Origin of the sequence: Nannocystis pusilla (assembly GCF_020073745.1) — a bacterium.
Taxonomy (GTDB): domain Bacteria; phylum Myxococcota_A; class Polyangia; order Nannocystales; family Nannocystaceae; genus Nannocystis; species Nannocystis radixulma.
Genome location: NZ_JAIRAU010000028.1, coordinates 344241 through 401911 on the forward strand (window position 1 = coordinate 344241; position 57671 = coordinate 401911).

Annotated in this window: 44 protein-coding genes (2 of these 44 cut by a window edge); 20 read left to right on the forward strand and 24 right to left on the reverse strand. The window is 72.3% G+C overall.

Features of this window, described 5'->3' with window-relative positions; all coding sequences use genetic code 11:
• Window positions 1-167, forward strand: the 3' portion of a protein-coding gene (locus K7C98_RS22935) for a hypothetical protein (protein WP_224193872.1). It extends 40 nt beyond the left edge of the window; only the last 167 of its 207 coding nucleotides appear in the window; the start codon falls outside the window, past its left edge; it ends in the stop codon at window positions 165-167.
• Window positions 168-284: 117 nt separating this feature from the next.
• Here K7C98_RS22935 and K7C98_RS22940 read toward each other — a convergent pair whose 3' ends face one another.
• From K7C98_RS22940 to K7C98_RS22950, 3 genes are all read right to left on the reverse strand, one after another.
• On the reverse strand, window positions 285-848 hold the full coding sequence (locus tag K7C98_RS22940; RefSeq protein ID WP_224193873.1) for a sigma-70 family RNA polymerase sigma factor: 564 nt from the start codon (window positions 846-848) through the stop codon (window positions 285-287).
• Window positions 849-984: 136 nt separating this feature from the next.
• Complete coding sequence (locus K7C98_RS22945) at window positions 985-1542, reverse strand: hypothetical protein (RefSeq protein WP_224193874.1); 558 nt, start codon at window positions 1540-1542, stop codon at window positions 985-987.
• A 21-nt stretch (window positions 1543-1563) separates the two neighbouring features.
• Window positions 1564-2355, reverse strand: coding sequence for an arsenite methyltransferase (locus tag K7C98_RS22950; protein WP_224193875.1), 792 nt, complete (start codon window positions 2353-2355; stop codon window positions 1564-1566).
• A gap of 118 nt (window positions 2356-2473) precedes the next feature.
• Here K7C98_RS22950 and K7C98_RS22955 point away from each other — a divergent pair, with 118 nt between their 5' ends.
• From K7C98_RS22955 to K7C98_RS22965, 3 genes are read left to right on the forward strand one after another with little or no spacing between them, the layout of a single operon-like run.
• Window positions 2474-2815 carry an ArsR/SmtB family transcription factor gene (locus tag K7C98_RS22955; protein ID WP_224193876.1) on the forward strand — a complete coding sequence of 114 codons (342 nt, stop codon included), beginning with the start codon at window positions 2474-2476 and terminating at the stop codon, window positions 2813-2815.
• Between the two features lie 60 nt (window positions 2816-2875).
• The gene (arsB, locus tag K7C98_RS22960) at window positions 2876-3916 is read left to right on the forward strand and encodes an ACR3 family arsenite efflux transporter (protein WP_224193877.1); all 1041 of its coding nucleotides are present in this window, start codon (window positions 2876-2878) and stop codon (window positions 3914-3916) included.
• Between the two features lie 5 nt (window positions 3917-3921).
• Window positions 3922-4341 carry an arsenate reductase ArsC gene (locus K7C98_RS22965; protein ID WP_224193878.1) on the forward strand — a complete coding sequence of 140 codons (420 nt, stop codon included), beginning with the start codon at window positions 3922-3924 and terminating at the stop codon, window positions 4339-4341.
• 135 nt (window positions 4342-4476) lie between these two features.
• Here the strand turns inward: K7C98_RS22965 and K7C98_RS22970 are convergent, their stop codons facing one another.
• From K7C98_RS22970 to K7C98_RS22980, 3 genes are all read right to left on the reverse strand, one after another.
• A complete protein-coding gene (locus K7C98_RS22970) occupies window positions 4477-4953 on the reverse strand; it encodes a hypothetical protein (RefSeq protein WP_224193879.1) in 477 nt (158 codons plus the stop codon).
• Between the two features lie 101 nt (window positions 4954-5054).
• Complete coding sequence (locus K7C98_RS22975) at window positions 5055-5840, reverse strand: alpha/beta fold hydrolase (RefSeq protein WP_224193880.1); 786 nt, start codon at window positions 5838-5840, stop codon at window positions 5055-5057.
• Window positions 5841-5873: 33 nt separating this feature from the next.
• Window positions 5874-6812, reverse strand: a complete 939-nt coding sequence (locus K7C98_RS22980) for a bestrophin family protein (RefSeq protein ID WP_224193881.1) — start codon at window positions 6810-6812, stop codon at window positions 5874-5876.
• Between the two features lie 82 nt (window positions 6813-6894).
• Here K7C98_RS22980 and K7C98_RS22985 point away from each other — a divergent pair, with 82 nt between their 5' ends.
• A complete protein-coding gene (locus K7C98_RS22985; RefSeq protein ID WP_224193882.1) occupies window positions 6895-8880 on the forward strand; it encodes a 4-alpha-glucanotransferase in 1986 nt (661 codons plus the stop codon).
• 21 nt (window positions 8881-8901) lie between these two features.
• Window positions 8902-12732, forward strand: coding sequence for a serine/threonine-protein kinase (locus K7C98_RS43840; RefSeq protein WP_263429715.1), 3831 nt, complete (start codon window positions 8902-8904; stop codon window positions 12730-12732).
• Window positions 12733-12870: 138 nt separating this feature from the next.
• Here K7C98_RS43840 and K7C98_RS22995 read toward each other — a convergent pair whose 3' ends face one another.
• The 4 genes from K7C98_RS22995 to K7C98_RS23010 all read right to left on the reverse strand — a co-directional run bounded on the left by K7C98_RS22995 (window position 12871) and on the right by K7C98_RS23010 (window position 16428).
• A complete protein-coding gene (locus K7C98_RS22995; protein ID WP_224193883.1) occupies window positions 12871-13980 on the reverse strand; it encodes a hypothetical protein in 1110 nt (369 codons plus the stop codon).
• A gap of 176 nt (window positions 13981-14156) precedes the next feature.
• Window positions 14157-14912 carry a DUF1295 domain-containing protein gene (locus K7C98_RS23000; RefSeq protein ID WP_224193884.1) on the reverse strand — a complete coding sequence of 252 codons (756 nt, stop codon included), beginning with the start codon at window positions 14910-14912 and terminating at the stop codon, window positions 14157-14159.
• 182 nt (window positions 14913-15094) lie between these two features.
• On the reverse strand, window positions 15095-16141 hold the full coding sequence (locus tag K7C98_RS23005) for an alpha/beta hydrolase (RefSeq protein ID WP_224193885.1): 1047 nt from the start codon (window positions 16139-16141) through the stop codon (window positions 15095-15097).
• Window positions 16142-16236: 95 nt separating this feature from the next.
• On the reverse strand, window positions 16237-16428 hold the full coding sequence (locus K7C98_RS23010) for a hypothetical protein (RefSeq protein WP_224193886.1): 192 nt from the start codon (window positions 16426-16428) through the stop codon (window positions 16237-16239).
• A 76-nt stretch (window positions 16429-16504) separates the two neighbouring features.
• Between K7C98_RS23010 and K7C98_RS23015 the strand changes: the two genes are divergently transcribed.
• Window positions 16505-17635, forward strand: a complete 1131-nt coding sequence (locus tag K7C98_RS23015) for a hypothetical protein (protein WP_224193887.1) — start codon at window positions 16505-16507, stop codon at window positions 17633-17635.
• A 66-nt stretch (window positions 17636-17701) separates the two neighbouring features.
• Here K7C98_RS23015 and K7C98_RS43845 read toward each other — a convergent pair whose 3' ends face one another.
• A complete protein-coding gene (locus K7C98_RS43845) occupies window positions 17702-20020 on the reverse strand; it encodes a helicase-related protein (RefSeq protein ID WP_263429716.1) in 2319 nt (772 codons plus the stop codon).
• Window positions 20021-20040: 20 nt separating this feature from the next.
• Window positions 20041-20469, reverse strand: a complete 429-nt coding sequence (locus tag K7C98_RS23025; protein WP_224193888.1) for a hypothetical protein — start codon at window positions 20467-20469, stop codon at window positions 20041-20043.
• A gap of 134 nt (window positions 20470-20603) precedes the next feature.
• On the opposite strand from K7C98_RS23025, the gene K7C98_RS23030 reads away from it, so the two are divergent.
• The 4 genes from K7C98_RS23030 (at window position 20604) to K7C98_RS23045 (ending at window position 25463) form a co-directional block, all read left to right on the forward strand.
• Window positions 20604-22649, forward strand: a complete 2046-nt coding sequence (locus tag K7C98_RS23030) for a M3 family metallopeptidase (RefSeq protein WP_224193889.1) — start codon at window positions 20604-20606, stop codon at window positions 22647-22649.
• A gap of 86 nt (window positions 22650-22735) precedes the next feature.
• Entirely contained in the window at window positions 22736-23500 is a 765-nt protein-coding gene (locus K7C98_RS23035) for a gamma-glutamyl-gamma-aminobutyrate hydrolase family protein (protein WP_224193890.1), read from the forward strand.
• Window positions 23501-23712: 212 nt separating this feature from the next.
• Window positions 23713-24948, forward strand: coding sequence for an LNS2 domain-containing protein (locus tag K7C98_RS23040; protein WP_224193891.1), 1236 nt, complete (start codon window positions 23713-23715; stop codon window positions 24946-24948).
• Window positions 24945-25463, forward strand: coding sequence for a hypothetical protein (locus K7C98_RS23045; protein WP_224193892.1), 519 nt, complete (start codon window positions 24945-24947; stop codon window positions 25461-25463). The genes K7C98_RS23040 and K7C98_RS23045 overlap by 4 nt, the downstream gene beginning before the upstream one ends.
• Before the next feature lie 64 nt (window positions 25464-25527).
• On the opposite strand, the gene K7C98_RS23050 is transcribed toward K7C98_RS23045, so the two are convergent.
• Complete coding sequence (locus tag K7C98_RS23050) at window positions 25528-26676, reverse strand: mechanosensitive ion channel family protein (RefSeq protein WP_224193893.1); 1149 nt, start codon at window positions 26674-26676, stop codon at window positions 25528-25530.
• A gap of 514 nt (window positions 26677-27190) precedes the next feature.
• On the opposite strand from K7C98_RS23050, the gene K7C98_RS23055 reads away from it, so the two are divergent.
• From K7C98_RS23055 to K7C98_RS23075, 5 genes are all read left to right on the forward strand, one after another.
• Complete coding sequence (locus K7C98_RS23055) at window positions 27191-28804, forward strand: hypothetical protein (RefSeq protein WP_224193894.1); 1614 nt, start codon at window positions 27191-27193, stop codon at window positions 28802-28804.
• Window positions 28805-28842: 38 nt separating this feature from the next.
• A complete protein-coding gene (locus tag K7C98_RS23060) occupies window positions 28843-30396 on the forward strand; it encodes a vWA domain-containing protein (protein WP_224193895.1) in 1554 nt (517 codons plus the stop codon).
• 130 nt (window positions 30397-30526) lie between these two features.
• The gene (locus K7C98_RS23065; protein WP_224193896.1) at window positions 30527-32479 is read left to right on the forward strand and encodes an NAD(P)/FAD-dependent oxidoreductase; all 1953 of its coding nucleotides are present in this window, start codon (window positions 30527-30529) and stop codon (window positions 32477-32479) included.
• 57 nt (window positions 32480-32536) lie between these two features.
• Complete coding sequence (locus tag K7C98_RS23070) at window positions 32537-32887, forward strand: hypothetical protein (protein ID WP_224193897.1); 351 nt, start codon at window positions 32537-32539, stop codon at window positions 32885-32887.
• 124 nt (window positions 32888-33011) lie between these two features.
• Entirely contained in the window at window positions 33012-33683 is a 672-nt protein-coding gene (locus tag K7C98_RS23075) for a PDZ domain-containing protein (RefSeq protein WP_224193898.1), read from the forward strand.
• Between the two features lie 100 nt (window positions 33684-33783).
• On the opposite strand, the gene K7C98_RS23080 is transcribed toward K7C98_RS23075, so the two are convergent.
• The gene (locus K7C98_RS23080; RefSeq protein ID WP_224193899.1) at window positions 33784-35031 is read right to left on the reverse strand and encodes a D-alanyl-D-alanine carboxypeptidase family protein; all 1248 of its coding nucleotides are present in this window, start codon (window positions 35029-35031) and stop codon (window positions 33784-33786) included.
• Between the two features lie 419 nt (window positions 35032-35450).
• Between K7C98_RS23080 and K7C98_RS23085 the strand changes: the two genes are divergently transcribed.
• Complete coding sequence (locus K7C98_RS23085; protein WP_224193900.1) at window positions 35451-36659, forward strand: FG-GAP repeat domain-containing protein; 1209 nt, start codon at window positions 35451-35453, stop codon at window positions 36657-36659.
• Window positions 36660-37106: 447 nt separating this feature from the next.
• Here the strand turns inward: K7C98_RS23085 and K7C98_RS23090 are convergent, their stop codons facing one another.
• On the reverse strand, window positions 37107-37472 hold the full coding sequence (locus K7C98_RS23090; RefSeq protein WP_224193901.1) for a hypothetical protein: 366 nt from the start codon (window positions 37470-37472) through the stop codon (window positions 37107-37109).
• A gap of 124 nt (window positions 37473-37596) precedes the next feature.
• Between K7C98_RS23090 and K7C98_RS23095 the strand changes: the two genes are divergently transcribed.
• Window positions 37597-39486, forward strand: a complete 1890-nt coding sequence (locus K7C98_RS23095) for an IgGFc-binding protein (RefSeq protein ID WP_224193902.1) — start codon at window positions 37597-37599, stop codon at window positions 39484-39486.
• A gap of 100 nt (window positions 39487-39586) precedes the next feature.
• Here the strand turns inward: K7C98_RS23095 and K7C98_RS23100 are convergent, their stop codons facing one another.
• Window positions 39587-40411 (reverse strand): phosphoribosylformylglycinamidine synthase subunit PurQ, encoded by an 825-nt coding sequence (locus tag K7C98_RS23100; protein ID WP_224193903.1) that lies wholly within the window; start codon window positions 40409-40411, stop codon window positions 39587-39589.
• Window positions 40408-43521: an AIR synthase-related protein gene (locus K7C98_RS23105; RefSeq protein WP_224193904.1), complete on the reverse strand. Its 3114-nt coding sequence runs from the start codon at window positions 43519-43521 to the stop codon at window positions 40408-40410. Before K7C98_RS23105 ends, K7C98_RS23100 begins: the two co-directional genes overlap by 4 nt.
• A gap of 301 nt (window positions 43522-43822) precedes the next feature.
• On the opposite strand from K7C98_RS23105, the gene K7C98_RS23110 reads away from it, so the two are divergent.
• Complete coding sequence (locus tag K7C98_RS23110) at window positions 43823-44392, forward strand: hypothetical protein (RefSeq protein WP_224193905.1); 570 nt, start codon at window positions 43823-43825, stop codon at window positions 44390-44392.
• A gap of 170 nt (window positions 44393-44562) precedes the next feature.
• On the opposite strand, the gene K7C98_RS23115 is transcribed toward K7C98_RS23110, so the two are convergent.
• The 5 genes from K7C98_RS23115 to K7C98_RS23135 form a co-directional block, all read right to left on the reverse strand.
• The gene (locus tag K7C98_RS23115) at window positions 44563-46056 is read right to left on the reverse strand and encodes a hypothetical protein (RefSeq protein WP_224193906.1); all 1494 of its coding nucleotides are present in this window, start codon (window positions 46054-46056) and stop codon (window positions 44563-44565) included.
• Window positions 46057-46320: 264 nt separating this feature from the next.
• On the reverse strand, window positions 46321-47592 hold the full coding sequence (locus tag K7C98_RS23120; RefSeq protein WP_224193907.1) for a porin: 1272 nt from the start codon (window positions 47590-47592) through the stop codon (window positions 46321-46323).
• Window positions 47593-47867: 275 nt separating this feature from the next.
• Window positions 47868-50507: a leucine--tRNA ligase gene (gene leuS, locus K7C98_RS23125; protein WP_224193908.1), complete on the reverse strand. Its 2640-nt coding sequence runs from the start codon at window positions 50505-50507 to the stop codon at window positions 47868-47870.
• Window positions 50508-50652: 145 nt separating this feature from the next.
• Entirely contained in the window at window positions 50653-51159 is a 507-nt protein-coding gene (locus K7C98_RS23130) for a hypothetical protein (RefSeq protein WP_224193909.1), read from the reverse strand.
• A 26-nt stretch (window positions 51160-51185) separates the two neighbouring features.
• Window positions 51186-53330, reverse strand: a complete 2145-nt coding sequence (locus K7C98_RS23135; protein WP_224193910.1) for an IPT/TIG domain-containing protein — start codon at window positions 53328-53330, stop codon at window positions 51186-51188.
• Window positions 53331-53385: 55 nt separating this feature from the next.
• Between K7C98_RS23135 and K7C98_RS23140 the strand changes: the two genes are divergently transcribed.
• Window positions 53386-56652: a M4 family metallopeptidase gene (locus tag K7C98_RS23140; RefSeq protein ID WP_224193911.1), complete on the forward strand. Its 3267-nt coding sequence runs from the start codon at window positions 53386-53388 to the stop codon at window positions 56650-56652.
• Window positions 56653-56774: 122 nt separating this feature from the next.
• Here the strand turns inward: K7C98_RS23140 and K7C98_RS23145 are convergent, their stop codons facing one another.
• Window positions 56775-57359 (reverse strand): SMI1/KNR4 family protein, encoded by a 585-nt coding sequence (locus K7C98_RS23145; RefSeq protein WP_224193912.1) that lies wholly within the window; start codon window positions 57357-57359, stop codon window positions 56775-56777.
• Between the two features lie 52 nt (window positions 57360-57411).
• Window positions 57412-57671, reverse strand: the 3' portion of a protein-coding gene (locus K7C98_RS23150; protein WP_224193913.1) for a hypothetical protein. The gene runs 499 nt beyond the window's last position; 260 of the gene's 759 nt are visible here — the last part of the coding sequence; the start codon falls outside the window, past its right edge; it ends in the stop codon at window positions 57412-57414.

Sequence of the window (57671 nt, forward strand, 5' to 3'; positions counted from 1 at the left end):
CCCTCACCACCGCCACCCTGGGCGGCATGTTGATCACCTTGATCGTCTCCCTGTTCGCCCGGACTTCCTGCGACTTCCAGCTCGCCGGCCGGGTCAGCGAGGCCCCGCGGCTCGTGCAGGTCAGCGAGGCCCCGCCGCTCGTGCAGACCGCGCACAGCGATCCGTGATCATCGCCGACGCCCCGCGCTCCGCCGGTCCGATGCGGGCCGAAGAGCGCGGGGCGACTCGGGTGCCACATCGAAGCACGTCGACCACAGCAGGCGCCACACCGCCGAGCGAGGCCGTCAGCAGCAGCCGTCCGGGAGCTTGTAGTCTGGGCGGGGTTCGCAGCCGATCACCCGGCCCCGGGCGTCGACCGTGATGTCGCAGCACTCTTCCAGCATCACGCGAAGACGAGCCCGGCCCCGCTGAACGCGGGACTTCATCCCGGACAGCGAGACGCCGAGCATCGCGGCCGCGTCCTTCTGCGTGAGCCCTTCGAGCTCGGTCAACGTCAGCGCCTCGCGGTAGGGCGACGGCAGCGCCGCCACGAACGGCGCGAGGTACGTGGCGAGCTCGCGCTCGACCGCGCCGTCGTCCTCCTCGCCGTCCGCGGCGGGCTCGTCGGCCGCTTCGAAAGACGCCAGCGGGTGCCGCAGGGCCGCGCGCTGGTGGTCGACGATGGCGCTGCGGGCGATCTGGTACACCCACGGCCCGAAACGATCCTCGTCACGGAGGTGGGGCAAGCTCTTCTGCATGCGCAAGAAAATGTCCTGGAGGACATCTTCGGCGTCGGCTCCGGCCACGCGCCGCGCGACGAACGGACGGAGCTTGCGCTCCAGCTCCCGCCACGCGCCGCGCATCTCCATCGTGATCATGCCGAGTGACCTCCCGCCCGGTCGGGTTGGACGACTGGTCGCGTCCCGACGACCGCCATGTTGTCAGGTCTCCGGCAACGCCGCAACGCCACGGGCCCCGCGGCTCTTGCCGCGACGCTGCGGACACTCATGCCGCGACCCTCGCGTTGGCGGACTGAGCCCCACGCAAGCCGAGGTAAACGTGCAGGATGCCGAGGACGATCGCGCCCGGTACCAGGTTGATGGCGAGCGCGGCGCTGAACCCCGGCATCGGCGTGTGGAGCACCATGGGGCCGTCGAGGGTCCACGCGGAGGCGGGGCGAGCGGCGAGGACGAGCGCCAGCGACGCCGCGTGCAGCATCGTCAGCGTGACATGCACGGTATACTCGGCGGTGCTCAGGCCCCCCAGCGTCGCCCGGCTGTCCCGCTCGATCGCCACGTCCCAGAGCCCGATCACGAGGTCGAGGGCGGCGGCCCCAACCGCCGCCCACAGGAGCGCCCCGGCGGTCGGCGCGGCGAACAAGCCGCCAACGAACGCCGGGAAGAGCAAGGCCCGCAGGGTGTGCAACCAGTGCTCGCAGCGGGTCTCTGCGCGCTGGTGAAGCCGCAGCCGCCAGAGGTGGATGTAAAGCCCGTCGATCGCGGCGAGGACGGCGTACGCCGCGAGAAGGATCGCGGCGGCGTTGGTCAGCGTGGGATCGATCATGGTCTGCTCCGTCGATCGTGGTCACGCGGTGCGCGGCCGGTTGGCCTCGATGATCGCCGACGCGACGTAGTCCTCGGCGCCGGAGCCCGGGACCCAGTCCTTGATGAACTCCCGGCTTTCGGGCTTGACGCTGATCCGGATGTTCTCGAAGCCGGCCTCGCGCAGCAGAGCCTCGAGGATCCCGACCTCGGCCGCACCGGCGACGCAGCCGGTCCGCGCGGCGACTTGCTCCGCCAGCTCCTCGGGCAGGGCCGCGGTGGCGACGACATCCGAGATCGCGAGTCGCCCGCCCGGCTTCAGCACCCGGAACGCCTCGCGGAACACGGACCCCTTGTCGGGCGAGAGGTTGATGACGCAGTTCGAGAGGATCACGTCGACCTGCGCGTCGGCGATGGGCAGGTGCTCGATCTCGCCGAGCCGAAACTCGACGGTGCGCGCGTCGAGCTTGCGCGCGTTGGCCCGCGCCTTGGTGACCATGTCCGGCGTCATGTCGACGCCGATCACGCGGCCGGTCGGGCCGACCTTGCGCGCGGCGAGGAAGCAGTCGAAGCCGCCGCCGCTGCCGAGGTCGAGCACGACCTCGCCGGGCCGCAGCGCCGCGATCGCCTGCGGATTGCCGCACCCGAGGCCCATGTCGGCCCCTTCAGGGACGGCGGCCTGCTCCTCGGCCGAGTAACCAAGTTGGTGGCTGGAGTCCGTCTTCGGGCTGCTGCAGCAGCCGGGAGTGCAGCCGCTCGCGGCGCCGGTGTTGGCGATCTTGGCGTAGTGCTCGCGGACTGCGCCGCGGATCTCGTCGTCGTTCTGGTCGGTCATGATGGTCTCCGCCCGAAGACGACGACCCTCCCGAAAGGACGCAGACTTTTTTCGGGCCCTGGCCGCCTGCCGATTTGGGCTTGAATCTCGGCGTCTGGAGCTATATCGTTAAAATACGATGAGCGACGCCGCTCCCCCGGCCTGCTGCCCTCCCTCCGACGACCGCCCGGACCTGCGGCCTATCGAGGGCGACGAGGCCGATCAAGAGCTCGCGGCGCTGGCGAAGGCGGTCGGCCATCCCGCCCGGGTGCAAATCCTCCGGCTGCTGGCGCGCCGCGCGTCGTGCGTTTGCGGCGAGATCGTGGACGAGCTTCCGCTCGCTCAGTCGACGGTGTCACAGCACCTCAAGGTGCTGAAGGACGCCGGTCTCATCCGCGGCGAGATCGATGGCCCACGGACCTGTTACTGCATCGACAATCGCGCCCTCCGTCGGCTAAAGGCGCTCGTGGGCGGCCTCTAGCCTGCTAAATCGTCCTTCTACGAACGCGAGCGCCGGCCTCGCACCGCTGGAGCATCCTGCATGAGTTCCGCAAGTCCTCTCGGCATCTTCGAGCGCTACCTGAGCCTTTGGGTCGCGCTGTGCATCGCGGCGGGCGTCGCCCTCGGCAACCTCGCGCCGGGCTTGTTCGCGTTCGTAAGCGGCCTCGAAGCCGCTAGCGTCAACCTCGTCGTCGCCATGCTGATCTGGGTGATGATCTACCCGATGATGATCCAGATCGATTTCGGCTCGCTGCGCGACGTGGGGCGCCGGCCGAAGGGCCTGATCGTCACGCTCGTGATCAACTGGCTGATCAAGCCGTTCACCATGGCCGGGCTCGCCAGCCTGTTCTTTCTCCACGTGTTCGCCGGCCTCATGCCCGAGGCCGAAGCCCGCGAGTACCTCGCCGGCGCGATCCTCCTCGGCGTCGCGCCATGCACGGCGATGGTGTTCGTGTGGAGTCAGCTCACCCGCGGCGACGCCAATTACACGCTCGTCCAGGTCGCGGTGAACGACTTGATCATGGTCGTCGCGTTCGCGCCGATCACCGCGCTCTTGCTCGGCGTCACCGACATCACCGTGCCGTGGACGACCCTGTTGCTGTCGGTCGTTCTCTACGTCGTGATCCCGCTCGCCGCCGGCGCATGGAGCCGGCGCGCGCTGACCGGGCGCGAGCCCGCGGCGCTCGGCCGCTTCGTCGCCGCCCTCAAGCCCGTCTCCGTACTCGGGCTCCTGGGGACGGTCGTCCTGCTGTTCGGCTTCCAGGCGACGACCATCGTCGAGCGCCCGCTGACGATCGCGCTGATCGCCGTGCCGCTGCTGATCCAGGGCTATGGGATCTTCGGGCTGGCGTACTTGTGGGCGTGGGCCTGGCGCCTGCCGCACTCGGTCGCAGCGCCGGCCGCGTTGATCGGCACGTCCAATTTCTTCGAGCTCGCGGTCGCGGTCGCGATCGGGCTGTTCGGCCTCCAGTCGGGCGCCGCGCTAGCGACCGTCGTCGGGGTGCTCGTCGAGGTGCCGGTGATGCTGTCCCTGTGCGCCTTCGCCAATCGAACCGCCCACCGCTTCGCCGCGGCCGCGTGAACCTCATGAGCGTCCCCAACTTCACCAGCGTCCTGTTCCTCTGCGTCGCCAACTCGGCGCGTAGCCAGATGGCCGAAGCCCTCGCGCGCGCACGCTGGGGCGATCGCGTGCGTGTCGCCAGCGCCGGCTCGCAGCCCACACGCGTCAACCCCTACGCCATGGAAGTGATGCGCGAGCGAGGTCTGGACCTCGCGTCGCACTACTCCAAGTCCGTGACGACGATCGATCCCGCCTCGGTCGACCTCGTGATCACCCTCTGCGCCGACGAGGTCTGCCCGCTGTTCCTCAGCAAGGCGCCGCGGCTCCACTGGCCGCTTCCCGACCCGGCGAGCGACGATCCCTCCCTGACCCGCGACGACATGCTCCAGCGCTTCCGACAGACCGCCACCGCGATCGAAACCCGCCTCGCCGAGCTCGACGCCTAACAGGTCGGCAAGCGGGACGCACGGCGGCACATGCCCGTGTGCGTGTCACGTCCGCCCGTTCGCTCCCGTGGGCCCGAGGCGACACGAAGCCGATCGGCGCCAAGCGCGAGACAGCGCGCGGCGTCCGGAGTAGTCTTACGGCATGCGGCGCCTCGCGCTCGCCGCCGCCACTGCCGCTCTCGCCTGCGGCAGCGACAACTCGCCGGGGGGGTTCTCGACGACGGGGCAGCTCATCTGCTTCGCGGCGACCCGAGCGGCGTCGTCGTCAACAGTAATCTTCCGCTCCTTGCCCGACTTCGTGCGGACCAGCTTGATCTTGTTCCCGCGGATGTCGCCGGCGTCGACGCGCGCCATCTCGTCGATGCGCGTCCCGGAGAGAAGCAGCATGCGAAAGAGCGTGTGCGGGGCCGTGTGGTGCGCCAGATCCTGGCCTTCAAGCCGACGCCGACGCCCGTCCTCGACGCGCGCGTCGTACAGGTCCGCGGCGACGGCCCGCAGGTCTCGCATTTCCTCAGCGGTGATCGGCCGCGGCGGCTTGCGGCGATGCTTGGCCCGGACCCCGTAGTCCGGATCGCACGGGATCACGCCGCGGGCCCGCGCGAAGCGAAGCAAGTTCCGCAGGCGAGCGAGGCACAAGAAGGTCGCGTGAATCTTCGGGCATGTTCTCAAGAACATGCCCGCACGGGCATGCTCTCCAGAACATGCCCTGAAAATCAGCCCAGCAGCTCGCGCACGAACCGAGCCGAGGCCGCCAGCGTCTCCTCCGGCCGCTCGCGGTGCGGGCTGTGCCCGCAGCCCGGCAGGATCAGCGTCTCGACCCGCCCGCCCGCCCCGCGGGCGATCGCCTGCAGCTGCGCCGGCGTCCCGTACACGTCGTCTTCGCCCTGGATCAGCAGGATCGGCGCCGACACCCGCGGCAGGTAGCCCTCGATGTTCCAGCGCGTGAACGCCGGGTCGAGCCACGCGTCGCACCAGCCGCGGAACGCCACGTCGACGTTGTCGCCGTGGTGCCGCTGCAGGCGCGCGCGCAGCTCGCCGGCCTCGTACTCGCGCCGGGCCGCGGCGATGCTGCGCACCGACAGCGCCTCGCAGAACACGTGCGGCGCCATCAGCACCAGCCCCGCCACCCGCCGGTGCGGGTCGGTCGCCGCGTGGACCAGCGCGATCGAGCCGCCGTCGCTGTGGCCGACGAGGATCGCCGTGCGCACCCCCGTCGCGTCGAGCACCGGCCCGACCACCGCCTCGCCCTCGCGCTGCATGTAGTCGAGCGGCCGCTGCAGCGCGATCGGCTCCGACCGGCCGTAGCCCGCCCGGCTGTAGACCAGCGCCCCGCAGCCGGTCGCCGCCGCCAGGCGCTCGGGGAAGTCGCGCCACAGCGACACGCAGCCGAGCCCCTCGTGCAGCAGCACCAGCGTCGGCGCCGCCGCCGGCCCCGGGCCGACCCACCGGTACTCGAGCCGCTGCCCCGCGGCGGTCAGATGGGTGGTCTCTTGCGACATGTCCCTGTCAACCTGTCCTTCATGCCATGTCCTTCAGAGCAGCTGACCGTGGTGCGGCTGAGCCGGCTCGGGCAGCTCGGCCTCGCCGAGGCGCTGGCGCAGGTCGATCTCGATCGTGCGGCACAGCGCGCTCAGCGGCAGGTCGTTGGGGTCGCTGCCGAACGGATCCTGGATCTCGTCGCCGAGCGCGTCGAGCCCGTAGAACGCGTACGACATCATCAGCACGACCACCGGCGTCATCAGCCCCAGCGGCGACAGCACCCCGAACGGCAGCGCGTAGCAGTAGGAGCCGACGATCCGGCGCAGCAGCACCTGGTAGGCGAACGGGATCGGCGTGTTGGCGATCCGCTCGCAGCCGCCCTGGATGTCGGTCAGCGCGGTGAGGCTCTGGTGGAGCAGCGACAGGTGCATCGGGTGGATGAGCTCGGCGCGGTAGGCCTCGTCGAGCTGCTCGGCCATCCGCTGGACCAGCGCGTTCGGCCGGTTGCGCTCGCCCATCAATTGCTCGAGCTCGGTCGGCGTGACGAACGCCGCCAGGTCGCCGACCATCGCCTCCTCCCCGCGCAGGCGCATGCGCAGCGCGTGCGGGAACGCCATCACGAGGTAGACCAGCCGCCGGCGCCGCTCGGCCAGCGCCGCGTCGCCGAGCCCGGCGCCGACGAGCGTCTGGGTCTGGCGCGCCAGCGTGCGGCAGGTGTTGACCAGCTGCCCCCACAGCCGCCGGCCCTCCCAGTAGCGGTCGTAGGCGGTGTTGATGCGGAACCCGAGGAAGATGCCGAGCACGAAGCCGATCAGGGTGAACGGCAGCGGCGTCACGTCGCGCCCGTCGAGCCAGCCGTAGGTCATGTGGCCCAGCGTCATCACCAGCGCGAACGACACGTTGAGCGTCAGGCGCCGCCAGATCCGCGCCAGCGTCGTCCCGCGCGCCGCGAACACGAAGTGCAGCCAGGACTCCCCGTTCGTGACGATCATCCGCCGGGAAGGTAGCCGTTCGCCCGTCGCCCGGTCCACGCGTCGCGTGACGCGCGGCCGCGCCCTCGCTACCCTCCGCGGCATGCCGGCTCACGATCGCCCCGTCGCCCGCGAAGATCTCGCGGCCGCCCTCGACATCCTCGGCAAGCGGCACCTCGTGCTGTCGATCCACGACGTGTCGTTCCCCGGCCGCGACGACGAGGACCTCGGGCGCGGCTCGCCGTACAGCGGCGGCGGGCGGGCCTTCCTCGCGTTCGTGCGCCGGCTCGGGTTCACCGGCGTCCAGCTCGGCCCGCAGGGTCAGACCTCGCGCTACAACCCCTCGCCCTACGACGGGGCCCTGTTCGCCCGCGACATCCTCTCGCTCGCCCTGCGCCCGCTCGCCGACGACCCCGCCTACGGCAACGTCCTCCCGCGCGGCGACCTCGACGATCTCCTGCGCGGGCGCCCCTCGCGTCGGCAGGCGCCCGGCGTCACCGAGCGGGCCAGCTACGGCGACGCCTGGCCGCGCCAGCTGGCCGCGCTCGCCAGCGCCTGGCACGCCTTCGTCCGCCGCCGCGCCGCCGGCGACCCCGCCGTCTCCGACCTCGCCGACGCCTTCGCCGCCTTCGTCGCGAGCAACGCCGCCTGGCTGACCCCGGCCGGCATGCACGAGGTCCTGTCGACCGCCTACCGGACCGGAGGGACATGGTCCGGAGCACATGGTCTTCGGGTCAGCTTCGACGGCTCGCACTGGAGGACATGGCCGAGAGACCAGGAACTTTGGGTCAGCAAGACGTCGGCCGCGGTGGCGCGGCGCGCCGGGCTGCAGCGGACCTACGCGCGCGAGCTCGAGTTCCTGGCGTTCTGTCAGCTGCTGCTGGCGCGCCAGCACGCCGCGCTGCGGGCCGAGCTGGCCGCGCGGCCGGGCCTGCCGGCCCTGCGGCTGTTCGGCGATCTCCAGGTCGGGATCTCCGTCGGCGACACCTGGGCGCTGCACGACCTGTTCCTGCCCGGCTACGCGATGGGCGCGCCGCCGAGCCGCACCAACCCCGACGGCCAGCCGTGGGGCTACCCGGTGCTCGACCCGCGCCTCTACCACGCCACCGGCGGCGGCCTCGGCCCCGCCCTGCAGCTGGTGGCCGCCCGCACCGACGCCATGCTGCGCGACTACGATGGCCTGCGCGTCGACCACCCGCACGGCCTGGTGTGCCCGTGGGTCTACCGCACCGGTGAGCCTGACGCCTACCGCGCCGTCCAGGGCGGCGCGCGCCTGTTCGAATCGCCATGTCTCTCGGACCATCCGGCGCTGGCCGCCCACGCGATCGCCCGCGAAGATCAGCTCGACACCGCCCTGCCGCGCCACGCCGACCGGTGGGTCCGGACGCTCGACGACGCGCAGGTCCGGCGCTACGGCGCCCAGCTCGACGTGGTCCTCGCCGCCGCCCGCGCGCACGGGCGCGCCCTCGACGACGTCCTGTGCGAGGTGCTGAGCACGCAGCCCTATCCGCTGCAGCGGGTGCTGGAAGGTCACGGCCTGGGCCGCTTCCGGGTCACGCAGAAGGCCGACCTTGCCAACCCGAACGATGTTTATCGCAGTGAGAACGCCCGTCCGGAGGACTGGGTGATGCTCGGCAACCACGACACCCCGCCGATCTGGCGGCTCGCCGCCTCGTGGCACGGCACCCCGCTCGCAGCCGCGCAAACGGCGTACTTGTGCGGACGTCTGGGGTCCCGCAGCGACGATGACCCCCTGGCGGCGCGCATGCTGACCGACCCGGCCGCCCTCGTGCACGCCAAGTTCGCCGACCTCCTGGTGTGCCCGGCGCGCCAGGTCGCCGTGTTCATGAGCGACCTGTTCGGCAGCCACGACATCTACAACGCCCCGGGCGTGGTCGATCCCGAGAACTGGACCCTCCGCCTGCGCGCCGGCTGCGAGGCCGCCTACTGGTCGCTGGCGGCCCGCGGACTGGCGCTCGACCTCGGGTGGGCCCTGGCCATCGCCCTGCGGTCGCGCGGCCCCGCTTGCGCATCCGAGCACGCCGCGCTCGTGACCCGACTCGAGCGCGGCCTCGGGCGGCCGTGCTAGCCTGCAAGCGCCTCCCCCGCCATGAAGCTCCCCGCCAAGGTGCAAGCGCCGCCTGAGCAGCCGCGCACCGAAGTCGGCCTGCCCCGCGCGCCCGGCGAACGTGTTCGCGAGACCATGGCGGTCGCGATCCAATTCGCGAACACCGCGATCCTGCCCGACCTCGCGCTGTCGCCGACGATGAGCACGCCGCCCGAGGAGGGCGGCATGGAGCGAACCGGCCCGCAGCCGCCGCCGGCGACCGCCCTCGCGGGCCAGGTCGGCCCGTACCGGATCTTGCGCCCGCTCGGCGCCGGAGGCATGGGCGCCGTCTACGAGGGCACCGACACGCGCACGGGCCAGCGCGTCGCCGTCAAGTCGTTGCTGCGGATGGGCCCCTCGGAGCTGCACCGCTTCAAGTACGAGTTCCGCAGCATGGCCGAGGTCGGCCACCCCAACCTCGTCACGCTGTACGAGCTGCACTCGCAGGGCGACCTGTGGCTCATCACCATGGAGTACGTCGGCGGCGTCGACCTGTGCACGGCGCTCCGCGCCCTCGTCCGCGCCCCCGACAGCGACCGCCGCCTGCGCGCCCTGATCCGCCAGCTCGTCCTCGGCGTCACCGCGCTGCACGAGCACGGCCTCTTGCACCGCGACCTCAAGCCCTCGAACGTGCTCGTCACCTCGGGCGGCCGCGTCGTCATCCTCGACTTCGGCCTGGTCGCCGCGATCGCCCGCAGCAACCCGAACGAGACCCCGGCGGGCACACCTTTGTACATGTCCCCGGAGCAATGCGCCGGCCAGCTCGCCACGCCGGCCAGCGACTGGTACGCCGTCGGCGTCATGCTCTACGAGGCGCTGACCGGCAAGCTGCCGTTCACCGGCAACTACGCCCAGATCTTCCTCGCCAAGCAGTGCGAGGAGCCGGCCCCGCCGCGCGGCACCGGGCTGCCCGACGACCTCGCGGCGCTGATCGGCGAGCTCTTGCGCCGCGACCCCGAGAAGCGCGCCTCCGGGGCCAAGCTGCTGGCGTGGTGCGGCGGCGCGGCGCTGTCTCCCGCGCCGGCGCTGTCCAGCAGCTCGATCCTCTTTGGTCGCAAGGCCGAGCTCGACGCGCTCGACGAGGGCCTCGCCGCCGCCGCCCGCGGCCGCACCGCCTGCGTCTACCTCCGCGGTCAACCCGGCGTCGGCAAGACCGGCCTCGTCCACGGCTTCCTCGGCGCCCTCCAGCCGCGCGGCGACGTCGTCGCCCTCACCGCCCGCTGCTACCAGCACGAGACCGTCCCCTTCAAGGCCTTCGACAGCCTCGTCGACGCCCTCGCCGACCACCTCGGCGCGCTCGAGCCGTTCGAGCTCACCCCGCTGCTCGGCACCCACACCGGCGAGCTCGCGCGCGTGTTCCCGGTGCTGCAGCGCGTGTCGGCGGTGCGCGAGCTGGCCCAGAGCGCCCGCGCCGGCGTGTCCGATCAGGAGTCGCGGCGCAAGGCCTTCGCCGCGCTCAAGCGCCTGCTCGCCGCCCTGGCCGCGCGCCGCCGCCTGGTCCTGTTCCTCGACGACTTCCACTGGAGCGACGCCGACAGCGTGCGCCTGCTGTCCGAGCTGCTGGCCCCGCCCGACGCCCCGGCGCTGCTGCTGATCGTCGCCTACCACACCGACTGGCCCGGCTCGCCGCTGGTCCGCCACGAGTTCGAGCGCCTGCAGCTGCGCGTCCTGCCCGAGCTCCACGTCACCCGCCTCGACGTCGGCCGCCTCGACGAGCGCGACGCCCACGCGGCCGCCCGCGCCCTGCTGGTCGCCGCCGGCCTGCCGCCCGAGCCGTGGGCCGCCGCCATCGCCGACGAGGCCCGCGGCGACTCGTACGTGCTCGAGGCCCTCGTCCACGAGCTCACCCACGCCGACCTCGCGTCACTTGTCCCCGAGGACCTGTCCTTCGAGACATGTCTTCAGGCGCGGGTCGACAACCTCGCCCCGGGCGACCGCGCCGCGCTCGAGCTGGTCGCCGCCGCCGGCGCGCCGCTGCCGACCGGCCTGCTCGCGCGGGCGCTCGGCGACCCGTCCGACATCCACGCCCGCCTGGCCCGCCTGCACGCCGCCCGCCTGGTCCAGCTCGGGCGCCGCAACCACGCGCCCAGCGTCGAGCCGCTGCACGACCGCGGCCGCGCCCTCGTCGTCCGCGCCCTCTCGCCCGACCGCGCCCGCGCGCTCCACCGCCTGCTCGCCGACACCGCCCTGCAGCTCGGCCGCCCCGACCCCGAGTTCATGGCCCGCCATTTGTTCGCCGCCGGCGACCGCGAGCGCGCCGCCACCTACGCCGAGCGGGCCGGCAAGGCCGCCGCGGACGCCCTCGCCTTCGCCCGCGCCGCCGAGCTGCACGAGCTGGCCCTGCGCTGCACCCCCGACGCCTGGCCGCGCATGGTCGCCTGCGCCCGCGCCAAGGTCGACGCCGGCCTCGGCCTCGAGGCCGCCCCGATCTACCTCAAAGCCGCCGAGCGGGCCCCGGTCAACCAGCGCGCCGAACTGCGCGTCCGCGCCTGCGAGCAGTACTTCGCCGTCGGCGAGACGGCCCGCGGCGAGGAGGTCCTGAAGGACCTGCTCCAGGGGACAGGTTTCTCCGACCCCGGCACCCGCGAGGTGCTCGCCGCCGCCTTCCAGTCCGAGGTCGCCGCGCTGCTCGGCGGCGCCGATCCAGACATGACCGAAAGGACAGGCTCCGAGGGCGCCGCCCTGTCCGACGCGCTGTGGGCCGCCGCCAAGGGCCTATTCATCCACAGCCCGGTGCGCTCGGCCTACTTCTCCGCGCGCAGCGCCGCCATCGCCCGCGCCGGCGGCGACGAGCCCCGCCACGTCCGCGGCATGGTCATCGTCCGCGCTGTGTGGTCCGTCGCCGGCGACCCCGCCGTGCTCGCGCGCCTGCGCGGCGTCATCGACGACTACCTGCGCCGCCGCGACGACCCCTACATCGTCGGCCTCTCCGTCCTGTTCGACGGGATCTCCGCCGTCACCGTCGGCCGCTGGTCCGACGCCATGCGGGACATCGAGTTCGGCATCACCCACCTGCGCCAGCGCTGCACCAACATCGCCTGGGAGTGCAACTTCGGCGCCGTCATGCTCATGAGCCTGCTCGAGTCGCGCGGCGAGCTGCGGGCGATCGCCCTGCGCAGCGCCGTCATGGCCGAGCAGGCCCAGCAGACCGGCGACTCGATCGTCGAGTTCGTCGCCGCCTACTACACCGCGCTCGTCCTGCTCGCGGCCGACGCCCCGTCCGACGCCCGCGAGGTCGTCGCCCGCGCCGTCCGTCTCGGCAACGTCGCCGCCGGCTCGGCCGCCGGCCTGCGCGCCTCGATGATCGAGGCCCTCTGCCGCCTCTACGCCGGCGAGGTCGCCACCGCCTGGGCCGAGGTCGAGCCCGTCCCCCCCGTGCTGGGCGGCGGCGGCGTGGCGTTCACCAAGAACCAGCGCGCCAACTTCATCAGTCTTCACGGACAGGTCGCATTGGCCATGGCCGAAAGGTCAGCCACCGGCGACGCCCGGGAGCCCTACCTCGCCGCCGCCGCCGCCGACGCCGACGCCCTGCGCCAGATCGCCACCGCCGGCGCCGTCGCCTCCGCCGCCCTCCTCGACGCCGCCGCCCTGGCCCTGCGCGACGCCCCGGCCGACGTCGTCGCCCCGGCCCTCAGCGCCGCCGCCGACGCCTTCGACGCCGCCGACATGCCCCTCGCCGCCGCCGCCGCCCGCCTCCGCCTCGGCACCTGGATCGGCGGCTGCGAGGGCGAGCAGATGATCGCCCGCAGCGAGGCCTTCATGCGCCTGCAGGCCATCGCCTGCCCCGCCCGCTGGGTCATCACCTACACCCCCGGCCTGTCCCCGCCGGTCTGACCCCCGGACCGAATCACGCTGTCCTTTTGGACATGGCCGAATCGCCATGTCTTACGAGACGGCACCTCTCACGCCGGCTCCTGCCGCGACATTGCTCGGTGACATGTCCCGATCGACATGTCCTCTCATGCTCCTCGCTCACGGCGGCGGCCCGAGGTACTCGAGCTTCACCGTCGCCGCCCCACGCGCCTCCGGCCCCTGTGGGTACCCGATCCCCAGCACGTGCCGCCCGGCCTGCAGCACGCCTTCACGCCGCTGCCCGCCGAACGATCCCACCCCGCTGCCCAGCATCTCGAACGAGCAGGCCCCGAGCAGCCCCCGCAGCGGGACGGGGCCGTCGCCGACCGCCCCGACCGTCAACGCGTACCGCCCCGCCTCCGGCACCTCGATCGCGTAGAGCCCTGTGAACCCCTGCTGCCCCGCGACGAACCCCGTGCCGAAGAACCACGGATCGCCGCACTCGCCCTCGATCGTCGTCTCGATGAGCCCTGCGCTCGTCCACTCGATCTCGCCCACCTCACCGTCGGCGCAGCCGTCGAACAGGTCCTGCCCGTAGATCACCTCGCCGCTCATCTCCTCCAGCGCGTCGTCCAGCGACCGCCCGAACTCCGCCGCGAACACCCCGGCGAACGCCTCCAGCTTCGCGTCCTTCGGCATCTTGGCCCGCAGCGCCCGGTACTTGTCGGCCCCGTGGTGCTCGAAGATCCACCCCACGAATTGCATCGCCAGCACATAGTCGCCCGGATCCGGCGCCACGAACGCTCCCTTCACCGCCGCAGGAAAGTCGTCCGGCAGGGTCAGCGTGGTCTCCAGCGTCCCGAGGTACTCCGCCAGCCCCTCCTGCAGCCCCGGGTGTCCGACCCCGAGCGCCAGGATCTCCACCGCGTGCACGAGCTCGTGATGGTGCCGCGCGCGCCGCGACATCACCGCCGACAGCTCGGTGTTCGTCGCCTCCACATAACAGTCGGCGTTCGGCGGGCACGGCCACTCCGACTCGTCCGGCGACGGGTCCCACACATAGTGGATCGTGCGGGACGGCGGCTCGACCCCGAGCAGCATCGCCGTGCGCTCGATGAACGCGTCCTCGCGCGCGAGGAAGTCGTCCATGCAGATCACCGAGGCGTCCGCGTCGGTGTGGTACTCGATGTACTTGCTGCTGGCGATCGTCGGCGGCAGGTCGACCTCGACCTCCCGACACCCCGCCGTCACCAACGCGATCGCACAGACAGCACGCGCTCCAGGCTTCATCGCCCGACTGTCTCAGACAACGCGGGCGCGCCCAAGCGCGACGTTCCCGCGACTCGATCCGCGGGAATCAAAGCGCCGGCGGGGCGGTACCGCCATCACCCGGCCAGCGCCGCCCCGCTCTCATCGACATGCTTTCAAGGACATGCCCCGAGCGACATGTCCCTTGAACCACCTGCTCACAGCACGAACGGGATCACCGCCTTGCGCCCCGACGGGTACTCGGGGAACTTCTGCTTGTACCACTTGTGGTGCGACAGCGCCCGCGGCACCAGGTTGGCGGCCGTGAACACCGCGAACGACAGCCCCGCGAGCGACCAGGTGGCGATCGCCCAGCCTGTCCATTCGAGCAGCTCGCCGAAGTAGTTCGGGCACGAGATCAGCTCGTACAACCCGCCCCGGGGGATCTTGTAGCCGGTCTCGCCGGGCTTGCGGAGCGCCGCCAGGACCGCGTCGGCGCGGCGGTTGATCTTGTAGCCGAGCACGAACAGCCCGAGCCCGAGCCACAGCCGCGGGTCGAGCAGCCAGCCGATCTCGTACGTGCCGAACTCCCCGATCCAGCGCGCGTTCACGTACGCGTTGACCAGGTTGAACGTGAACCCCATCGCCACCACGCTGATCGGCGTCAGGCCGCCCGGGCGGATCTTCAGCGGGAAGATGAACGCCCGCTGCACGTAGTGCGACTGCCACAGCGCCCACAGCAGCAGCGGCACCAGCCCCCACGCCTGCGACCCGGTGAAGAACACCGCCGTGAACCACAGCACCGACGGCGACTCCATCACCATCCACGCCAGCCGCGTGTCCATCTGCCCGCCCCAGCCGCCGCGCGCGTGGCGGCCGTACGGCGCCGAGATGAACAGGAGCGCCGGCACCGTCAGCGCGGCGACGAGGAACACTCCCTGGACCAGCAGCGTGTGAAGCTCGAGCTCGGACATCCCCGCGAGTAGACCACACCGACCTGCCCCGGCGCCGCCTCCGCCACGTGCGCTAATTGACGCCGCCCGGCCCCGCCCCGACCCCCGGCCGCGCGATCACCCCCTCAGCGCCGGCGATCTGCGTCCGTCCGCGCTCGCGCCTGCCCTTTCCAACATGTCCCCGAGGCCACCCGCACCTCGCCTCAGCTCAGGGCGACCCTCAGCGCCGCCGTCATCTCGCTCAACGCCGGCCGCGCCTTCGACAGCCCGCCCGACGCGCTGATGTGCCCGTGGAACATGCTGCGATGGCACGTGTACGTCACGGCCACCCCCGCCGCCTCGAGCTTCCCCGCATACGCCGCGCCCTCGTCGCGCAGCGGGTCGAACCCGGCCGTGAACACCGCCGCGGGCGGCGCCCCGGCCACCTCCGCGAACCACGGCGACGCTCGTGGGTCACGCCCGTCCTCCGGGCTGCGCAGGTAGTGACCCATGAACCACTGGAGCGTCGGCTTCTCGAGGAAGAACCCCTTGCCGAGGCTGGAGATCGACGGGAACGACATCGTCAGGTCGACCGCCGGATAGATGAGCAGCTGGAACGCCGGCCGGACCGCGTCGTCGCGGGTCTCGAGCGACACCACCGCCGACAGGTTGCCGCCCGCGCTGTCGCCCGCGACGGCGATCCTCCCGGCGTCGATCCCGAGCGCCTCCGCGTTCGCGGCCACGTGGCGGAACGCCGCCACCGCGTCGTCGGCCGCCGCCGGGAACCGGTGCTCGGGCGCCAGCCGGTAGTCGACCGCCACCACCACGCAGCGCGCCTCGTGAGCGACGATCCGGCACACCGGGTCGTGCGACTCGAGGCCGCCGACCACGAACCCGCCGCCGTGGAAGTACAGCGTCGCCGGCGCCCTCGCCGGCAGCTCGTGCGGCCGGTAGATCCGCAGCGGGATCGGCCCACCTGGCCCCTCGAACCTGTCGCCTCGGACAGACTGCATCACCGGCGCCCGCGGAGCGAGCAGCCTGGTGTTGACCTCCATCTCGAGCCGCGCCCGCTCGACCGACAATTGGTGGAAGTGCGGCCGCCGCATCCGCCGCTGCATCGCCAGCATGTGCTGCACCTGCGGGTCGAGCACGTACCCGTCGCGCTCGACCGGCTGTCCGCCCGCCAGCATCACCTGCAGCGAGTCGGGCAGCGAGAGCAACGTCCGCGCGGCGAACCCCTGGAACTGGTGAGCGAGGGACAGCGGCTGCATCGCGCCGACCATACCCGATCTCCGCGCGCCGGTCGGTCAGAGACCGCTCCGTCGATTTCACGCCCTCGTGTGCGGCGCTCGAACCTCGAGTCGTCTCACGAGGCTCCCGGCTTCTTGTCGAGCTCGCCGGCCAGCAGCTCCTCGAGCACCTGCATGGCGCCGCCGATCCGCAGCAGCGTGTCACGGACCTCCATCTGTTTGCTCTCGAGCTCGCGCAGCAACTTCTGCCCGCCGTCGAATTCGCGCCGGAGGTCGGCGAGCCGCGCCTCGATCGTGCTCCGCTCCATCGCTCCGGTATAACACGCGGCTCGCCACGCAGACGCCCTCTTTCACGCTGCACCGCGGTGTTATCGTCGCGTGGCCATGCTCCGGAACGCAGCCTCCCTCTCCGTGACCGTGACCGCGCTCGTCCTCTCCGCCGCCTGCAGCGACGACGGGCGCGAGGCCTCCGCGAGCGCCTCGCAGCCGACCGGCGTCTCGACCGCGCCCGCCACCGACGCGACCGGCGGCACGACCGACGCCGCGCCCACGAGCAGCGGCACGGCCACGAGCGAGCCGACGACGGCGACCTCCGCGACCGCGACCGCCTCCACCGACGACCCCGTCGCGCCGAAGTTCGACATCGGCGGCAAGGACCTCGGCGCGAGCACCACCGGCGAGGGCGACGGCTGCAAGAAGGTCGACTTCCTGTTCGTCATCGACAACTCGGCCAGCATGGAGGACAACCAGGCCGCGTTGATCGCCAGCTTCCCCGGCTTCATCGACGCCATCAAGACCACGCTGTCCGAGGTCACCGACTATCACATCATGGTCGTCGACAGCGACGCCGACGGCCGCTGCGAGCAGCCCTGCGTCATGGACAACGACTACCAGGAGTTCTGCTCGCCGAAGAACTTCCACGCCTGCAACGCCAACCTCACCGAATGCGACACCACCCGCGGCGCCGGCGTGATCCACCCCGTCGGCCTCTACTCGAGCAACAAGAAGTGCCAGGTGTTCGGCGGCAACCGCTACATGCTGCCCGAGGACCCCGACCTGCTCGCCACCTTCGCCTGCGTGGCCCAGGTCGGCACCGCCGGCCACCCCTCCGAGCGGCCGATGAACGGCATGCAGGCCGCCGTCAGCGAGGCGCTCAACGCCCCCGACGGCTGCAACGCCGGCTTCCTGCGCGACGACGCGATCCTCGTCATCACCATCCTCACCGACGACCCCCACTACGAGGACGAGGGCACCCCCGCCGAGTGGAAGGCCTCCGTCGTCGCCGCCAAGAACGGCGACGAGACCGCCGTCGTCATCGCCGGCCTCATCCCCAAGCCCGACCTCGGCTGCGCCGGCAACGGCATGACCCAGGGCGCCCACTGGCAGGAATTCGTCGACTCCTGGGGCGACCACGGCATCTCCGGCTCGATCTGCGAGCCCGACTACGCCCCCTTCTTCCAGCAGGCCGTCGCCGTCATCGACGAGACCTGCGACAACTTCAACCCGCCGGGCTGACCTCGCGGGCATGTCCTCCAGAACATGCCCTCGGCGACATGTCCTGGTGCACATGTCCTGACGCTCTCAGCCCGCGCGCCGGGCCCGGCCGTGCCGCCGCCCGCGCCGCTCCGGGCGCCGCGGCGCCAGCAGCCAGCGGTCGGCCTCGACCTCCTCGAAGCCCATCGCCGCGACGATCTCCGGCACATCCCCGGCTTCGCAGCCGATCCACCCCGCCAGCTCCTCGGGCAGCGCCGCCGGCCCCGCGCGCGTGACCGCCAGCACCCGCGCGTACGCCCGCTCGGCCACGTCGGCGCGGACCGCCCGCGGCCCGAACGGCGGGAAGCCGAGCGCGTGGAACATCGCGGGTTCGTCCTCGTCGCGCACCGCCAGCGACGGCGCCTCGCCCGGCAGGTGCACCCGCGTCCCGCTGCGCGCCGCCCACAACGCCGCCCGCCGCTCGACCGCCCAGGCCGACAGCAGTTCGGGCGCGAACACCACCAGCTCGCCGACCTTGACCCCGAGCCGCCCCAGCAACCGCCGGTCGTCGGCCGTCAGGTGGCGCACCTGCTGCTCGGCGCGGGCCCGCAGCACCGAGCCGAGCCCCTGCTCGAGCTGGTAGAGCAGCCCGCGCCCGGCCGGGCTCGGCGCCGGCGCAGCCGGCAGCGCCCGCAGCGGCGCCAGCAGCTCGGCCACCATGTCACGTGTCCACGCGACCATGCGCCTTCGGACCTGTGCGATCGACCCTGCCCCCATGGACATGTCCGTGAGGACATGGACCTCGGGGCGCAGCAGGTCGGGCCCGCGGGTCATCTGCGCCGCCGGCCGGCCGGCCAGCGAGATCCGCCCGCGCGCGTCGACGGCGAACGCCGCGTGCGGGGCCGCCACGATCGCCTCCGCCGCGCTCGGCGCCGCCTCGGCCGGGCTCTCCGGCAGCTGCAGCGCCCGCAGGCGCCCGAACGGGCTGTCCTTCGGGCCAGGCTTGCTGCGCGCCCGCGTCGCCGCCCGCGGGTCGACGAACCGCTGCGTCAGCCGGTCGTGCAGCGCGTCGGACAGCCGGTCCTCGATCGCCCGCGTCCACTCCTGCCAGCGCGACGGCTCGTCGATCCACCCCGGCCGATGGCTGATGTACGTCCACGTCCGCACCGCCGCGATCCGGCTCATCAGCGCCTCGATGTCGCCCTCGGTGTCGTCGAGCCGCCGCACCCGCCGCTCGATCCACCCCGGGTCGAGCCGCCCGCTCCTCGCCAGCTGCAGGTACACCGCCGCGAGCAGCCGCGCGTGCGAGCCCTCGAGCAGCTTGCGAAAGTCGGGGATCCGGCACACCTCCCACAGCAGCTCGACGGCCTCGGGGCCGCGCGCGAGGGCCCGCACCTCGGGTATCGCCGCCAGCTCGACGAGCACCTCCTCGTCGTCGCTGCGCTCGAGCAGCTGCAGGCCCGGCCGCGGCGGCCGCTGCCGCAACGAGCGCGCCAGCGCCTCGATGCCCTCGAATTCGAGGTCCGGGTTGCGCCACACCACCCGCTCCACCGGCGGGAATTGATGACGCTCGATCGAGATCACCAACCCCTGCGGCAACGGCCCGAGCGCCGCCAGCGGCCCGAACGTCCCGTCCTTCGTGTACCGCCCGGCCCGCCCGGCGATCTGCGCCAGCTCGGCCGCCTCGAGCGGCCGGCTCGCCCGCCCGTCGAACTTGCCCAGCGCCGCGAACGCGACGTGGTCGACGTCCATGTTGAGCCCCATCCCGATCGCGTCGGTGGCGACGATGTAGTCGACCTCGCCCGCCTGGTACATCGCCACCTGGGCGTTGCGCGTCCGCGGCGACAACGCCCCCAGCACCACCGCCGCCCCGCCGCGACGCCGCCGCAGCTGCTCCGCCAGCGCGTACACCTGGTCGGCCGAGAACGCCACCACCGCCGAGCGCGGCGGCAGCTGATTGAGCTCGAGCGGCGCCACCCCGCGCAGCTTCGAGAACCGCGGGTGCCGCTCGACCCGCGCCGTCGGCACCAGCGCCTCGACCGCGCCCGTCATCGTGTCTGACCCGAGGAACATGGTCTCGGAGACACCTCGCGCCCGCATCAACCTGTCCGTGAAGACATGTCCGCGCTCGCGGTGGGCGGCGAGCTGGACCTCGTCGACCGCCAGGAACTCGACGTCGCGGCCCTCCGGCATCGACTCGACCGTGCACACCCAGTAGCGCGGCCGCGCCGGCACCCGCTTCTCCTCGCCGGTGACCAGCGCCACCGCCGCCTCGCCGACCTCGGCGGTCACGCGGTCGTAGACCTCGCGCGCCAGCAGGCGCAGCGGCAGGCCGATGATCCCCGTGCGGTGCGCCAGCATCTGCGTCACCGCGCGGTGCGTCTTGCCGGTATTGGTCGGCCCGAGCAGCGCCGTGATCGTCGACATCGTCGCTCTGACTTCTCGCCTCAGAAGCGCCCCGAGATGAACCCTATCGGCCGCATGACGCGACCCCTGCCGGCCAGCGCCGGGGTGAAGAACGCCAGCACCGTGGTCTGCACGCCGAGCCGCACCTCGGTGCCCGGCACGCGGAGCTGCAGCTTCGGCCGCAGCAGCCCGATCTCTTTACCAGCCGCCGGCGCCGAGTCCAGCCCCAGCGACACGTGCGCCAGCAGCGGGTGCGTCGGCGTCAGCTCGAGCCTCCACACCGGCTTCAGCTCGTAGTCCCAGCCGCGGAACGGCCGGTTGAGATCGATCGAGGGCTCCCACGTCAGGAACTTCTCCTGCTTCAGCACGAACACCCCCGCGAGGTCCCACTCGCGCGGCGGCGCCGTCATCGGCGGCGGCAGCGGCGGCGCCTGCACGAGCCATAGCGCGAGCATCGCAGGTGTGATCACCGCCCCACGTTACGCCGCACCTCGCGCCGCGGCAACTCGCGCACATCGGCGCGACGCTCGCCGCAGCACCACCGCCGCGAGCCCATGGCACATCGTTCGCGGCGGGATCTCCGCACCCGTGCTATCGTCGCCGCGTGACCGCCAACCCGCTCCTGCGCGTGCAGTTCCGCGTCCCCTTCGACCAGATCCGGCCCGAGCACGTCGAGCCGGCCGTCGCCGAGCTCCTCGCCGACGCCCGCGCCGACCTGCAGGCGATCGTCGACACCCCGGGCCCTCGCACCTTCGACAACACGCTCGGCGCGCTCGAGGCCGCCACCGAGCGCCTCGAGTTCGCGATCACGCTCGTCGGCCACCTCGAGAGCGTCGCCACCACCCCCGAGCTGCGCGCCGCCCACAACGCGGTCCAGGGCCCGGTGGCCGAGTTCTTCGCCCAGATCCCGCTCGACGCCGGCCTGTGGCGCGCGCTGCAGGAGTTCGCCCGCACCCCCGAGGCGGCGGCCCTCACCGGTGCCCGGCGGCGCCTGCTCGACCGCACCCTCGACGACTTCCGCCGCCAGGGCGCCGAGCTCGACCCCGCCGGCAAGGCCCGCCTCGCCGAGATCAGCGCCGAGCTGGCCCAGATCACCACCCAGTTCTCCGAACACGTCCTCGACGCCACCAACGCCTACGAGCTCTGGATCACCGACCCCGCCGATCTCGCCGGCCTGCCGCCCTCGGCCGTCGACGCCGCGCGCGCCAGCGCCGAGGCCAAGGGCCGGCCCAACGCCTGGCGCTTCACCCTGCAGCAGCCGAGCTTCGTCCCGTTCGTCACCTACGCCGACAACCCCGAGCTGCGCGAGCAGATCTGGCGCGCCGCCAACATCTGCGCCGACGACGGCCCGCACGACAACCGCGAGCTGCTGCGCCGGATCCTCCTGCTCCGTCGCGAGCAGGCCCAGCTGCTCGGCTTCCGCGACTTCGCCGACTTCGTGCTCAAGCCGCGCATGGCCAAGGACGGCGCCAGCGCCCGCGCCTTCGTCGACGGCCTCGCCGCCCGCACCGCGGCCGCCTTCGCCGCCGAGGCGCGCGACCTCCACGAGTTCCGCAAGCAGCTCGAAGGGCTAGGTGCTTTGGAACCTGCTCCGTGGGACCTGGCCTATTATGCAGAGAAGCAGCGGCGCGCGCTCTACGACTTCGACGACGAGGCGCTGCGCCCGTACTTCCCGGTCGAGTCGGTGCTGAAGGGCCTGTTCGAGCTCGTCGCCGATCTCTACGGCGTGCGCGTCGAGCCGGTCGCCGGCATCGAGACCTGGCACCCCGACGTCCGCACCTTCGCCGTGCGCGACGGCGACGCCCTGCTCGGGGTGTTCTACGCCGACCTGTTCCCGCGCGAGCAGAAGCGCTCGGGCGCGTGGATGAACGCGCTGGTGACCGGCAAGCCCGACGGCCGCGGCGGCTTCGGCCCGCACCTCGGGCTGATCTGCGGCAACCTCACCCCGCCGCTCGGCGACCGGCCGGCGCTGCTGACCCACGACGAGGTCGAGACGATCTTCCACGAGTTCGGCCACCTGCTGCACCACCTGCTCACGCGCGTCGAGCTGCGCAGCCTCGCCGGCACCAACGTCGCCTGGGACTTCGTCGAGCTGCCGTCGCAGATCATGGAGAACTGGTGCTGGGAGCGGCCGGCGCTCGACCGCTTCGCCCGCCACGTCGACACCGGCGCGCCGATCCCCGACGACCTGGTGAAGCGCATGCTCAGCGCCCGCAACTTCCGCGCCGCCTCGGCGATGATGCGCCAGCTCAGCTTCGCCACCGTCGACCTCGAGCTGCACCGCGGCCCGCTGGCGGCCACCTCCGCCGAGCTCCTCGCGCGCGCCCGCGACATCATGGAGCGCTTCAGCCCCGCCCCGCTGCCGCCCGACTACGCCATGGTGTGCCGCTTCGGCCACCTGTTCTCGAGCCCGGTCGCCTACGCCGCCGGCTACTACTCGTACAAGTGGGCCGAGGTCCTCGACGCCGACGCCTTCACCCGCTTCCAGCGCGAGGGCCTGTTCAGCCGCGACGTCGGCCTCGCCTTCCGCCGCGCGATCCTCGAGCGCGGCGACAGCGACGACCCCGCCGTGCTGTTCCGCGCCTTCATGGGCCGCGACCCCGACCCCGAGGCCCTGCTGCGCCGCGCCGGCCTCGCCGACGCCGCCTGACCTCCAGGACCTGCCCCATGCGACCTGTCTGCATCAGCATGTCCTTCAAGACATACGCTGACCGCCCCGCCGCCACGAGCTGACCGATGCGACCTGTCCTTATCGGCATGTCCTGCGGGACATCCTACCCCGACCCCTCGCGCCTGCTGTTCCTCGGCAAGTCGCTCGACTACGGCGAGCAGCGGCTGTCGGCCGCGCTGGCCCGCGCCGGCGCGCTGCCCTTCCTCTTACCTGTCCTTCCGGACACCTCGACGCTGGTCGCGCTGGTGGAGCGGGTCGACGCCCTGGTGCTCAGCGGCGGCAGCGACGTCGCGCCCGGCGTCTACGGCGAGGCGCCGCTGCGCCCCGAGTGGGCCGGCGACCCGGCGCGCGACGCCTACGAGCAGGCGCTGCTGGGCGCCGCGCTGGCCCAGGGCAAGCCGGTCCTCGGGGTCTGCCGCGGGATCCAGCTGCTCAACGCCGCGCTCGGCGGCAGCCTCTACCAGGACATCGGCTACCAGGTCCCCGGCGCGCTGGTCCACCGCGACGCCGCCCGCTACGACGACAACGAGCACACCGTCCGTCTGTGCGTCGAGTCGTGGCTGGCCCCGCTCTACGACGAGCGCGAGATCCTCGTCAACTCCGTCCACCACCAGGCGATCAAGGCCCTCGCCCCCGGCCTGCGCGCCTGCGCCTGGGCCCCCGACGGCATCATCGAGGCTGTCGCCGACGAGCGGCGCGACATCTACGGCGTGCAGTGGCACCCCGAGTGGCTCGACCGCGACAGCCCGCACTTCGCCCGCCGCGCCCCCGGCGACCCCGTCTTCGCGGCCTTCGTCGCCCGCGTCCGCGCCCGCGCCGGCCTCGCGTGAGCCGCGGCGATCGCCCTTCACCCCGGGCGCCGCACCGACGCGAACGCCTCCTCGCCGGCTGCGTCGCGCTTCGGCCTCATGAGAGCCCCGACTGTCCCTCCTCGCGCCTGTCGCCTCCCCGCGCCCGCGGCTCGCGTACGCGCGCGCGGGCCCACGAAGTCCGATCTGCGTCGCCTGGATCTCCGGCGCCCTTTCCGATAGCCTGCGCGATCATGCGCGCGCGGCCTGCGGCTCTGTTCTCGTCCTGCTTCGCTCTCCTCCTCGGCTGCGGCGAGGACACGCGGCCCGGCGGCGACACCGACGGCGCCGCGCAGACCACCATCGACTCCGGCCTCACCCCTGCCGACCCGAGCACCGACGACCCGACCGCCGGCGCCCCGACTTCGACCTCGACCGAAGGGACAGGAACCGCGGGACAGGACTCGACGGGCATGTCCTCCGAGACATCCGACGCCACCGCCACCGATCCTGGCACCACCACCACCGACCCGCCCGAGACCACCGGCGGCCCCGGCTCGGTCCCGGGCGCCCTGTGCGAGCCGGTCCCGAAGTGCGACGCGGCGCCGCCGACGATCCCCGGCCAGGGCGCGCCCGAGAGCGACCTGTCGCGCGGCCGCGACATGTTCTACGTCGAGGGCGAGGATCAGTGGGTGATCGCCAAGTTCACCAAGTGGGGCTTCCCGGCCGACAAGGACATCGAGGGCAGCGCCGTGCACCTGTTCCTCGACCGCGGCTGCGCCGGCGAGTGGGAGGAGCTCGGCATCGCCATCACCACCGCCGAGGGCGAGCACGCGCCGGTGCAGGGCGTCGACGACTCCGGCGGCCGCGTCTACTACAAGATCTCCCAGTCCGACGAGCTGGAGCCGGGGCGGCACCGCGTGCACGGCGTCGTCGAGGAGTACTGGAACACCGTCGACATCATCATCGACGTCGTCCCGGCCGGCGCGCCGATCTTCGTCAGCGACGTCGACGGCACCCTCACCACCAGCGAGAACGAGGAGGCGTGGGACTTCTTGCTCGGCGACATCCCCGAGGCCAACCCGTTCGCGCCCGAGGCGCTGAGCCTGCTCGCGTCCAAGGGCTATCGCCCGATGTACCTCACCGCGCGGCCCGAGTGGCTCGACCGCCGCACGCGCCAGTTCGTGGCCATGCGCGGCTTCCCCGCCGGGATCATCCACACCACGCTCACGTACACCGGCGGCATGGGCGACACCGCCGCGGCCTACAAGTCCGGCGAATTTCAGCTACTCAAGGACAAGGGCCTCGTCCCGACCTGGCTGTTCGGCAACAAGGACAGCGACGCCGAGGCGTTCGAGTCGACCATGATCCCCACCGACCACCGCGTGCTGTTCCAGTTCACCGACGCCGTGTACGGCGCGCGGCGGATCGAGAGCTACCAGGAGCTGCTGGCCGAGTTCGAGGCGTTGCCCGACCTGTGTGACCGATGAAACTCCGCACCCTCATCGCGCTCGGCGCCGTCAGCCTCGGCCTGTTCGGCTACACCCTCTGCCAGCTCTCCGGCCGCGAGGGCGCCCGCGAGCGGCTCGCCCAGGTCGCCGAGGCGAGCAAGAAGCAGCCCGGCGACAGGCCGCCCCCGCTGCCGCGCTCCGAGCTCGACGCCCGCGACGACCGCGACGCCCTCGCGGTCTCGCTGCGCAGCCGCCTCGAGCGCGCGCTCGAGGCGCCCGAGGAGCTGCCCCCGCTGCCCGCCCCCGACGACCGCCGCGGGGCCGAGACCGCCTTCGAGGTCGTCATGAGCAAGATCGAGGGCCTGGCCGACAAGGGCAACCGCCTGTCGAAGCGCGGCCGCAAGCGCCTCTACCGCGCCGCCAACGACGCCTTCGCCGCCCTCTCCGATCACCTCGACGCCCGGAACCCGCAGGACCTCGCCGCCCTCGAGGAGGCCCACGTGCGCCTCAAGGTCATGCTGCGCGAGATCGACGCCCAGCCGCCGGGCTCGTGAGCTGCCCGTTCGGGCATGTCCCTCACGACATGCCCCAGCGGCCCTGTCCGTGAGCGCATGTTCCTCAGCGCATGTGCGACGGCCCGGGCACCAGCGCCGCCTGCAGCGCCGTCGCCAGCGGCCCGCCGACGTGCACCACGTGGCTCGAGTACGCCAGCCCGATCCCCGCCGCCCGCAGCGCGCGCAGGATGTGCGAGTTGGTCACGTCGGTCCCCTGGGTCCGCCGGCTCGGGTCGGCCAGGTAGACCACCAGCGCGAAGCGCAGCCCCGCCTCGGTGGGCCCGCGGAACTGCAGCTCCGCCGGCAGGTCGGCGCGCAGCTCCGGCAGCGCCGCGGCCCCGGGCAGCACCGCCGCGCGGACCTCCTCCGGCGTGCGGCCGTACTCGACCGCGAACTCGCAGGCGAGCCGGATCGCCTGGTGCGGCCCCGCGGACTCGTTGATGATCCGCTGGGCCCCGAGCTGCGCGTTGGGCAGGTTCACCTCGACCCCGTCGTTGGTGAGGATCCGCGTCGAGCGCCAGCCGATGTCGGTGACCCGCCCGCGCATCTGCCCGTCGACCTGGACGTAGTCGCCGATCCGCAGCGGCGCGTCGCCGACCAGGAACACCGCGGAGATCAGGTTGCCGAGCGAGTCCTGGGCCGCGAACCCGAGCACCGCCCCGGCCACCCCGGCCGAGATCTGCCACGCGCGCACATCGAGCCCCCACAGCACCATCACCAGGTACAGGCCGGCCAGCAGCACCACGATGCGCACGAAGAAGTGGATCAGCCCCGCCGCGCGCCCGCGCACGAACACCAGCTCCGGCTGACCGCTGCTCGCGCGCCGCAGCAGCGCCACCAGCACCTCGTCGACCGCGCGCACCAGCGCCGTCGCCCACACCACCACCACGATCGTCCCCAGCGTCGCGTCGAACGTCGCCTGCTCGGCCGCGGCCAGCTGCAGGCGGTCGCCGGCCCACTCGAGCGCCACGATCACCGCCGTCAGCCACACCGGCCGGCGCATCAGCGCCAGCAGCTGCTGGTCGAGGTCGCGGTGCGTCTGCGCGGCCGCCCGCGCCAGCGCCCCCGCGAGCGCCGTGCTGATCGCGTAGCCGACCACCAGCGCCAGGATCAGCCCGCCCGCCGCCTGGAACTCCGGGCTCAGGAGCAGCTGGTTCAGGTCGAGCTCGCCCACGCGCCCGGCGAGGATGACCGGCCCGCGCCAGGCCGTCAACGGCGCCCACCCGGCGATTCACATGTCCTCCGGGCCAGGTGCGAGCGCCGGCACGACGAAGCCGCCGAAGCGCTTCCGCGGCGCCGCGGCGGCGGACCTTCGAGCGCCAGCGGTCGAGGAACAGCCCGGCCTCGATCGTCGTCTTCCCCTCCACGAAACACCTCCCCGGACCACGCTGTCGCGGCCCTGCGGCCGGACTCCGCGGAGTCGCCCACGACCCGTCGCAGCCCGGCTCGCCGATGCTCGACTCGACAGCACCTGCGCGGCCGCGCCCGCCGACGATTTCTCGCCTCCCTCGCAATTTTTCCGCCGCCTGCGGCGACTCCACGCCTGGACGGTGACGCCCATCATGCCCCGGACTGCGACGAACCCTTCGACCGACGCGCCCCCTGACATGGGTGTCGTGGTGGCCGCTGCGGCGTGCGGTTCGGGGCCCCCTCGACCCGGCCCCGGGAGCGCCCTATTCTCGGGGCGCCGGCCCGTGGCCGGCCGTTTGCATAGGAATCACGCCGCCATGACACGACGCTGGCTCGACGCTGTGTACACCTCACACCCCGAGCTGCGCCCCGCTCGCGCGCTGCTCTCGCCGACCTGGCTCGGCGCACTCGCCGTCCTCGGCCTCAACGACCACGTGCTCAAGGGCGCGGGCGTGTTGCCGGGCGACCTCACCGGCAAGCTCAGCGACTTCGCCGGCATGGTCGTCGCGCCCGCGCTGCTCGCCGTCCTCCTCGGCGTCAAGAGCCGCCGCGGCCTGCTCCACTGTCACATCGCCGTCGGCCTCGTCTTCGCGCTCATCAACCTCTCGCCCGCCTGCGCCGACGCCTGGAGCTGGCTCATGGGCCTCGTCGGCTTCCCGTGGACGATCACCGTCGACCCGACCGACCTGCTGGCCCTCCCCTTCCTCGCGCTCGGCTGGCGCGCCCTCGTCCCGGCCATGCGGCCCGCCGCGCGATCTGTCTCTTCGGCCAGCCTCTCGCGCTGGCCCACGCGCCCCGAGTTCGGGGCCGCCGCGCTCGGCTCGCTGCTGTGCGTCGCCACCAGCGACACCGACGACGGCGGCGACTGGGGCGACACCGACAACGTCTTCTACGAAGACTTCCAGGGCGACGTGTACCTGCACAACGCCGGCGCCGACCGCGACGTCGTCGTCCGCGTCCGCGACCTCCGCGACGACGTCGAGATCGACTGCTTCAACGTCCAGGACGAGCCCGGCGTGCTGTTCTCCGAGGCCCTGTTCGGCGAGGGCCGGACCTGGTCGATCCCCCCCGGCGCCAACGTCCCCGCGCGCGGCGACATCGACCTCACCGTCCGCGACTGCTACGCCGTCCTCCTCACCAGCGACACCATCGAGCCGACCGTCCTGTTCTGGGACGTCAACGACGTCCCGCTCGGATGGGTCCCCGGCCAGCACGCGGAGGGCGAGGGCCGCCTTCCCGGCGCCGTCGAGCTCACCGCCGACGAGGACGGCCGCGCCGCGATCGTCGGTTCGACGCGTGACCTCGTCTACCCGCAGCGGCCGCCGCCGAACGACGCCTACCTGCCCGGCTCCGACGCCGCGCGCGTCGCGTGGAGCAACCCGCCCACCGGCGTCCACCGCATCGACGGGCTCGAGATCGGCAGCGACGGCTGCGCCGCCTTCGACCTCGACGACGGCCTCGTCCCGCGCTTCTACTTCTGCACCCCGCTGACCGAGCTCCCGTTCGAGGTCGGCCAGTACCTCTCGGTCGAGGACCAGGGCGACATCATCATCCTCGAGCGCGCCGTCGACCCGCAAGATCCGGCCCCGGTCGGCGACATCCGCGTCGCCGCCTCGCGCGGCAACACCCTGCCCGTCGTCAGCGACACCGTCCTCGCCGCCAAGCCGGTGTTCGAGGGCAGCATCGGCCCCGACCCCGTGTGCGGCACCGTCGCTCAGCCGCAGGAGTTCCGCGTCGACTTCGGCGGCGAGTTCGTCCGCGTCCGCGCCGGCGAGTCGGTCGAGCTCGACGACGGCGACCACCACCTCACGATCTACGGCGTCCACGCCGAGCGGCGCGTCATCCTCGCCGCCGAGTGCGCCGAGGGCCCCGACACGCTCGGCGACGACCTCGAGCTCGCCTACGTGTGGACCGACTCGCAGCAGCCCTGACCCGACTTATCTGCACCCAAGAACAGGACCTTGAAGCCATGTCACGCCTCGACCTCCGCCTCGGTCTCGCCCTCTCCATGGCCCTCCTCGCGCCCGCCTGCGGCGACGACGGGGGCTCCGCCGCCGCCGCCGACAGCGGCGGCGAGAACGGCGGCAGCCTCGGCGCCGGCCAGGGCGGCGCGCAGGACTTCGGCCAGTTCAAGCAGATCCTCGAGGAGGGCCGGATCCCCGGCCCCGAGACCCTCGACGACGTCGGCTTCTTCAACGAGCACAAGATCGACCTGCCCCCCGCCACCTGCGCCGGCGACGTCTGCCTCCACGGCCTCTACGGCGAGATGGGCAACATGATCTCCGGCACCAACTGCATCACCGTCCTCGTCGGCCTCAACACCGCCATCGACGTCAAGCAGCTCGAGCGCCCGCCGCTCAACCTCGCCCTCGTCATCGACAGCAGCGGCTCCATGGAGGGCGAGCCGATGCAGTACGTCCGCGAGGGCCTGCTGCGCATGCTCGACGCCCTCGACCCGGCCGACCGGATCACCCTCGTCGACTTCGACACCACCGCGCGGGTCATGACCGAGTACGTCACCGGCAGCGACCCCGCGCTGATCGAGGCCATCGGCGAGCTCGCGGCCAGCGGCGGCACCAACATCTACGACGGCCTGCGCACCGGCTTCGAGCTCATGGCCGCCCACGCCGACCCCGGGCGGCAGAACCGCGTCGTCTTCCTGTCCGACGGCGTGGCCACCGAGGGCATCACCAACGACGCCAAGATCCTCGCCATGGCCCAGGGCTACAGCGAGCAGGGCTACGGCCTCACCACCATCGGCGTCGGCGCCGACTTCGACGTCTCGCTGATGCGCACCCTGTCCGAGCAGGGCAGCGGCGCCTTCTACTTCCTCGAGGATCCCGCCGCCGTGCAGGAGGTCTTCGTCGAGGAGGTCACCGCCTTCCTCGTCCCGCTCGCCGAGGACGTCACGATCACCGCCGACATCGTCGACAACTACAGCCTCCGCGCCATCCGCGGCACCAAGCTCTCGACCGTCGAGGGCAACCACGGCGCCATCGAGATCCCCAACCTCCAGCTCGCCCACCGCGAGACCGTCGACGACCACGAGGACGGCCGCCGCGGCGGCGGCGGAGCCATCCTCCTCGAGCTCCTCCCGCGCAACGGCCAGCCGCGCGTCGCCGACGTCGGCGAGCTCAAGCTGCGCTACCGCCACCCCGTCGACAAGCAGTACGTCGAGGAGGTCGCGGCCATCAAGACCACCGTCGACCCCGGCGAGATCGACCTCGAGAAGGGCGTGTTCGACAACTCCAGCAGCGAGAAGGGGTTCGTCATGCTCAACATCTACGTCGGCTTCGACATGGCCGCCACCCGCGCCGCGCAGGGCGACCTGGCCGGCGCGCTCAACATCCTCGACGGCCTCGAGGCGGCCGTCGACGGCTGGCTCGCCGACAATCCGGACTTCGACATCGAGGATGACCTCAAGTACATCCGCATGTTCATGGACAACCTCGTCGCCGCCGGCGCCGACGCCGATCCCGACGTCCCGCTGCCCGCCCCCGAGCCGTGGCCCGACGGCGATTGAGCGCGACCTGTCCCCGGGGCCATGTGCACGCGACCCCGTGAAGGCCGAGCTCGCCGCGAAGGCGCACAATCGCCCGCTCTGCGGGCGCTCGCGCCCGACGTGACACCTGGCCCGCGATCCGGCGACACTCATGGCCGCCGCGCCCATGGTCCCCGCCGATCGCCACCGTCTGACCAACCTCTCTCTCGGGCGCAAGCTGCTGGCCTCGGCCGCGCTCCTCCTCGGCCTCGGTCTGTTCTTCGGCGGCTGGATCGCCAGCGTCGAGCTGACGCGCTGGGACGCCTCCGCGACGGCGCTGTTTCAGTGGGGCGAGCGGCTCGAGATCTTGCGGCTGCGTCGCCCCCAGGTCTTCTGGACCCTGTTCATCGGCCACGCCGCCTCGCTCGCGCTGGTCGGCGTCGTCTCGGGCGTCCTCCTGCGCCGGGTCGCGCTGGCCCGCGGCGCTCGCAAGGCGCTGATCGGCGGCCTCGTGCTCCTCGGCGTCCTCGACCTCGCCTGCTGGGCGCTGCTGCGTCACTGGGGCACCGCCCACACGCTCCTCGGCGGAGCGATCGTCCTCGAGGCGGCCCTCCTGCTCTACGTCGCCCTGCACCCGCTGCGCGACATGTGGATCTTCCGCCGCTGGAAGGGCACCGGCGGCCCGCCGATCCGCGTCGCCATCGTCGGCGGCGGCTTCGCCGGCCTCTACACCGCCCTGCACCTCGACCGCCGGCTCGGCTACCACCGCGATCTGCAGATCACCGTCATCGATCGCCGCAACTACTTCCTGTTCCCGCCGCTCCTGCCGAGCGTCGCCGCCGGCTCGATCGAGACCCGCCAGGTCACCTATCCCTTCCGCCGGATCTTCGAGGCCGCCAACGTCGCCTTCAAGAAGGAGAACGTCGACCGCATCGACCTCAACACCAGGACGATCCGCGCCCGCGTCGACGTCGACGACGACCCCGTCACCGGCGAGGCGCAGGTCATCTGGTGCGAGACCCAGTACGACATCCTCGTCCTCGCGCCCGGCTCCGACACCAACACGTTCAACACGCCGGGCGTCAAGGAGCACGCCTTCTTCATGCGCGAGCTCGGCGACGCGATCGCCGTCCGCAACCACATCATCGACAACTTCGAGCGAGCCGCGCGCGAGACGGACGTCGATCGCCGGCGCGAGCAGCTGACCTTCGTCGTCGTCGGCGCCGGCCCGACCGGCGTCGAGCTCGCGGCCGAGGTCCGCGACCTCATCGACCACATCCTGATGAGCCGGTACCCCGAGCTCGACCCCGCCGAGGTCACGGTGTACATCATCCAGTCGGGCGAGCAGATCCTGCCCGGCTGGCACGAGACGGTGGTCGGCAGCGCCAGCGATCGCCTGCGCAAGTTGAAGGTCGAGCTGCGGCTGGGCCGTCGCGTCGTCCACGTCACTCCGTTCGCGGTGACCCTCGACGACGGCACCAAGATCGCCACGCGCACCTGTGTGTGGTGCGCCGGCGTCAAGCCCTCGCCGCTGCTGAGCGCCTGCGGCCTGCCGCTGCACCGCTCGGGTCGCGTCGAGATCGGCGACGACCTGCGCGTCAAGGGCCGCGACGACGTGTTCGTGCTCGGCGACGCCGCCTTCCTCTTGCATGACGGCGCCCCGCTGCCGCCGCTCGGCCAGGTCGCCTTCCAGCAGGGCCAGCACGCCGCCGAGAACATCGACCGGCTGATCCGCAAGCAGCCGACCCGGCCGTTCAAGTACTTCAACTTCGGCGCGCTCGTCTCGGTCGGCGACAAGTTCGCCGCCATCGACCTGTTCGGCGTGCGCATGTCGGGCTTCATCGCCTGGTGGGTGTGGCGCACCCTCTACCTGGCCAAGCTGGTCGGCTTCGGCAACAAGGTCCGCGTCGTCCTCGACTGGACCCTCGACCTCATCGTCGAGCGATCGATCTCCCAGATCGCCGCCGACCGGCAGGACTTCTCCGGCAACAAGTTCGCCGAGAACACCCCGCTCGCCGCGCGCCCGCGCCCGCAAGAGCCCGCGCCTGACGGAATGTCAGCGCCCGCGCCGCAGGACGTGCCAAAGCAACACGCCCCCGCCCGCCAGCACGCGCCCACGGCCTGATCTGGCCGCCTCCACGCGCGAGGAGCTGTTGGCATCGCCCTTGCTCAGGGGTGAGGCATGGTCCTCGCGCGCTCGGTCCTCGCCTTCACGCTCGTCGCCTCCGCCTGCTCCGTCGCCCACGCGGCCAGGCCCCCCAGGCCCGCGAAGCCGGTCGCCCGCCCCCTCGCAGGACCGACGACCCCGAGCCCCGAGCGCATCGTCGCCGTGCGGCTCCCCGTCCGCCACAGCGACGTGCACTCGCTCGCAGGTGTCCTGAAGGACATCCTCGACGTCGAGCCCGACCGCGGTGACGTGCGCGCGATCCTCCCGGACGGGCGCGAGGCCTCGCTGATCGTGTTCGCCACCCCCGAGGGCCACGCCAGCGTCCGCCGCGTGCTCACCCGCCTGCTCGGGCCGCCCGCCTCCTGACCGACGCCCCACCCCGCCCCTCACACTCCATCCACGGATGCCGCCGGTCGCGCTCGCGGCCCCCCGCGTGCGCGCCGGCTCACCCCTCCCTCGCCTCTTGACCCGACCCAAAGGACATGTCCCCATGCGCAGCTTCCTCCGCACCCTCGCCTTCCCGATCGCCTGCGCCTTCACGGGCGCGGCCGCGGCCCTCTTCGTCGTCGCGGTGAACACGGACCCGCGACCGCCGGCCTGCCCCGACGCGCCGACGATCCACATCCAGCACGAGATGACCCCGCTCGCGCCGCCGGCTCCGGTGCCGGTCGTCGCGCCCGTCGCGTTCGCCCCGGCCTTGCCCGTCATGGTCAACGTCGCTCCGCCGCCGCGCCGGCACGCCGAGGCGGCCGAGCTGACCATCCCCGAGGGGGCGGTGCGCTGCACCGAGGACAACCATTGCGTCGTCGACCGCGGCCTCTACCAGCTCCTGCGCGACAACCCGTCGCTGTTCAGCCACCAGGCCCGGATCCTGCCCTCGCTCAAGGACGGCCAGCTGCGCGGCCTCAAGTTCTACGCCATCCGGCCCGGCAGCCTGCCGCGCCAGCTCGGCCTCAAGAACGGCGACCTGCTGACCGCGATCAACGGCGTCCCGGTCACCAGCAGCCAGGGCGTCGCCACCGCCGATGCGCTCATGCAGCTGCTCCACGACCGCGAGCACCCGGTGTTCAGCCTCGCCATCGAGCGCAAGGGCGAGCCCGTGCGGATCACCGTCGACGTCGGGTGGCAGCAAGAGAACGCGGCCCAGGCTCAGGCCCGCTGATCCGCCCGGAGGAGCACGGCAGCGTCGCATGTCCCCGAGAACATGCCTCTAAAAGCATGTTCTCGAGGGCATGTCCTTCTCGACATGCCCTCGCAAACACCTAGCGCTTGCGTCGGCGCCGGGCCAGCAGCCCGAGCGCCACCAGCCCCCACGCCGAGCCGGGCGCCGAACCGCGGCAGCCGCAGCCCTCGTCCTCTGCCGCGCCCGCGCTGCCGCCCGCGCTCACCGTCTCGCCGTCGCTCGACGGTTCGCCCGCGCCGGTCGTCGCCGCGCCGGTCGTCGGCTCCTCGTCGCCCGTCGTCCCGCTGTCACCCTCGCCCTCGCTCTCGCCGTCGGTCCCGGTCGGCCCGGGGGGCGGCGGCAGCGGCGGGGGCGGCGGGTCGAACGGCGGCGCCGGGTCCACGACCAGCACACGGACCTCGAGCTGGTCGTCGGGCGGGCCGCCGCCGAGCGGCTTGTCGGCGAACCACGTCGTCCCCTCCTGCACCAGCGAGAAGGTCTGGAACACCTCGCCCGGCGCCTCCCCGCACAGGCGGAACTCGAACCGACCGACCGCGCCGGGCGCGACGTCGCCGGCGGTCGCGATCCGCGTCGGCGACAGCCACGTGGCAGGGTCGTGCAGCGGCGACGGCTGGTCGCGCGGCGTCGGGGCCAGCCGCGTGTCGCCGTTCCACGCCGCGTCGCCGGTGTTGCGCAGATCGATCCACGCGTCGATGCACTCGCCGGTCAGCAGCAGCACCGGCGGCTGCGAGGCCAGCGGGAACGACTGGCTCACGTACTCCGCGCGGTAGTCCGGCGTGCCGCACGGCCCGTTCGTCGCCGGCCCGCCGCCCCACCACTCCCAGTGCCAGTCCTCGCTCGGCACCGTCGCCTCGAACCCGAACTCGTCGCCGTGCGCCTCGAGCCAGTTCAGGACCCCCGCGGCCGCGGTGTTGAGGTCGAGCGCGTGCCCGCTCTGGTGATTGCTGTAACCTGGCTTGGCGGCCAGGTTACAATTGTTGCAGTTGCAGTTGATGTAGCAGCCGTACAGGTACTCCTGCTCCGCCATGGTGCGGAAGCCGCTGACGACCTTGATGCTGACGCCGTCGGCGGCCGCGGCCTGCTGCATCGCGTAGTACGCGTTCGCGGTCTCGACCTCGACCGGCTTGCCGTCGACGGTCACGACCGTGATCGTGAACGAGCTGCCCTGGACGTAGCCGACGTCCTCGTGCTCATTGCAGTCGATCGCGTACGTCGGCGACGGCGTGCCGTCGAAGTAGACCGGATCGTCGGGCTCCGCCTCGTGCTCGTGCGGGCCGGCCCACGCCGGGCCCGCGAACGCGAAGGCACAGAGCGCGACGACAACCATCCGTGGTGTTTCGTGCATATTCGCCCTTTCATCTCGCAATTAGCCCCGCTCACGCGCCCGCGCAAGCCCCGGCCGATCCCCAGCCTGGCACGAGCGCGCTGTCGGGGGCTAGCGACGGACACACCCGACGTCGCAGCCGCGTCCCCGCGTTCGCAGCCTGCATGTGCACGCCGCAAAGGCAGCACTACCACTCGCAGGACCCGCGCGGTGCCGCGCACACTCCACCTGGAAACCAGTCATGGCGAGGCGCCGCAGCTCATGGGATCACTGCTCCTGGCATGGAGGTGATGGTTGCAGCGCCGCCGAGCCACGCGTCCGGCGAAGGGGCTTCACGGACCCGGGAGCGAGGAAGGGCCGAGCGCCCCCGTCGCGGCCCGGACCGCGTAAGCGTGCCCGCGGGGCCGGCGTTTCGCAGGCCGATGTCCGCCCCACGCCCGGTGCCTCGCGTCCTCGGCCTCGCACTCCTCTTCGGTTTCGGTGGCCTCGTCGCCTGCGCGCCGACGATCCGGACCCCGCTCAAGCAGGCCCTTCCGTCGGTCACCGGGGACAACGCTGTCGCCGCGGGCCCCTGCCTCGGCGAACCCGCGCGCCTCGACCTCGGCGGACCGGCCGTCGGCGGCGCGCTGGCGGACCTCGACGGCAACGGCGTCGCCGACCTCGCCGTCGCCGTCACCGGCCCCGGCGGCGGTTCGGCGGTGTTCTTCCTCCACGACGGCCAGGGCGGCCTGAAGCAGTCGATGCGCGTACCGATCCCGCAGACGCCCACGGCGATCGCGGCCGGTGACTTCAACGCCGACGGCCTCGACGACCTCGTGATCGCCGCCGACGATCCGCCCGCGCTGCACGTCCTGCTGGCCCGCGGCCGCGGCGAGTTCATCGCCGGCGCGACGCCCCTGCGCGCCACACCGTCGGCCCTGTGGGTGGCGAAGCTCGACCGCAACGACAGCCTCGACCTGCTCGCGCTCGAAGCCGGCGGCAAGGCGGTCCGCTCGCTCCTCGGCGACGGCCGCGGCGAGCTGACCGAGGGCAAGCGCCGCGGCCTGCCGGCCACCACGCTGCCGGCCGCGCTGACCCTCGTCGACGCCGACCGCGACGGGGTCCTCGACCTGGCTGTCCTCGGGGACAGCCGCCGCGAGGCCGCGGTGCAATTCATCCGCGGCGACGGACGTGGCGCATTCGACAAGGTCGTGCAGAAGCGCGTGGTCGGCAGCGGCGCGCGGGCCCTGCTCGGCGCGCAGGTGGCCGGCGACGAGGGCCACGACCTGGTCGCCCTCGTCGACGGCGCCGGCCCCGGCTCCGGCTCCCCGGTCGCCGCGGTGCTCGTCAACCACGCGCCGCTCGAGTACTCCGCCGTCGGCTACTTCGTCCCCGGCCCGCTCGGCGACGCCACCGTCGCCGACCTCGACCTCGACGGCGACCTCGACCTCGTCACCGCCGCGGCCGACGGCGGCGCCGTCCACGTCGTCCCCGGCGACGGCCGCGGCGGCTTCGGCCCGGCCCAGTCGCGCCGCGCCGCCGGCCTCGGCGCCTCCGTCGTGGTGCTCCCCGGCAGCCGCCCGACGGTGCTGAGCTTCGGCTCGACGTCGCAGCAGCTCCACGCCTTCGGCCTCGCCCGCTGCGGCGGATGAACTCATTGGACATGCTCATAAGGACATGTTCATGAGGCCAGGACTTTACTAACATGCCCTTACGGTCATGTCACGAAGCGCAGCCCTTCGCGCATCCGGCGTGCCCGGCTCGTCGGTCACCGTGTAGAGCGGCACCGTCGCCCACGATGGTTAGGCCGATCGCCGTGTCGGCATCCGCGCAGTCGGCCTCGGTCACCGACTCGATCACGTACGGCGGGCCCGACGGACCGATCGCGTCGAGGACATCGTCACGAAGCCCCACGCGAGCCGCAGATCCGCGCGCGCACATCCGGCCGCAGCCAGCGGGGGGAACAGGTCGAGTTCGTGGTGCGGGCGCTGGCCCTCGACGCTGCCGTCGCCGGTCGCCACGTCTCGCGCGAACGCCGGTGACGCCGCGGCCGGCGCACCATGGTGGTCTGCAGGCCGCGCACGCCGACAACGGATGCATCACCGCCAGCCGCCGGGCCGACGAGCTCGCTCCGGTGCGGCACGCGCTCGCCCGTCTCGACATCGAGCAGCACCGTCTTCGCGCCCTCGTCCGCGAATTCGGCGAGCCGACGGCGGCGAAGGAGCGCAGCAGCGCCCCCATGCTTCCTTCTCGTCGAGGTACGCCGGGTCGATCTCGACCACGTCCTCGACCTCGGCCATCGACGCGACAGCGAGCACGACCATGTCCGCGCCGATCACCGGTCGGAAGAGCACCGACACCTCGACGACGACGAGCGACGAGCCGACCACGCGTGCGACCCGATCGATCCCGCGCCGTGCATCCTGCCGTACCCGTCGCGGTTCGACATGCGCGCGGGCGAACACGCGAGCACGAGGGACGCGACGATCGCATCCGACGGGTCATATCGCGCCGCCGCACCCCGGCATCGGTTTTCGCGCGTGGTCGCGTGATCGCCACCAGATCCTCCGCGGCGATACAGTTTCTGCGATGCGGTTCGGGCGGCTGGTGGCGGAACTGGCGGGCGGCGGCGTGGCGATCCTCGCGGCGCTCTCGTGCGGCGACGACTCTTCGCCGGCGATCACGGATCCGGACGCGAGCGCGACCGAGGTGATGGGCTCGACGTCGTCACCGGCGCAGACCACGACGGCGACCGACGAGCCGACGCCCACCACCAGCGACGCGCCCACCGACGGCGGGCCGGACAGCTCGATCGGACAGATGACCACCGAGACGGGCACCACCGTGGACACGCTCGAGCCCACGAGCACCACCGGCGCCGTCCCCACGTGTCCCGCAGGCGAGCTGGCGTGCGACGGCGACGTCGCGCTCCAGTGCGACGACGAGGGCAACATCGTCGAGACGACCCAGTGCCCCTCGGTGTGCGTACCGACCCTCGGCTGCGTCCTCTGCGTGCCCGGCACCGACGTGTGCGACGGCCCGGTCTCGAAGCACTGCCGCCCCGACGGCCTCGGCCACGACGACAGGCTGTGCGACCCGCTGCAGGGCCTGGTGTGCGCGCCCGACACCGGCCGCTGCGTCGGCGCTTGTGCCAGCGACGAGCTCGACGCCAGCTACATCGGCTGCGACTATTACCCGACCGTCACGCCCAACATCGTCGAGCCGACCTTCAGCTTCGCCGTCGCCGTCTCGAACACCACCGAAGAGCCGGCGGAGGTGACGATCACCCGCGACGACGTCGTGGTCGACAGCTTCGAGGTCGGCCCCGGCGACGTCGAGGTCGCGCCGCTGCCGTGGATCGCCGCGCTCAAGGGCCCCAGCGCCAGCGCGATCGTCCAGAGCGGCGCCTACCGCCTGCGCTCCACCCGGCCGGTCTCGGTCTACCAGTACAGCCCGATCGACTACGAAAAGGACGGCGAGTTCTCCCACTCGAACGACGCCAGCCTGCTGCTGCCGACCAACGTGTGGGGCACCGAGACGCGGGTGATCGCCCGCAACACCTTCGGCGCGCTGCCCGGCGCGTACGCGGTGGTGGCCCGCGTCGACGGCACGGTGGTCGAGGTCACCCCGTCGCAGACCGGCAAGCCCGTGCTCCCCGGCGGGGGCGTGGCGGCCGACGGCCACGGCTCGGCGCTGCTCAACGCCGGAGATGTCCTTTTGGTCATCTCGGGCGTGGCCGGCGGCACCCCCGACCAGGCCGACCTCACCGGCACGCTCGTCAGCGCGTCCGCCCCGGTGCAGGTGATCGGCGCCCACGCCTGCAGCAACGTCCCGTACAACAAGCAGGCCTGCGACCACCTCCAGGAGAGCAACCTGCCGCTGCAGAACCTGGCCACCGGCTACTGGTCGACCGCGCCGCTGGTCAAGGCGCCCAAGCAGGCGCCCGTCCGGAAGGCGCGGATGGTCCGGATCGTCGCCACCGCGGCGGCCACCAGCATCACCTACAATCCCCCGCAGCCCGGCGCTCCGACCATGCTCGCCAAGCCGGGCGACTACGCCGAGTTCACGACCGACAAGGACTTCTGGATCTCCGCGAGCTCGCGGATCGCCGTCGCCGAGTACATGCTCGGCCAGGCCGCCGGCGGCGACACCGGCGACCCCGCCATGACGATCGCCGTGCCGCCCGAGCTGTTCCGCTCGGTCTACGCCATCCACGCGCCCACCAACTACGAGAGCAACTTCGTCAACCTGGTCGCCCCCACCGGCGCGCCGGTCAAGCTCGACGGCAAGCCGGTCGTGCCGGGCAGCTGGAGCTCGATCGGCCAGACCGGCTGGTCGGTGGCCCGCCTGATGCTCGAGCACACCGACGACGGCGACCACCTGCTGAGCTGCACCAAGCCGTTCGGCGTGCAGGTCTACGGCTACGGGCAATACACCAGCTACTGGTACCCGGGCGGCCTCGACCTCGCGCCGCTGTGAGCGTCGCCGGCTGTCCCGGACGACATGCCCCCCGCGCCATGCTCCCTCGGGCATGTCTTGTACGACATGCCCGAACGGCCAGGCCGGTCGCGCGAGGCGTCTAGCCGCCCGCGATCGCCCGCACGCCGCCGGCGAGGAGGTGCAGCCCGAGCCCGTGCTCGGGCAGCGTGCCGGCCTCGCGCTGGGCGATCCAGCGCGGATGGTTCTCGGGGTACAGGTAGGCCTCGGGGTGCGGCATCAGCCCGAACACGCGGCCGCTCGGGTCGCACAGGCCGGCGATCCCGCCCGGCGAGCCGTCGGGGTTGTCGGGCCAGCGCTCGGTCGCCGCCCCGGCCTCGTCGGCGTAGCGGACCGGGATCAAGTGCCTGTCCTCGAGGACCTGTCGCAAGGGACCCTCCTCGAAGACCAGCTTGCCCTCGCCGTGGCGGCTCGGCAGTTCGATCACCGGCGGCAGCGCGCGGGTGAACACGCACGGGCTGGCGCGGTCGACCGCGAGGCGCACCCACGCGTCCCAGTAGCCGAGGCGGTCGTTCATCACCAGCGAGACCCGCTGCGCCAGCCCCGGCTCGAGCCCGGGCAGGAGGCCGAGCTTGACGATGGTCTGGAAGCCGTTGCAGATGCCGAGCACCAGCCCGCCGTCGCCGACGTGGCGCAGCAGGCGCTCGCCCATCTTGAAGCGCAGGCGGTTGGCGAACACCCGGCCGCTGGCGATGTGGTCGCCGAAGCTGAAGCCGCCGATGAACACGACCAGCTGGAAGCCGGCCAGCGCGTCGGCGTCGGCGATCGCGTCGGCGACGTGGCGGGCGGTGACGCGGGCGCCCACCGTCTGCAGCGCGGCGCAGGTCTCGGCCTCGCAGTTGAGGCCGTAGCCGGTGAGGACCAGCGCGCGCACGTCGGCGGCGCCGTCGATCTTGAGCGCGTTCATCGCCGCACCTCCTGCGCCCGCGCCGGCAGCGGCGCCGGCGGCCCGTGGACCGCGGCCGGGCGGAACCGTTCGCGCAGCCGCGCCCCGGTGACCTCGATCAGCGCTTGCGCCCCGCGGCGCACGCGGAGCCAGCCGCCGCCGTCCGCGCCCGGCTCGGCCACGCGGCCGAGCGCGACGAGCCCGTGCGGACCGAGCCGCCCGGTCAGCGCGCCCGCGGCCGCCGGCCGGCAGGTCAGCACGATGCGCCCGGTGCTCTCGCTGAACAACAACTCGGCTGGCGTGAGGGGCATGTCCTCGGGGACCTGTCGCAAGAGACCGTCGTCGAGGTCGAGGTCGAGGCCGAGCTCGCCCGCCATCGTCATGTGCGCGAGGGCGACGGCGAGGCCGCCGCGGCCGGCGACGTGGGCCGAGCGGACCAGTCCGGCGTCGCGGGCGGCGGCGAAGGCGGCGTAGCGGGCCGCCGCCGCCCCGAGGTCGGTGGTCGGCGCGCCCGGCAGCACCAGCCCGCGCAGGCGCGCCAGCTCGCTGCCGCCGAGGTGGCGGCCGGTCGGCCCGAGCACGAACACGAGGTCGCCGGCGGCGATCGGCGTGAGGTCGAGGGCGCGGCGCACGTCGGGCATCTGGCCGATCACCGACACCAGCAAGGTCGGCGGGATCGAGATCTTCACGCCGCCGAGGTGGGCGTCGTTCTTCATCGAGTCCTTGCCGCTGATCAGCGGCACGCCGAACGCCTCGCAGGCGGCCCGCAGGCCCTCGCAGCAGCGCACCAGCTGGGCCAGCTTGTGCTCGCCGTCGGGCGTCTTGTCGCTCTGCACCGGGTCGGGCCAGCAGAAGTTGTCGAGCGCGGCCAGGCGATCGATGCGCGCCCCGGCGCACAGCGCCCGCCGCACCGCCTCGTCGACGCAGGCGCGCGCCATCGCGTCGGTGTCGAGGTCGCCGTAGTGCGGGTGCACGCCCTCGGCCAGGACCACGCCCTCCGGCCGCAGGTGGCGCGCGCGCATCACCGTCGCCGTCGACGGCACGTCCTGGCGCGCCCCGACCCACGGCTTGACCACCGACAGGCCCTTGACCTCGTGGTCGTAGCGGCGGGCCAGGTGCTCGTTCGAGGTCATGTTCGGCCGCGCCAACATGTCCAGGAGGTCATGCTCGATCGCACCTGGCTCGGAGGTCAGCCGTGCCTCGCCGAGCACCGCCGCCACCGCCGCCGCCGGGCTGTCCGGCCGCGCCGGCGGGCTCCAGCGCGCGCGCAGCGGGACCCGCGGGGTGCCCTCGTGGAGGAACTCGAGCTCGAGGTCGACGACCGGCTTGCCGGCCCAGGTGGCGCGCAGGCGGCCGGTGCTGGTGAACTCGCCGAGCGGGGTGGCCTCGACCTCGCGGCGGCGGGCCAGCTCGAGCAGCGCGTCCAGCTTGTCCTTCGGGACAGCCAGGGTCATGCGCTCCTGGGCCTCGGAGATCAGGACCTCCCACGGCATCAGGCCCGGGTACTTGAGCGGCGCGAGCGCGAGGTCGATGTCGGCCCCGCCGGTCAGCTGGGCCATCTCGCCGACCGACGACGACAGGCCGCCGGCGCCGTTGTCGGTGAGCCCGCTGTAGAGCCCGAGCGCGCGCGCCTCGGCCAGGAAGTCCGCGACCATCTTCTGCGTGATCGGGTCGCCGATCTGGACCGCCTGCACCGGCGACGACTCGTCGAGCTCGACGCTCGAGAAGGTGGCGCCGTGGATCCCGTCCTTGCCGATCCGCCCGCCGAGCATCACCACGACGTCGCCGGCGCGCACGACCTTGTCGGCGGTGGGCCGCCCGGCCGAGCGCACCGGCATGACCGCGACGGTGCCGCAATAGACCAGCGGCTTGCCGGCGTAGCGGGCGTCGAACAGCTCGAAGCCGCGGCTGTAGGGGATGCCCGACTGATTGCCGCCGTCGATCACGCCCCGGTGCACGCCGTCGCGGATCCGCCGCGGATGCATCAAGCCGGGCGGCAGCTGGCCGTCGAAGTCGGGCTCGCCGAAGCAATAGCCCCACACGTTGGTGAGGAGGTCGGCGCCGAGGCCGGTGCCGAGGCTGTCACGATTGACGCCGACGATGCCGGTCATCGCCCCGCCGTACGGGTCGAGCGCCGACGGCGAGTTGTGCGTCTCGACCTTGTAGACGAGGTGGTCGTCGTCGGAGAAGCGGACCACGCCGGCGTTGTCGTGGAACACCGAGACGAGGAACGGCGCCGCGCCGTCGCGCCCGTCGGCCACCCGCGCCGCCGCCACGGCCTCGGTCGCGCCGCGGATGTACGTGCGGAACAGTCCCCGCTCGACCGTCCGCGTCGCCCCGGCCGGGTCGGTGTACTCGATCGGCGCGGCGAAGATCTTGTGCTTGCAGTGCTCGCTCCACGTCTGCGCCAGGCACTCGAGCTCGGCGTCGGTGGGGTCGCGGCCGAGATCTGCGAAGTGGCGCTGGATGGCCCGCATCTCCGTGAGCGTCAGCGCGAGCAGCCCCTGCGTGCTGATCCGCATCAACGCGGCGTCGTCGGCCGCGCGCAGCGCCACCACGGCAACCGTCGCGTCGTGGCCGGCGCCGGCCCGCGGCACCGTGAACTCGGCCGGCCGCGGCGAGCGCTCGAGCGCCGCCCGCTCGATCAGCGGATTGTGCAGCTCTCGCGCCGCTCGCTCGGCCTCGGCGGCCTCCAGGCCCCACAGCACGTACGTCGTGGCGGTGTAGACCTGCCCCCGCAGCGAGCGGCCGAGGCAGTCCTCGGCGGCTCGCTTGACGCTGGTACCCACGCTGTCGGTGACCCCGGGGCGGAACCCGATCGTCAGCAGCCACGGCTCGCCGGCGGCGCCCGCGGGCGCGCCGAATTGGTCGGGCAACGCGCCCACGGCCCCGACCTCGGCGACCGGGTCGGTCAGCGCCGCGAGCACCCGCTCGGCCTCGTCCGGGCCGATGTCGAGATCGAGGAGATACACCTTTCGCGTCCGCAGGCCGGTGGGGCGCATGCCCGCGAGCTGCGCACCGGTCGCCGTCGCCAGCGCGTCGCCGAGACCGGGCCGCACGGCGATCTCGAGCCGGTACGTGCAGAGCTCGGGGACCTTCTCACGTGGATGCTCCGCGGGTGGGAAAGCCACGGGGCCTTGCTTGGCGCAGGACCACTCCGCTGTCAATCGCGCCCCCGGCTGGCTAAACCGGAGTTTCCGCAAGGTCGAGCCTTGACAACCGCGATCCCGTCATGCAAAAGTCCTTGTCAAGGCTGACGCTTGGAGTGTCTGGTCCGGCGACCTCGTCGCCGCGGTGGCCCCTACGGGCTACGGACGATCAGAGTCGCTCGCTCGTTGTGTTCCTGTTGCGTCGGCACGGCCCGTTAGAGGGCTTCGCATACCGCTCCGAGGTTCATCTGTGAACAATCTGCCTCCCGGCCCCCCGGGCCTTGTGGAAGAACGGCACGAGCCGGTTCGTGACGCGTGGGCCGAGTCCCTGCGCGAGGTGTTCGTCGACGTGATCAAGCAGCTCCCGAGCTCCGTGACGCTCGGCGAGTTGGTCGAGGTCACGCGGCAGAACCAGGCGCTCGCGCCGGTGCTCGACCACTTCACCGTCCAGGAGCTCATCGACCTGGTCAAGACCCGCCCGCGCTCGGGCGACCCGCTCGGGGCCACCGCGGCCGCCGCGGCCAAGGCCGCCGGCGAGCCGCAGTACGACGAGGACGGCAACCCGCTGCTCGACATCGACGCCGGCACGGCCGTCATCCGCCGCCGCGCCGACGCGCCCGACGGCGACCTCCGCCTGCTCCGCGCCCTCGTGCGCCAGAAGACCGGCCGCCGCGAGCCCGAGCTCGTGCAGGCCACCGGCCTCGCGTCCGACCAGGTGCGCCTGATCCTCCGCAACCTCCGCACCCGCGGCTTCATCCACATCGAAGGCAGCGGCGTCAAGCGCAGGGTCAAGATCACCCGCCACGGCGCCGGCTACCTGCGCAAGCTCGACCCGACGGCCGTGATCGCCTGAGCGCCTGGCCCCCGGAGCATGTACCCGGGGTCATGTGCGTGGGAGCATGCTCATTCGGGCATGTCCCTGGGGACAGCACGGCTTCGATCGAAGAGCCGGGAACGACGAGAGCCCCGCCGCGTCGCCGCGAGCGGGGCTTCGTCACGCCTGCGCGAGGCCGGGGCGCGGGCTCAGCCCGGCAGCTCGAGGGTCTCGCGGAGGATGCCGGCGAGGCAGTTGATCGCGTCGGAGAAGTCGTCGTCGCAGATCGACTCGATGCAGCAGCGGACCTTGTCCTCCTCCGGCTGGTCGAGCGACTGGCACACGTCGATGACGCGGGTGTTCGGGATCGCCTGGCCGGTGGCGGCGTCGGTGCAGCCGGGCCCGATGCCGAAGTCGTACTCCTTCTGCGCCGGGGTGTCGGTGTCGCCGGGCAGGATGTCGGCCTGGTTCCACACGCGGTACACGAGGTCGAACACGCCGCCGGCGGTCGGCTCGAACGGCGGGTTGGGGTTGTGCGCGGTCACCTTCGGCACGCCGAGGATGCCGAGCATGATGACCTCCTTGTGCTTCTGCTGGACCAGGTTGGTCTTGAGGTAGCCGATGTAGCGCGACAGCGGCTGCAGCACGCCCTTGTCCTCGGACATGCAGCTCTCGTACACGCCGTCGGCGTTGGCGTCGGTGCACGACACGCCGGCGTTGAAGCACGTGGCGCTGGTCGGCTCGTCCTTGACGCCCGGCATGCCCGGCGCGTCCTCCCAGTACTGGTTGTACATCGGGTCGCTGGCGAGCTGCGGGTCGAAGTACTTGTAGTCCTTGACCGAGCACTCGGCCTCGTCGGTCATGATGACGATGGCGAGCACCGCGCCGTCGCGGAGGAACGGCTTGGCGCCCTGGTTCCACGGCTTGTTGGGGTCGAGCGCCTGCAGCATCGTCTCGAGCGGCGCCTCCATGCCGCAGCCGTCGATGCCCTGCGGGCCGATGCACGACAGCGCCTGCGCCACCGGGTCGCCGCCGTTCGGGTCGGCGTTGAGGATGTTGTTGTTGTCGAGCTGGAAGTTGATGAACGGGTCGGACGGGACCACCGAGCCCTTGCACGCGTTGGTGCACGCCTGCGGGACCATGACCGGGTTGGAGCCGAGGCCGGTGAAGCGCTCGATGCGGTCGACGCAGGCGGTGCTGATCGGCGCGCCCTTGGCCGGGTCGTAGTCCGGCTTCTCGAACCCCGAACACAGCGGGTGACCGAAGTCCGTCGTGGTCACCATGATGTTGATGTTCGCGTTCACCGGCATGTTGTTCTCGTCGGTGACGTTGCGCAGCTTGTCGATCAGGTACGGGAAGTTGGCCGCGAGGTTGGTCTGCTCCTCGCCCATCGTCCCCGAGTTGTCGATCACGAACAGCACGTCGAGCAGGTTGCACGCCGAGTCGGTGCCGCAGCCGATGGACGACGTGTCGTCCGGCGGCAGGTCGAACTTCATGCCGGTGGTCGTCGGCGGAGTGACCGACGTCGCGTCGTCCGTGTCCGGCCCGTCGGTGAGCGTGATGCTCCCGATCGACGGGTTCATCGTCATCGTCACTTGCTGGTTGGTGTCGCTGTCACCCTTGTCGTCGCCGCAGCCGGAGAGCGCGAGCCCGAGCGCGGAGAGGACGGTGAGGCGCTGTAAGTGTGAACGCTGAATGGTCATGTTGGCTCCCTGGCGGGCCGTGCCGCGCGAGCAGTCCTTCGCGCCACCATCGCACATGCACGCAGCGAAGCGCCACGGAAATTCGTGTGTCTATGCGTGAGGCCGTCCGTCCTCAGGCCTTCGCAGATGGGCGAGGGAACTCACGGGTCGTGCATGCGACGGAGCCCGACGCCATCGACGGGCGGCGCGCCCGCCGGCCACCGCCGTGCCATCGATGCGAGACGCGACGCGCACGACCGCGAGCGCATGCCCGCGCGAGTCGCTTCAGAAGGTCGCCTGCAGCTGCAGCCGCACCTGATCCATCGCGCCGGTGACCGCGGAACTGTAGAGCCGCAAATAGTCGAGCTGCAGCTTGAGGAAGTGACGCGCGAAGAACACGTTCACCACGCCGCCGACCTCCGTCTGATCGGGCAAGCTCGTACCGAAGCGCCCCGCGATCCCGCGCGACCCACCATAGCGGACGCCCAGCTCGAGCGGCGTCCGCGGGATCAGGTAGCCCGCCTGCGCGAAGTAGCCGATGCCGTTGCGCGCGGCGACCACCGGGAGCGGCTGGCCGGTGAGATCGACGGCGTTGCCCGGGATCCGCCAGCCGTTGCGCCAGAAGAACGCGCTGTCGAGCGAGAACCCGGCGATCCGGAAGCTGAGATCGGCGGTCGCGTTGTGCGTGCTGGTGAAGCCGCCGTCGGCCGGGATGGCGCCGGCGAAGCCGTGGTTGTCGTGCGGGTCGCGATCGATGAAGCCGTAGGCGGCGCCGATGGTCATGCGCGGCTTGACGCTGCGGTCGAGGTCGGACTCCTCGAGGTCGTCGTACTGGCCGAACGGCAGCACCTCGAAGCGCCCGAGGTACATCAGGCCGAAGTTGCTGGGGCCGTACTTGGCGATGCCGTCGCCGAGGTAGACGCCGAGGTAGTAGCGCAGCTTGCCGAGGCCGGCGATGTCCTTCGAGCGCAGGTCGAGGCCGATGTCGCGGTCGAACGTGAACTCGTTGTTGGCCAGCGAGCGATCGACGAACTGCAGGCTCGTGATCTTGTTCATCCGCTGGTGGTTGTAGGGCACCTTGTACTGGCCGACGACCAGCGTGAAGTCGCGGAAGCGGTCGAAGGTGAAGAACCAGTCGAGGATCGGCGAGCGGTGCGGCACGCCGTCCTTGAACCCGAGCTCGATCGGCGAGAACGTCAGGGCGATGCGGTACTTGATGTTCTTGGTGAACATGTTGCCGCTCAGCCACACGCGCGCGCGCCGGAACTGCAGCGCGAAGTCGGTGTGCTCGGCGGCGCCGGGGTCCTGGTCGGTGCCGGGCTGACCGGGCACGTGCAGCGCGATCGCCTGCATCTGCACGAAGGCGTTGAAGGCGAGCGAGAAGCGGCCGCTCTTGCTGGCGACCTCGAGGCCGACGCCCGGGCGCCAGCGCGTCCTGCCGTCGGCGCTGATCGGGTCGTCGGCCAGGCGGGCGGCCTCCCACCGCGGCGCCCACTTCGACGGCTTGGGGGCCGGCTCCGCGGCCGCCGGCGCGGGCTCGGGCGGAGGCGTGCTCACTGTCACAGTGGGCGCGGGCGGGCTCGGCGTGGCCGGTGCGGCCGCGCCCGGCGGGGCGCTCGCGGAGGTGCTCGCCTCGGTCGGCGGGGTCGCGGTCGCAGCCGGCGCCTCGCTGGCAGAGCCGCTCGCGGGCGGCGGGAGATCAGGCGACGCCGTCGGCTCCCACGGCCCGGGAGAGGCGAGAGCGACGAGCCCGCAGAGGAGCGTGACGTGCATGTCGGGTTTGTGCGGGGACAGGCCCTGGCCTGTCCAGTGAAGGAAGGTTCACCGGCGGCTCAGAGCACCACGTTGACCAGCTTACCCGGGACGTAGACGACGCGCCGCGGCGTCTTGCCCTCGAGGTAGCGGGCCAGCTCGGACGAGTTCATGACCAGCTTCACGACCTCGGCTTCGCTGATCCCGACGGCGACCTGAAGCTCGGCCCTCCGCTTGCCCCCGATCTGGACCACCAGCGGGAACGTGTCCTCCGTCAGCCAGGCGTCGTCGGCGGCCGGCCACGGCTCGTGCGCCAGCGAACGGGTGTGCCCGAGCGATTGCCAGATCTCCTCGGCCAGGTGCGGCGCGAACGGGGCCAGCAGCAGCACGAACTGCTCGAGCGAGTCGCGGGGCAGCGGCTCGTCGGGCTGCACGATGTCGCGCACGTACACCATCATCGCCGAGATCGCGGTGTTGAAGGCCAGCCGGTCGACGCGCTCGGTGACCGCGGCGATCGTCTTGTGCAGCAGCCGGCGCTGGCGGTCGGTGCCCTCGCCGGGCGCCGTCTCACCTGACTCGAAGGCCAGGCGATGGACGCGCTGGAGGAAGCGGAAGCAGCCGGCCACGCCGTCGGTCTGCCACGGGGCGCTGTGCTCGAGCGGGCCCATGAACATCTCGTACAGGCGCATGGTGTCGGCGCCGTACTGGCGGATCACGTCGTCGGGGTTGACGACGTTGCCGCGCGACTTGCTCATCTTGTCCCACTGGATCGCGACGGGCTCGCCGGTGGTCTTGACGCGCCACTGGTCGGAGCCGGCCGCGACGAGCTCGACCTCGCTCGGAGTGAACGAGTTGAAGCGGCCGTCGGCCAGCTTCTGCACGTACGTCGCCCCGAGCACCATGCCCTGGTTGACCAGCTTCTGGAACGGCTCGCGGCTGCCGACGTGGCCGAGGTCGAACAGGACCTTGTGCCAGAAGCGCGAGTACAGCAGGTGCAGCACCGCGTGCTCGGCCCCGCCGATGTACAGGTCGACCGGCAGCCAGTAGTCGGCGGCGCGCTTGCTGAACGGCGCGGCGTCGTTGTGCGGGTCCATGAAGCGCAGGTAGTACCAGCAGCTGCCGGCCCACTGCGGCATGGTGTTGACCTCGCGCAGGCCCTGGCCGGCCGGGCCGTCGTACTGGCGCCACGCCTCGGCCTTGGCCAGCGGCGGCTCGCCCGACTCGCTCGGCTGGTAGTCGTCGATCGCCGGCAGCGTCACCGGCAGCTCGGCGTCCGTGACCGGGAACACCGCGCCGTCGGCCGCGTGGACCAGCGGGAACGGCTCGCCCCAGTAGCGCTGGCGCGAGAACAGCCAGTCGCGCAGCTTGTAGGTCACGCGCCTGGTCCCGAGGCCATGTTCTTCGAGCCAGGCGATGATCGTGCGCTTGGCCTCGGGCGTCGCCAGGCCGTCGAGCAGGCCGGAGTTGACGGCCACGCCGTCGCCGACGTACGGCGCCTCGGCGATCGGCTTGTCGCCGCCGGACACGACCTCGACGATCGGCAGCTTGAACGTGGTGGCGAACGCGTGGTCGCGCTCGTCGTGGCCGGGCACCGCCATGATCGCGCCGGTGCCGTAGCCCATCAGCACGTAGTCGCTGATCCAGATCGGGATCCGCTGCCCGTTGACCGGGTTGATGGCGAAGGCGCCGGTGAACTCGCCGGTCTTGTTGCCCTCGGCGGCCTCGGCCTGGCGCTCGCGCTCGCTGCGGGTGGCCGCGCGGGCGACGTAGGCGAGGACCGCCTCGCGCCGCTCGGGCGTGGCGATCTCGTCGACCAGCGGGTGCTCCGGCGCCAGCACCATGTAGGTCGCGCCGAACAGGGTGTCCGGGCGCGTGGTGAAGACCGTCAGCTTGACCTCGAGGCCTGTCCGATCGGCCAGCTTGAAGTCGACCTCGGCGCCCTCCGAGCGGCCGATCCAGTTGCGCTGCATCTCGAGCACGCTGGTCGGCCAGTCGAGGCCGTCGAGGTCGGCCAGCAGGCGCTCGGCGTAGGCGGTGATGCGCATCATCCACTGGCGCATCGCCCGGCGGACCACCGTGTAGCCCTGCTCGACGTGCTCGGCGACCTCCTCGTTGGCCAGGACGATGCGCAGCTCGGGGCACCAGTTGACCGGCGCGTCGTGGAGGTAGGCCAGGCGGCGGGCGTCGCGGTAGGCGGTGACGGCCGCCTCGCCGGCGGCGCTCACCTCGGCGGGGATCGGCAGCTCGGCGATCGGCCGCGCGCGCCCGGCCTCGGCGTCGTAGAACGAATTGTAGATCTGCAGGAAGATCCACTGCGTCCACTTGAAGTAACGCGGATCGGTGGTGTCGACCTCGCGCTCCCAGTCGTACGAGAAGCCGAGCGTCTTGAGCTGGCGCTTGAAGTTGACGATGCACTCGGCCGTGCGCTTGGCCGGGTGGGTGCCCGTCTTCATCGCGTAGCGCTCGGCCGGCAGGCCGAACGCGTCCCAGCCCATCGGGTGGAGCACGTTGAAGCCGCGCATCCGCTTGTAGCGGGCGACGATGTCGGTCGCGGTGTAGCCCTCGGGGTGGCCGACGTGGAGGCCGTCGCCCGAGGGGTACGGGAACATGTCGAGGACGTAGTACTTGGGCCGCTCGGGGTCGACGTCGGCGGCGAAGGTGCGGTGCTCGTCCCAGTACCGCTGCCAGCGGGCTTCGATCGCGCGAAATTCGTAGGTCATGGCGCGCCGCAACGCTAAGCCGGTTGCGCGCGATTGCCAAGGAAAACCCGCTGCGCGCCGACGAGGGGCCGCGCCGCCGCGGGCGCGTCGAGGGCCAGGCCGTGCCCCGCCGTCGGCCCCGCTCGGCGGGCCTCGCCGCCCGCGCTCACGGCGGCGGGCACGGGCCGGGGCGGGCGCTCACGGCGATGCTGGCTCCGGCCTCGATCTGCGCCTTCGTCACCAGCGTCACCTCCTCGGTGCCGGGACCGAAGCAGCGGCTGATGTGGCCGGAGTCGGTCAGCACGCGGGCCTCGACCTGCCAGCGCCCGGCGTTGCCGACCACCACCCGCATGTCGGCCGCGTTCTGGCTCCCGGGACAGGTCGCGGCGTCGCCGACGACCTCCTCGTAGGGGTCGACCTTGATCGTGCACGGGGCCGGCGGGCCCTGCTCGCAGCCGACCCGGGTCGCCCGGAACGACACCGTGGTCGCGCCATTGGTCCCGCACAGGTCGATGACGTCGACCTGGCCGACGATCTCCGCCTCGCCCGGCGTCGCCCCCGCCGCGGCCGTCGAGCCGCCGTCCGAGTCGGTGCCCTCGTCGCCGTCGACGCCGCCGCACGCGCCGACCAGCGCCAAAGCACATGTCCCCAAGAACCTGCCCCAAGAGATCATCGACCGATCGCCTCCGCGCCGCGGGCTCAGCCCGCCTTGCCCTTGCCCTTGCCGGTGTTGGACTTCGGCTTGCCCTGCGGCTCGACGTGCTTGTCGCCGCGCGCGCCCTTGCCGGTGGTCGCGGCGGCGCCGCCCTCGACGGCCTGCTTGCTGGCCTTCAGGACATCTTGCCACACCTTCTTGCGCGCGCCGGGCAGCCCGGCCAGGCGCGCCGTCACGTCGGCCTCGACCGCCGGCCAGGTCTTGCCCTGGGCCAGCACCGCCGCGAACGCGGCCTTGATCGCCTCGCCGTACAGCCCGGGGACGTCGACCTTGGCGACCGCGCCGGCCTCGCTGAGCAGCTTGCCGCTGCCGACGTACTTGTTGGTGCAGGCCGCGTCGACCCTGGCCCGCGCCGCCGCGACCGCCGCGACCTCGGCGTCGACCTCGGGCAGCCCCCAGCTCGCCTCGGCCGTCGTGGCCGCCGCCGGCAGGCCCGACCACAGCTCGCGCAGCTGCCCGGCGAGCGCCTGCATGTGCTTCTGGCTGGCGCGCAGCGAGTCGCCGAGCGCCGCGTTGGCGTCCGCCTGCGCCTGCGTCTTGCCGGCCGTCATCTGCGCGCACAGGGCCACCTGTGCGACCGTGAAGCGGCGCAGGTCGAGGGCGATGTGGCGGGCCACCCGCGCCACGTCCGCCTGTCCTTCGGGACCAGTCGCCGCCTTGCCGAGCGCCTTGAGCGGCTCGGCCCCGCGGTCCGGCTGGCGCTGGCTGACCTCGAGGTCGGCGGCGACCGCCGCCGGCGTGTAGCCGGCCCCGCCGGCCGCGAGCACCCCGTCGAGCCACGCCGACCCGCCGCTGTAGCCCCCGGCCGCCCCGTCGACCGTCAGCGCCGGCCCCTTGTACTTGCCGGTCTTGGCCACCAGCGCCTGCTCGGCCGGCTTCGGCGCCTTCGCCAGCGCGAACGTCACCCGCGTCGGCTCGACGAAGGTCGCCTTGACCGGCTTGCCGGCCAGCGTGAACGTCGTCTTCGCGGTCAGCTCGCGCCCGCGGATCTCGCCCTCGACGCCCTTGCCTTCGAGACCTGGCCAATAGGCCATGGCCTCGACGACAGGTGTCTTGACCACCCCGACCGGCTTCTTGCTGGCGAACTCGCGGCCCTGCGACAGCGCCACCAGCGGCTGGTCGGTCGGCGCGCTGTCCGGCAGCGTCAGCGTCACCTTCGACTTGCCGGCCGGCGCCTCGGGCACGAGGGTCAGCTGTCCCAAGCGCCAGGTGGACACCGCATCGAGGTTCTTGCCGCTGATCTTGAGCAGCCCGGGCGCGCCGACCTCCTTCGGCACCGTCGTCAGCACCGGCGTCGGGTGGACCGTGAACGCCACCGCCGAGCCCTTCTTGCGCGCCTCGGCCTTGAGGTCGCCGCTCTTGGCCCCCTTGGCGATCGTCACCGTCGCCGAGGCGTCGGCCTGCTCGCCGACCTTGAGCGGCTTCGTGCCGAGCTTGAACTTCGCGCCGGCCAGGTGCGCGCCGGTGAGCGTCACGCTGTCGCCCTCGAACGCCGCCGCCGGGTTCGCCGCCGTCAGCGCCGGGGCGTAGAAGATCTCGTAGTCCTTCTTCAGCGCCGCCTCGCCGCCGACGCCCTTCACCGTCAGCGGACCGGTGGTCCCGGCCGGCGCGGTGAAGCGGAGTGATGTCGCGCCGAGCTCGTCGATCTTCACCGGCGCCCCCGCGAGCGTCAGCGCCTTCACGCGGTCGAGGTTCTTGCCCCTGAGCGTGACGACCTCGCCCGGCGCCGCGAACTTCGGCGTCGCCGACACGAGCGCCGGCGCCTTGACGAAGCCGGCCGTCGCCAGCGCGGCGACCTTCTTCTTGGCGCGCTTCACGATCAGCTGCTTCCCGCTCTTGGTCTTGAGCGGCACCGTCGCGCTGATCGACGTCGGCGTGATCGTGACGTCCTCGAGCGCGATCGCGTCGAGCAGCACGACGTCGCCCTCGGCGAAGCCCGAGCCGGCGATCGTGATCGTCTGTCCGGCCCCGAACTCGGCCGGCGTGATGCTCTCGATCGTCGGCGCCGCGGGGGCCTCCGCCGGCGACGGCTCGGCGCGCAGCGGCGCCGCGCCTCCGAGCCACACCGCGACGCCGATCGCCGCGCCGATCACGTTCGCCCCAGAGCCCGACCACGTCGTGACGCGCACCGGCGAAGATTCGCCTCCGGGGCCGCCGATCGTCAAGGTATCCTGGCCGCGCCGTATGCCGACGCGTCGCCTCTCGCTCCTCGCCGCCACCTTCGTCACCCTCGCGATGATCCCGCTCGCCGACGCCGCGGAGCCGGCCGGCAAGCAGCGGTCGCAGGTCCGGCGCGGCAACAAGACCCTCGGCAAGCCGCTCGCGCGGGTCGTCGCCGCCGGCGCGCTCCGGCGGCCGATCGCGGTGGCCCAGGCGGGCAAGGCCGCCGCGCCGGCGCCGTTCGTGCGCGTCGCCCTGACCGACCTCGCCGCGCGCTCCGACGAGCCGGCGCGCGTCCGGCTCGACCCGGCGCACGGCACCTTGCGGCGCTTCGACGGTCACGTCGCCAACCCGCACGGCGCCGGCGTGCGCGCGGCCGAGGCCCTGCTCGCCGAGCACCGTGACGTCCTCGGCCTCGCCGCCGGCCCTGGCGCGGTCGAGCTCGCGCAGCAGCGGGTCGTCACCGGCGACGCCGGCGACCTCGCGCTGCACTACGACGTCCGCTTCCGCGGCCTGCCGGTGTGGGGCGCCGAGGTGCGGGCGCACTTCGATCGTCACGGCGCCCTCACCTCGATCGCCGCGCAGAACCTCGGCCGCCTCGACCCGCCGCTCGTCGTCAAGTTCGGGGTCGAGGCCGCCCGCGCCCGCGCTCGCCGGCACAACGCCCCCGACGCCGCCGATCGCCGCGCCACCGATCGCGGCCCGGCCGAGCTCGGCGTGTGGCCGCAGAGCCACGACCGCGGCGGCGTGCTCGCCTGGCGCCTGATCCAGACCGTCAACCTGTCCGATGGGTCATACCAGCACTACGCCACTTACGTCGACGCCGAGGCCGGACGCGTGCTCGCGCGGCATCCGCTCGTCACCGCCGAGACCGTCACACCGACCACCGGCACCGCCGACGATCACTTCGGCAAGCAGGTCACGCTGCGCCTGTCGCACTACCAGGACAAGAAAGAGTACGGCCTCTACGACCGCAGCAAGGGCCTCGCGTCCGCCACCTTGCAGACCCTCGACGCCGGCAACAGCGACTGGCCGGGCTCGGCCGCGCTGGCGACCAGCAAGAGCAAGACCGGGTGGACGCCGGCCGAGGCGACCGCGCACGCCCACATGCAGAAGGTCATCGACTACTTCCAGGCCACCCACGGGCGCAACTCCTGGGACGGCAAGGGCGCCGCGGTCGAGCAGCTCATCCACTACGGTCAGGCCTACAACAACGCGTTCTGGGACCCGCTGAACCGGCTCATGGCGATCGGCGACGGCGACAAGTGGCTGTTCAAGGAGTTCACGCGCTCGCTCGACGTCTCGGCCCACGAGTACAGCCACGCCGTCATCACCGGCACCGCCAACCTCGTCTATCAGAACCAGCCGGGCGCGCTGAACGAGAGCTTCGCCGACGTCATGGCGATGATGATCGACCGCGACGACTGGACCCTCGGCGAGGACGTGGTCGGCCCCGGCTTCGGCGCTCCGTTCGCGCGCAGCTTCATCGACCCCGAGCTCGGCCAGCAGCCCAAGCACATGAACCAGCTCTACAAGGGCTTCGAGGACTTCGGCGGCGTCCACATCAACAGCGGGATCCCCAACCACGCCGCCTATCTCCTGGCCACCGCCCGCAGCAAGGAGCTGCTCGAGAAGATCTGGTACCGCACCCTCTACAAGGGGCACATCGGCAGCCACGCCAGCTTCATCGACATGGCTCAAGGGACAGTCGCCGCCTGCAAGGAGCTCGTCGCGCTCGGCCAGGCCACCGACGGCGACTGCACCGCCACCGCCGAGGCGTGGGTCGGCGTCGGCGTGCTCGCGGCCAGCGACGTGCCGATGGACGGCTGCCCCGACGACGCCTCGGAGAAGGACGGCCTGTGCTGGTGCGACCCCGGCTTCGTGCCGAGCGGCGACGGCACCGCCTGCGTCGCGCTCGGCGACGTCGACTGCCCGGCCGGCGCGATCGAGGCCAACGGCCTGTGCGTGTGCCAGGACGGCTTCAAGCCGAGCCAGGACGGCAGCCAGTGCGTCGCCGAGGAGATGGGCTGCCCGCTCAACTCCGGCTGGAACGCGGCGACCAAGAAGTGCGCGTGCGACCCCGGCTTCGAGGGCGCGCCGAACGCCCCCGACGGCAAGTGTGAGCCGGTCGAGAGCGACTGTCCGGCCGACGCCCACCCCGAGTGGGCCGACCCGATGAACCAGGCCGACTACACCTGCGCCTGCAACGACAACTTCGAGGACGACGGCAACGGCAACTGCGTCGTGATCGCCGGCACCTGCGGCAACGAGTCGTTCTTCGGCCGCTGCGCCGGCGACACCCTCGTCTACTGTCAGATCGGCGCGCCCGACGACGAGATCGTCAGCATCGACTGCGCCGCCGACGGCCTCGTGTGCGGCAAGTTCGACTCGATCGTCGGCTTCGACTGCCTCAACCCCGACGGCAAGGGCGCGGCCGCCACCTGCGACGCCGACGGCTACCAGGAGTGCGGCGCGAACAACCCGTTCTGCGTGTCCGAGCAGGACGCCGCGACCGGCTTCTGCTCGCACGAGTGCAAGGCCGGCGGCGACTGCGAGAGCGCCTACGACTGCTGCGCCAGCGTGTCCGACGGCACCCGCGCCTGCCTCGTCGACCCCTACTGCGCCGAGAACATCGACACCAAGGCGACCTGCAAGGACGTCCCCGGCGGCAGCAACTTCTACGGCAAGTGCGTCGGCGACGTGCTCGTCTACTGCGACGGCTCGACCGGCGTCACCCAGGAGGTCTACTGCGCCAAGGAGGGCAAGGAGTGCGGCTTCGTCGACGAGAAGGTCGGCTACAGCTGCGTCGACCCCGACTCCGGCGCCCTGCCCGAGGCGCCGGCCGACTGGTGCCCGTACGCCAAGGACGGCAGCTGCGACGTCCCCGACCTGTGCCCCGAGGGCTCCGACGGCGCCGACTGCAACCCGTGCGGCGGCGTCACCGGCGAGGGCACCTGCGACGGCGACATCCTGCAGTTCTGCGACCCCGACGACGGCCTCGTCACCACCGACTGCGCCGCCACGCCGATGACCCCGAGCTGCGGTCAGGCCGACGACGGCAGCCTCGCCTGTGTCCCCGGCCCCGGCCCCGACGAGCCGACCACCGGCGCGCCCACCAGCAGCGGCGAGGGCGGCGAGTCCGGCGACAGCAGCGATTCCACCCCCGACAGCGCCACCGGCGGCGAGGTCGGCACGATCACCTGCTCGTGCCGCAGCGACGCCCCCGTCGACTGGCGCCAGCTGCTGCTGGCCGCCCCGCTGCTGCTGCTGCGCCGCCGTCGCCGTCGCTGATCGGACATGTCGCTTCGCGCATGTTTTTTAAAAGCATGCGCAGATCGGCTCAACGCCGTTCGGACAGGCGCCACTGAGGCCTGTCCAGAAGAACATGTCCTATCGACCCGGCGGCCGCGCCGTCAGGCGGCCGCGACGAACTCGCCGATCGCGGCGCGCAGCCAGGCCGTGAAGTCGGGATAGTCGTGCGCCTCCGCCGACACGCGGGCCCCGCCGGCGCGCTTGCGGGCGAACAGCGGCTCGTCGGCGTGATGGCAGCACACCGGCAGCTCGGGCCCGGGCGCGCTGGTGTCGAAGCACCACTGGCCGCCGCCGCCGGCGTCGGCGAACGCGACCAGGTGGTCGGTCGTGATCGCGTGCTCGCTGCCGTCGTCGTCGATCCACAGCACGCCGGGGCCGACGCGCACGTGCTGCTTCGTGTGGGCCGCCGCCTCGCGCGGCGTGTAGACGCACAGCTCCACCACCTCGCCGGGCGCGTCGAGCACCCGCAGCGAGCCGAACGCCGCCATGAACGCGCGCCAGCTCGGCGGCCCCGCGAACTCGACCTCGGGGCGCAGCGCCGCCGCCAGCTCGTCGAGCGCCGCCGCCGGCACCGCGCCGTAGACCGCGCCGAGGTCGCGCTCGGCGGCCGCCGCGATCAGGCCGTAGACGAGCTCCTCGAGGCCGCCTGCGCCGCCATTTCCCTTTGCACCTGTCTTCTTCGCCATGTCCCTGGCTACCTTACCCTTTACACCTGTCCTCTACAACATGCTCCAACGCTCAGAATTGGAGCTGCACCGCGGCGCCGCCGGCCCACTGCAGCCGCGCCTTGCCGAGCGCGATGCTGTCGAGCTTGCGCTTCGACTTGACCGCCTGCACGAGCATGCCCGCCGAGGCGCCGGCCAGGAGCACGCCGACGAGGGTGAGCCAGTAGCCGGCAATGATCAGCCCGCCCTTCGGCTGGGTCGCCTCCATCGGCAGGGCGGGATTCTTCATGTTCCACGCCATCGCCTCCGCGTACTCGTCCTTGCGCTTGCGAT

Coding starts and splice junctions, on each gene's coding strand:
- K7C98_RS43845 (WP_263429716.1), bottom strand. CDS start 20,020: ATGTCGACGATCACGGCGCTGCTCGGGCCGACCAATACCGGCAAGACG.
- K7C98_RS23065 (WP_224193896.1), top strand. CDS start 30,527: ATGGCCGCCGCGCCCATGGTCCCCGCCGATCGCCACCGTCTGACCAAC.
- K7C98_RS23010 (WP_224193886.1), bottom strand. CDS start 16,428: ATGGAGCGGAGCACGATCGAGGCGCGGCTCGCCGACCTCCGGCGCGAA.
- K7C98_RS23145 (WP_224193912.1), bottom strand. CDS start 57,359: ATGGCGAAGAAGACAGGTGCAAAGGGAAATGGCGGCGCAGGCGGCCTC.
- K7C98_RS22995 (WP_224193883.1), bottom strand. CDS start 13,980: ATGAAGCCTGGAGCGCGTGCTGTCTGTGCGATCGCGTTGGTGACGGCG.
- arsB (WP_224193877.1), top strand. CDS start 2,876: ATGAGTTCCGCAAGTCCTCTCGGCATCTTCGAGCGCTACCTGAGCCTT.
- K7C98_RS23140 (WP_224193911.1), top strand. CDS start 53,386: ATGCCGACGCGTCGCCTCTCGCTCCTCGCCGCCACCTTCGTCACCCTC.
- K7C98_RS23130 (WP_224193909.1), bottom strand. CDS start 51,159: ATGATCTCTTGGGGCAGGTTCTTGGGGACATGTGCTTTGGCGCTGGTC.
- K7C98_RS23040 (WP_224193891.1), top strand. CDS start 23,713: ATGCGCGCGCGGCCTGCGGCTCTGTTCTCGTCCTGCTTCGCTCTCCTC.
- K7C98_RS22975 (WP_224193880.1), bottom strand. CDS start 5,840: ATGTCGCAAGAGACCACCCATCTGACCGCCGCGGGGCAGCGGCTCGAG.
- K7C98_RS23085 (WP_224193900.1), top strand. CDS start 35,451: ATGTCCGCCCCACGCCCGGTGCCTCGCGTCCTCGGCCTCGCACTCCTC.
- K7C98_RS23055 (WP_224193894.1), top strand. CDS start 27,191: ATGACACGACGCTGGCTCGACGCTGTGTACACCTCACACCCCGAGCTG.
- K7C98_RS23115 (WP_224193906.1), bottom strand. CDS start 46,056: ATGACCATTCAGCGTTCACACTTACAGCGCCTCACCGTCCTCTCCGCG.
- K7C98_RS23080 (WP_224193899.1), bottom strand. CDS start 35,031: ATGGTTGTCGTCGCGCTCTGTGCCTTCGCGTTCGCGGGCCCGGCGTGG.
- K7C98_RS23060 (WP_224193895.1), top strand. CDS start 28,843: ATGTCACGCCTCGACCTCCGCCTCGGTCTCGCCCTCTCCATGGCCCTC.
- K7C98_RS23015 (WP_224193887.1), top strand. CDS start 16,505: ATGCTCCGGAACGCAGCCTCCCTCTCCGTGACCGTGACCGCGCTCGTC.
- K7C98_RS22945 (WP_224193874.1), bottom strand. CDS start 1,542: ATGATCGATCCCACGCTGACCAACGCCGCCGCGATCCTTCTCGCGGCG.
- K7C98_RS23045 (WP_224193892.1), top strand. CDS start 24,945: ATGAAACTCCGCACCCTCATCGCGCTCGGCGCCGTCAGCCTCGGCCTG.
- K7C98_RS23100 (WP_224193903.1), bottom strand. CDS start 40,411: ATGAACGCGCTCAAGATCGACGGCGCCGCCGACGTGCGCGCGCTGGTC.
- K7C98_RS43840 (WP_263429715.1), top strand. CDS start 8,902: ATGAAGCTCCCCGCCAAGGTGCAAGCGCCGCCTGAGCAGCCGCGCACC.
- K7C98_RS23070 (WP_224193897.1), top strand. CDS start 32,537: ATGGTCCTCGCGCGCTCGGTCCTCGCCTTCACGCTCGTCGCCTCCGCC.
- K7C98_RS23005 (WP_224193885.1), bottom strand. CDS start 16,141: ATGCAGCCGCTGTCCCTCGCTCACCAGTTCCAGGGGTTCGCCGCGCGG.
- K7C98_RS23075 (WP_224193898.1), top strand. CDS start 33,012: ATGCGCAGCTTCCTCCGCACCCTCGCCTTCCCGATCGCCTGCGCCTTC.
- K7C98_RS23000 (WP_224193884.1), bottom strand. CDS start 14,912: ATGTCCGAGCTCGAGCTTCACACGCTGCTGGTCCAGGGAGTGTTCCTC.
- K7C98_RS23095 (WP_224193902.1), top strand. CDS start 37,597: ATGCGGTTCGGGCGGCTGGTGGCGGAACTGGCGGGCGGCGGCGTGGCG.
- K7C98_RS22985 (WP_224193882.1), top strand. CDS start 6,895: ATGCCGGCTCACGATCGCCCCGTCGCCCGCGAAGATCTCGCGGCCGCC.
- K7C98_RS23035 (WP_224193890.1), top strand. CDS start 22,736: ATGCGACCTGTCCTTATCGGCATGTCCTGCGGGACATCCTACCCCGAC.
- K7C98_RS22980 (WP_224193881.1), bottom strand. CDS start 6,812: ATGATCGTCACGAACGGGGAGTCCTGGCTGCACTTCGTGTTCGCGGCG.
- K7C98_RS22940 (WP_224193873.1), bottom strand. CDS start 848: ATGGAGATGCGCGGCGCGTGGCGGGAGCTGGAGCGCAAGCTCCGTCCG.
- K7C98_RS22955 (WP_224193876.1), top strand. CDS start 2,474: ATGAGCGACGCCGCTCCCCCGGCCTGCTGCCCTCCCTCCGACGACCGC.
- K7C98_RS22950 (WP_224193875.1), bottom strand. CDS start 2,355: ATGACCGACCAGAACGACGACGAGATCCGCGGCGCAGTCCGCGAGCAC.
- K7C98_RS22965 (WP_224193878.1), top strand. CDS start 3,922: ATGAGCGTCCCCAACTTCACCAGCGTCCTGTTCCTCTGCGTCGCCAAC.
- leuS (WP_224193908.1), bottom strand. CDS start 50,507: ATGACCTACGAATTTCGCGCGATCGAAGCCCGCTGGCAGCGGTACTGG.